This is a genomic window from Paracoccus acridae (genome assembly GCF_014642735.1).
Classification (GTDB): domain Bacteria; phylum Pseudomonadota; class Alphaproteobacteria; order Rhodobacterales; family Rhodobacteraceae; genus Paracoccus; species Paracoccus acridae.
The window spans coordinates 165,874-221,319 of sequence record NZ_BMIV01000003.1 but is presented as its reverse complement, the minus strand read 5'-3'; the positions used below and the strand labels follow the sequence as shown (position 1 = coordinate 221,319).

General features: G+C 64.6%; 60 protein-coding genes (2 of these 60 cut by a window edge). 33 read left to right on the top strand and 27 right to left on the bottom strand.

The window, feature by feature from the left end:
* From IEX25_RS06455 to IEX25_RS06445, 3 genes are all read right to left on the bottom strand, one after another.
* A protein-coding gene (locus IEX25_RS06455; RefSeq protein ID WP_188714514.1) for an amino acid ABC transporter permease crosses the window boundary here: on the bottom strand, positions 1-277 show its 5' end (the start). Its footprint begins 398 nt before the window's first position; 277 of the gene's 675 nt are visible here — the first part of the coding sequence; its start codon is at positions 275-277; its stop codon lies beyond the left edge, outside the window.
* Positions 274-1,038 carry an amino acid ABC transporter substrate-binding protein gene (locus IEX25_RS06450; RefSeq protein WP_188714513.1) on the bottom strand — a complete coding sequence of 255 codons (765 nt, stop codon included), beginning with the start codon at positions 1,036-1,038 and terminating at the stop codon, positions 274-276. Before IEX25_RS06450 ends, IEX25_RS06455 begins: the two co-directional genes overlap by 4 nt.
* Before the next feature lie 177 nt (positions 1,039-1,215).
* Complete coding sequence (locus IEX25_RS06445) at positions 1,216-1,830, bottom strand: enoyl-CoA hydratase/isomerase family protein (RefSeq protein WP_229665076.1); 615 nt, start codon at positions 1,828-1,830, stop codon at positions 1,216-1,218.
* A gap of 76 nt (positions 1,831-1,906) precedes the next feature.
* Here IEX25_RS06445 and IEX25_RS06440 point away from each other — a divergent pair, with 76 nt between their 5' ends.
* The 4 genes from IEX25_RS06440 to IEX25_RS06425 all read left to right on the top strand — a co-directional run bounded on the left by IEX25_RS06440 (position 1,907) and on the right by IEX25_RS06425 (position 6,818).
* Positions 1,907-3,514, top strand: a complete 1,608-nt coding sequence (locus IEX25_RS06440) for a DUF2125 domain-containing protein (protein ID WP_188714511.1) — start codon at positions 1,907-1,909, stop codon at positions 3,512-3,514.
* A gap of 71 nt (positions 3,515-3,585) precedes the next feature.
* Positions 3,586-4,935, top strand: coding sequence for a TldD/PmbA family protein (locus IEX25_RS06435; RefSeq protein WP_188714510.1), 1,350 nt, complete (start codon positions 3,586-3,588; stop codon positions 4,933-4,935).
* A complete protein-coding gene (locus tag IEX25_RS06430; RefSeq protein WP_103172079.1) occupies positions 4,922-5,710 on the top strand; it encodes an inositol monophosphatase family protein in 789 nt (262 codons plus the stop codon). Before IEX25_RS06435 ends, IEX25_RS06430 begins: the two co-directional genes overlap by 14 nt.
* A 37-nt stretch (positions 5,711-5,747) precedes the next feature.
* Complete coding sequence (locus tag IEX25_RS06425) at positions 5,748-6,818, top strand: endonuclease/exonuclease/phosphatase family protein (RefSeq protein ID WP_188714509.1); 1,071 nt, start codon at positions 5,748-5,750, stop codon at positions 6,816-6,818.
* On the opposite strand, the gene IEX25_RS06420 is transcribed toward IEX25_RS06425, so the two are convergent.
* On the bottom strand, positions 6,815-8,356 hold the full coding sequence (locus tag IEX25_RS06420; protein WP_188714508.1) for an SARP family transcriptional regulator: 1,542 nt from the start codon (positions 8,354-8,356) through the stop codon (positions 6,815-6,817). The genes IEX25_RS06425 and IEX25_RS06420 overlap by 4 nt on opposite strands.
* 167 nt (positions 8,357-8,523) lie before the next feature.
* On the opposite strand from IEX25_RS06420, the gene IEX25_RS06415 reads away from it, so the two are divergent.
* From IEX25_RS06415 to IEX25_RS06400, 4 genes are all read left to right on the top strand, one after another.
* On the top strand, positions 8,524-9,543 hold the full coding sequence (locus IEX25_RS06415) for a phosphatase PAP2 family protein (RefSeq protein ID WP_229665075.1): 1,020 nt from the start codon (positions 8,524-8,526) through the stop codon (positions 9,541-9,543).
* Positions 9,534-9,758: a hypothetical protein gene (locus IEX25_RS06410; protein WP_103172083.1), complete on the top strand. Its 225-nt coding sequence runs from the start codon at positions 9,534-9,536 to the stop codon at positions 9,756-9,758. Before IEX25_RS06415 ends, IEX25_RS06410 begins: the two co-directional genes overlap by 10 nt.
* Complete coding sequence (locus IEX25_RS06405; RefSeq protein ID WP_188714506.1) at positions 9,755-11,512, top strand: S8/S53 family peptidase; 1,758 nt, start codon at positions 9,755-9,757, stop codon at positions 11,510-11,512. The genes IEX25_RS06410 and IEX25_RS06405 overlap by 4 nt, the downstream gene beginning before the upstream one ends.
* A gap of 153 nt (positions 11,513-11,665) precedes the next feature.
* Entirely contained in the window at positions 11,666-12,130 is a 465-nt protein-coding gene (locus IEX25_RS06400; protein WP_146038611.1) for a hypothetical protein, read from the top strand.
* A gap of 64 nt (positions 12,131-12,194) precedes the next feature.
* Here the strand turns inward: IEX25_RS06400 and IEX25_RS06395 are convergent, their stop codons facing one another.
* The 7 genes from IEX25_RS06395 to IEX25_RS06365 are packed head-to-tail and all read right to left on the bottom strand — an operon-like array spanning position 12,195 to position 18,807.
* On the bottom strand, positions 12,195-12,827 hold the full coding sequence (locus IEX25_RS06395; protein ID WP_103172086.1) for a PqiC family protein: 633 nt from the start codon (positions 12,825-12,827) through the stop codon (positions 12,195-12,197).
* A 1-nt stretch (position 12,828) separates the two neighbouring features.
* Entirely contained in the window at positions 12,829-14,871 is a 2,043-nt protein-coding gene (locus IEX25_RS06390; RefSeq protein ID WP_188714505.1) for a PqiB family protein, read from the bottom strand.
* A 7-nt stretch (positions 14,872-14,878) separates the two neighbouring features.
* Positions 14,879-15,541, bottom strand: coding sequence for a paraquat-inducible protein A (locus IEX25_RS06385; RefSeq protein ID WP_229665074.1), 663 nt, complete (start codon positions 15,539-15,541; stop codon positions 14,879-14,881).
* On the bottom strand, positions 15,538-16,218 hold the full coding sequence (locus tag IEX25_RS06380; protein ID WP_103172089.1) for a paraquat-inducible protein A: 681 nt from the start codon (positions 16,216-16,218) through the stop codon (positions 15,538-15,540). Before IEX25_RS06380 ends, IEX25_RS06385 begins: the two co-directional genes overlap by 4 nt.
* Before the next feature lie 39 nt (positions 16,219-16,257).
* Positions 16,258-18,039 (bottom strand): sensor histidine kinase, encoded by a 1,782-nt coding sequence (locus IEX25_RS06375; protein WP_188714504.1) that lies wholly within the window; start codon positions 18,037-18,039, stop codon positions 16,258-16,260.
* 9 nt (positions 18,040-18,048) lie between these two features.
* On the bottom strand, positions 18,049-18,615 hold the full coding sequence (locus IEX25_RS06370; RefSeq protein WP_103172091.1) for an RNA polymerase sigma factor: 567 nt from the start codon (positions 18,613-18,615) through the stop codon (positions 18,049-18,051).
* Between the two features lie 45 nt (positions 18,616-18,660).
* Positions 18,661-18,807 carry a NepR family anti-sigma factor gene (locus IEX25_RS06365; RefSeq protein WP_103172092.1) on the bottom strand — a complete coding sequence of 49 codons (147 nt, stop codon included), beginning with the start codon at positions 18,805-18,807 and terminating at the stop codon, positions 18,661-18,663.
* A 95-nt stretch (positions 18,808-18,902) separates the two neighbouring features.
* Here IEX25_RS06365 and IEX25_RS06360 point away from each other — a divergent pair, with 95 nt between their 5' ends.
* Positions 18,903-19,709 (top strand): response regulator, encoded by an 807-nt coding sequence (locus IEX25_RS06360; protein ID WP_103172093.1) that lies wholly within the window; start codon positions 18,903-18,905, stop codon positions 19,707-19,709.
* A 30-nt stretch (positions 19,710-19,739) separates the two neighbouring features.
* Here IEX25_RS06360 and IEX25_RS06355 read toward each other — a convergent pair whose 3' ends face one another.
* The 4 genes from IEX25_RS06355 to IEX25_RS06340 are packed head-to-tail and all read right to left on the bottom strand — an operon-like array spanning position 19,740 to position 22,818.
* The gene (locus tag IEX25_RS06355) at positions 19,740-20,630 is read right to left on the bottom strand and encodes a YihY/virulence factor BrkB family protein (protein WP_229665086.1); all 891 of its coding nucleotides are present in this window, start codon (positions 20,628-20,630) and stop codon (positions 19,740-19,742) included.
* 58 nt (positions 20,631-20,688) lie between these two features.
* Positions 20,689-21,390, bottom strand: a complete 702-nt coding sequence (dnaQ, locus tag IEX25_RS06350; RefSeq protein WP_188714503.1) for a DNA polymerase III subunit epsilon — start codon at positions 21,388-21,390, stop codon at positions 20,689-20,691.
* A complete protein-coding gene (gene coaE / locus IEX25_RS06345; RefSeq protein WP_188714502.1) occupies positions 21,383-21,970 on the bottom strand; it encodes a dephospho-CoA kinase in 588 nt (195 codons plus the stop codon). The genes dnaQ and coaE overlap by 8 nt, the downstream gene beginning before the upstream one ends.
* Positions 21,967-22,818, bottom strand: a complete 852-nt coding sequence (locus tag IEX25_RS06340) for a shikimate dehydrogenase (RefSeq protein WP_188714501.1) — start codon at positions 22,816-22,818, stop codon at positions 21,967-21,969. Before IEX25_RS06340 ends, coaE begins: the two co-directional genes overlap by 4 nt.
* Before the next feature lie 462 nt (positions 22,819-23,280).
* On the opposite strand from IEX25_RS06340, the gene IEX25_RS06335 reads away from it, so the two are divergent.
* The 7 genes from IEX25_RS06335 to IEX25_RS06305 all read left to right on the top strand — a co-directional run bounded on the left by IEX25_RS06335 (position 23,281) and on the right by IEX25_RS06305 (position 30,527).
* A complete protein-coding gene (locus IEX25_RS06335) occupies positions 23,281-23,724 on the top strand; it encodes a CopD family protein (protein ID WP_188714500.1) in 444 nt (147 codons plus the stop codon).
* Positions 23,725-23,849: 125 nt separating this feature from the next.
* A complete protein-coding gene (gene rho / locus IEX25_RS06330) occupies positions 23,850-25,121 on the top strand; it encodes a transcription termination factor Rho (protein WP_103172098.1) in 1,272 nt (423 codons plus the stop codon).
* Between the two features lie 10 nt (positions 25,122-25,131).
* On the top strand, positions 25,132-26,397 hold the full coding sequence (mnmE, locus tag IEX25_RS06325; RefSeq protein WP_188714499.1) for a tRNA uridine-5-carboxymethylaminomethyl(34) synthesis GTPase MnmE: 1,266 nt from the start codon (positions 25,132-25,134) through the stop codon (positions 26,395-26,397).
* 9 nt (positions 26,398-26,406) lie between these two features.
* Positions 26,407-28,266 carry a tRNA uridine-5-carboxymethylaminomethyl(34) synthesis enzyme MnmG gene (gene mnmG / locus IEX25_RS06320; protein WP_188714498.1) on the top strand — a complete coding sequence of 620 codons (1,860 nt, stop codon included), beginning with the start codon at positions 26,407-26,409 and terminating at the stop codon, positions 28,264-28,266.
* Positions 28,263-28,859, top strand: coding sequence for a 16S rRNA (guanine(527)-N(7))-methyltransferase RsmG (gene rsmG, locus IEX25_RS06315; protein ID WP_188714497.1), 597 nt, complete (start codon positions 28,263-28,265; stop codon positions 28,857-28,859). The genes mnmG and rsmG overlap by 4 nt, the downstream gene beginning before the upstream one ends.
* Positions 28,846-29,631 carry a ParA family protein gene (locus IEX25_RS06310; protein ID WP_188714496.1) on the top strand — a complete coding sequence of 262 codons (786 nt, stop codon included), beginning with the start codon at positions 28,846-28,848 and terminating at the stop codon, positions 29,629-29,631. The genes rsmG and IEX25_RS06310 overlap by 14 nt, the downstream gene beginning before the upstream one ends.
* Positions 29,631-30,527, top strand: a complete 897-nt coding sequence (locus IEX25_RS06305) for a ParB/RepB/Spo0J family partition protein (RefSeq protein ID WP_188714495.1) — start codon at positions 29,631-29,633, stop codon at positions 30,525-30,527. The genes IEX25_RS06310 and IEX25_RS06305 overlap by 1 nt, the downstream gene beginning before the upstream one ends.
* A gap of 206 nt (positions 30,528-30,733) precedes the next feature.
* Here IEX25_RS06305 and IEX25_RS06300 read toward each other — a convergent pair whose 3' ends face one another.
* The 3 genes from IEX25_RS06300 to IEX25_RS06290 are packed head-to-tail and all read right to left on the bottom strand — an operon-like array spanning position 30,734 to position 34,394.
* Positions 30,734-32,908, bottom strand: coding sequence for a xanthine dehydrogenase family protein molybdopterin-binding subunit (locus IEX25_RS06300; RefSeq protein WP_188714494.1), 2,175 nt, complete (start codon positions 32,906-32,908; stop codon positions 30,734-30,736).
* Complete coding sequence (locus IEX25_RS06295; RefSeq protein ID WP_188714493.1) at positions 32,905-33,873, bottom strand: FAD binding domain-containing protein; 969 nt, start codon at positions 33,871-33,873, stop codon at positions 32,905-32,907. Before IEX25_RS06295 ends, IEX25_RS06300 begins: the two co-directional genes overlap by 4 nt.
* A complete protein-coding gene (locus IEX25_RS06290; protein WP_188714492.1) occupies positions 33,870-34,394 on the bottom strand; it encodes a 2Fe-2S iron-sulfur cluster-binding protein in 525 nt (174 codons plus the stop codon). Before IEX25_RS06290 ends, IEX25_RS06295 begins: the two co-directional genes overlap by 4 nt.
* Positions 34,395-34,544: 150 nt before the next feature.
* Between IEX25_RS06290 and IEX25_RS06285 the strand changes: the two genes are divergently transcribed.
* Positions 34,545-34,808: a hypothetical protein gene (locus tag IEX25_RS06285; RefSeq protein ID WP_188714491.1), complete on the top strand. Its 264-nt coding sequence runs from the start codon at positions 34,545-34,547 to the stop codon at positions 34,806-34,808.
* Positions 34,809-34,831: 23 nt separating this feature from the next.
* On the opposite strand, the gene IEX25_RS06280 is transcribed toward IEX25_RS06285, so the two are convergent.
* Positions 34,832-35,437 (bottom strand): phosphatase PAP2 family protein, encoded by a 606-nt coding sequence (locus tag IEX25_RS06280; RefSeq protein WP_188714490.1) that lies wholly within the window; start codon positions 35,435-35,437, stop codon positions 34,832-34,834.
* Positions 35,438-35,541: 104 nt separating this feature from the next.
* On the opposite strand from IEX25_RS06280, the gene IEX25_RS06275 reads away from it, so the two are divergent.
* The 5 genes from IEX25_RS06275 to IEX25_RS06255 all read left to right on the top strand — a co-directional run bounded on the left by IEX25_RS06275 (position 35,542) and on the right by IEX25_RS06255 (position 39,439).
* Positions 35,542-35,799: a hypothetical protein gene (locus IEX25_RS06275; RefSeq protein WP_103172108.1), complete on the top strand. Its 258-nt coding sequence runs from the start codon at positions 35,542-35,544 to the stop codon at positions 35,797-35,799.
* A 3-nt stretch (positions 35,800-35,802) separates the two neighbouring features.
* The gene (locus tag IEX25_RS06270) at positions 35,803-35,997 is read left to right on the top strand and encodes a hypothetical protein (RefSeq protein WP_103172109.1); all 195 of its coding nucleotides are present in this window, start codon (positions 35,803-35,805) and stop codon (positions 35,995-35,997) included.
* A 9-nt stretch (positions 35,998-36,006) separates the two neighbouring features.
* Complete coding sequence (locus IEX25_RS06265; protein WP_188714489.1) at positions 36,007-36,162, top strand: hypothetical protein; 156 nt, start codon at positions 36,007-36,009, stop codon at positions 36,160-36,162.
* A complete protein-coding gene (locus IEX25_RS06260; RefSeq protein ID WP_188714488.1) occupies positions 36,159-37,487 on the top strand; it encodes an erythromycin esterase family protein in 1,329 nt (442 codons plus the stop codon). The genes IEX25_RS06265 and IEX25_RS06260 overlap by 4 nt, the downstream gene beginning before the upstream one ends.
* Positions 37,488-37,714: 227 nt before the next feature.
* Positions 37,715-39,439: an AAA family ATPase gene (locus tag IEX25_RS06255; RefSeq protein WP_188714487.1), complete on the top strand. Its 1,725-nt coding sequence runs from the start codon at positions 37,715-37,717 to the stop codon at positions 39,437-39,439.
* On the opposite strand, the gene IEX25_RS06250 is transcribed toward IEX25_RS06255, so the two are convergent.
* From IEX25_RS06250 to rph, 8 genes are all read right to left on the bottom strand, one after another.
* A complete protein-coding gene (locus IEX25_RS06250; protein ID WP_188714486.1) occupies positions 39,440-40,483 on the bottom strand; it encodes a TAXI family TRAP transporter solute-binding subunit in 1,044 nt (347 codons plus the stop codon). It abuts the gene before it with no gap.
* A gap of 17 nt (positions 40,484-40,500) precedes the next feature.
* Positions 40,501-40,947 carry a hypothetical protein gene (locus IEX25_RS06245; RefSeq protein ID WP_188714485.1) on the bottom strand — a complete coding sequence of 149 codons (447 nt, stop codon included), beginning with the start codon at positions 40,945-40,947 and terminating at the stop codon, positions 40,501-40,503.
* A 1,271-nt stretch (positions 40,948-42,218) separates the two neighbouring features.
* Positions 42,219-42,473: a hypothetical protein gene (locus IEX25_RS06235; RefSeq protein ID WP_188714483.1), complete on the bottom strand. Its 255-nt coding sequence runs from the start codon at positions 42,471-42,473 to the stop codon at positions 42,219-42,221.
* Positions 42,474-42,533: 60 nt separating this feature from the next.
* Entirely contained in the window at positions 42,534-42,893 is a 360-nt protein-coding gene (locus IEX25_RS06230; RefSeq protein WP_229665073.1) for a YbaN family protein, read from the bottom strand.
* Positions 42,890-44,044, bottom strand: a complete 1,155-nt coding sequence (hemW, locus tag IEX25_RS06225; protein ID WP_188714639.1) for a radical SAM family heme chaperone HemW — start codon at positions 44,042-44,044, stop codon at positions 42,890-42,892. Before hemW ends, IEX25_RS06230 begins: the two co-directional genes overlap by 4 nt.
* A 23-nt stretch (positions 44,045-44,067) precedes the next feature.
* Positions 44,068-44,442 carry a RidA family protein gene (locus IEX25_RS06220; RefSeq protein ID WP_229665072.1) on the bottom strand — a complete coding sequence of 125 codons (375 nt, stop codon included), beginning with the start codon at positions 44,440-44,442 and terminating at the stop codon, positions 44,068-44,070.
* Entirely contained in the window at positions 44,435-45,043 is a 609-nt protein-coding gene (gene rdgB, locus IEX25_RS06215; RefSeq protein ID WP_188714481.1) for an RdgB/HAM1 family non-canonical purine NTP pyrophosphatase, read from the bottom strand. Before rdgB ends, IEX25_RS06220 begins: the two co-directional genes overlap by 8 nt.
* On the bottom strand, positions 45,040-45,753 hold the full coding sequence (gene rph, locus IEX25_RS06210) for a ribonuclease PH (RefSeq protein ID WP_188714480.1): 714 nt from the start codon (positions 45,751-45,753) through the stop codon (positions 45,040-45,042). The genes rdgB and rph overlap by 4 nt, the downstream gene beginning before the upstream one ends.
* 71 nt (positions 45,754-45,824) lie before the next feature.
* Here rph and hrcA point away from each other — a divergent pair, with 71 nt between their 5' ends.
* From hrcA to IEX25_RS06155, 11 genes are all read left to right on the top strand, one after another.
* The gene (hrcA, locus tag IEX25_RS06205) at positions 45,825-46,880 is read left to right on the top strand and encodes a heat-inducible transcriptional repressor HrcA (protein WP_103172120.1); all 1,056 of its coding nucleotides are present in this window, start codon (positions 45,825-45,827) and stop codon (positions 46,878-46,880) included.
* A gap of 6 nt (positions 46,881-46,886) precedes the next feature.
* Positions 46,887-47,417: a nucleotide exchange factor GrpE gene (locus IEX25_RS06200; RefSeq protein ID WP_103172121.1), complete on the top strand. Its 531-nt coding sequence runs from the start codon at positions 46,887-46,889 to the stop codon at positions 47,415-47,417.
* 88 nt (positions 47,418-47,505) lie between these two features.
* The gene (gene gfa, locus IEX25_RS06195; RefSeq protein WP_188714479.1) at positions 47,506-48,090 is read left to right on the top strand and encodes an S-(hydroxymethyl)glutathione synthase; all 585 of its coding nucleotides are present in this window, start codon (positions 47,506-47,508) and stop codon (positions 48,088-48,090) included.
* Positions 48,091-48,179: 89 nt separating this feature from the next.
* Positions 48,180-49,310, top strand: coding sequence for an S-(hydroxymethyl)glutathione dehydrogenase/class III alcohol dehydrogenase (locus IEX25_RS06190; RefSeq protein ID WP_103172634.1), 1,131 nt, complete (start codon positions 48,180-48,182; stop codon positions 49,308-49,310).
* Between the two features lie 75 nt (positions 49,311-49,385).
* On the top strand, positions 49,386-50,024 hold the full coding sequence (locus tag IEX25_RS06185; RefSeq protein ID WP_103172633.1) for an ATP-dependent Clp protease proteolytic subunit: 639 nt from the start codon (positions 49,386-49,388) through the stop codon (positions 50,022-50,024).
* Positions 50,021-50,533: a GNAT family N-acetyltransferase gene (locus tag IEX25_RS06180; RefSeq protein ID WP_188714478.1), complete on the top strand. Its 513-nt coding sequence runs from the start codon at positions 50,021-50,023 to the stop codon at positions 50,531-50,533. Before IEX25_RS06185 ends, IEX25_RS06180 begins: the two co-directional genes overlap by 4 nt.
* On the top strand, positions 50,530-51,363 hold the full coding sequence (gene fghA / locus IEX25_RS06175; RefSeq protein ID WP_188714477.1) for an S-formylglutathione hydrolase: 834 nt from the start codon (positions 50,530-50,532) through the stop codon (positions 51,361-51,363). The genes IEX25_RS06180 and fghA overlap by 4 nt, the downstream gene beginning before the upstream one ends.
* 165 nt (positions 51,364-51,528) lie before the next feature.
* Entirely contained in the window at positions 51,529-53,406 is a 1,878-nt protein-coding gene (locus tag IEX25_RS06170) for a methanol/ethanol family PQQ-dependent dehydrogenase (RefSeq protein ID WP_188714476.1), read from the top strand.
* 115 nt (positions 53,407-53,521) lie between these two features.
* A complete protein-coding gene (locus IEX25_RS06165) occupies positions 53,522-54,172 on the top strand; it encodes a c-type cytochrome, methanol metabolism-related (RefSeq protein ID WP_103172629.1) in 651 nt (216 codons plus the stop codon).
* Between the two features lies 1 nt (position 54,173).
* Entirely contained in the window at positions 54,174-54,986 is an 813-nt protein-coding gene (locus IEX25_RS06160) for a substrate-binding domain-containing protein (protein WP_229665071.1), read from the top strand.
* Positions 54,983-55,446: the 5' portion of a PQQ-dependent catabolism-associated CXXCW motif protein gene (locus IEX25_RS06155; protein WP_188714474.1), read on the top strand. Its footprint extends 67 nt past the window's final position; 464 of the gene's 531 nt are visible here — the first part of the coding sequence; it begins with the start codon at positions 54,983-54,985; its stop codon lies beyond the right edge, outside the window. The genes IEX25_RS06160 and IEX25_RS06155 overlap by 4 nt, the downstream gene beginning before the upstream one ends.

Here is a 55,446-nt window from a genome sequence, read left to right as displayed (position 1 = left end):
TGATCCCGTCGATGCTGGTCAGGGCAGGCAGCAATTGCGGCAGCCCGTAATAGAACAGGAACAGCTGCACCAACAACGGCGTGCCGCGAAAGAAGCTGATGAACACCGCCACAAGGCTGTCGGCGACCGGAACGCGCAGCACGCGCACGATCGCCAGGACAGCCGCCAGGACAAGCGCCGCCGCCATCGCGACAAGCGCCATCCCCAGGGTCAGCGGGACATAGCCGAGGATGATCGGCACCAGGTCCCACATGTAGGCGGTGTCAAGCGGCCTCATTCAGCGGCGTCGGCCAGGGGCTTCGTGACATCGGCGTCCAGCCATTTCTGCGAGATCTCGGCCAGGGTGCCGTTTTCCTTCAGCGTGGTGATCGCGGCATCGACCCTGTCGCGCATCGCCTGCCCGGCCTCGTCGTTGCGGAAGGGCAGGGCATTGCGGATTTCGCTGAAGGGCTGACCGGCCAAGGCCAGAGGCAGGGGGCTTTGCTTGATCACCTGCGCCGAGGAAACGCGGTCCATCACGAAGGCATCGACCCGGCCAAGGGCGGTGTCCTGTTCGATGTTGGATTCATAGGTGCGGATGTCGATGTCCGCCGCATTGGGCAGGCCACGCAGCAGTTCCTCGAAATTCGATCCCAGGTTCACGGCCACCGACTTGCCCGACAGGCTGTCCGGCCCGGTGATGGCGTCTTCGTTGCCCGCCTTCACCACGACCTGCGCGCCATCATAGACATAAGGCTGGGTAAAGGCGAACTTCGCCTCGCGCTCGGGGGTAATGGTGATCTGGTTCGCCACCGTGTCGATGCGCCCCGATTCCAGCGCGCCGATCAGCCCGGAAAAGGACATGGTGACGAATTCGATCTCGTCGCCGGTGATCTCGCCGATGGCGTTCATCAGGTCCACCTCGAAGCCCTGCAATTCATCGGCGCGGGTGAAGGTAAAGGGGAAATAGCCCCCCGACATGCCGACGCGGATCGTCTCGGCCGTGGCGGGCAGGGCGGTCGTCATGGCCAGAACGGCGGACAGGAACAGGTTGCGCATGGCGAAAACTCCTTATTCTACTTGGCCTTGAGATGCGCCGGACGACGACGGGCCGCAAGCCCCGGCCAGCAAAAAGGGACAGGATGGGCGGCTGCAGCGCAGCCTTGGGACAGGCGATGCGGGGGAAACGGGCAGGCCGGAACAATGTTCCGTGGCAAGCCGGCACCCCCCTTTGGGTCAGATCATCGCCTTGATCGCCGCGACATGGCCGGGCGCAGCCCCCAGGGCATCGGCGGCCAGGGCGCGGGCCGCGTCCATCAGGTCGCCGGGTTCCGCGATGCGGTCGATCAGCCCCCAGGCCAGCGCCTCGGGCGCGCCGATCCGCTGTCCGGCCATCAGGATCATCCTGGCCCGCGCGGGCCCGACCAGACCTGCAAGGCGCAGAGGATCGGAGGGCTGGGGCAGAAAGCCAAGCCGCATCACCGGATAGAAGAACCGCGCCTCGGGCACGGCAATACGCAGGTCGCAGGCCAGCGCCATGCCGAAGGCTCCGCCCGCCAGCGTGCCGTTCAACGCGGCGATCGTCAGGCAGGGCAGGGCACCGATGCGTCCCGACAGGCGTTCCCATTCGGGCGATGTCGCAAGCCCGGCCTTCGCCTCGTCCAGGTCGGCGCCTGCGGAAAAGACCTTGCCCGCCCCGGTCAGCACGACGGCGCGGACATCGCCCGCCGCCGCGATCCGGTCGAAAGCCGCCACCAGGTCGGCCAGCATCCCTGCCGTCAGCGAATTGGCCTTGCCCGGCCGGTCGAGGGTGACGATGGCCAGGCCATCCCGGTTCACGAAACGGATCACGCGATTGCTCCCTTGGCGCGGACGGGCCGCTGTGCCACAAATCCCACAAGCTCCGGTTTTCCGAAAGGTCTTTGGCATGTTCCGCTTCACCGCAACCTCCGCCCTTGCGCTGATCCTTGGCGCCGCGCCCGTGCTGGCGGATGTCACCCCCGCCCAGGTCTGGGAAAACCTGCAGGAATACGGCACCGAATACGGATATCAGGTCACCGGCACCGTCGAGGACGCGGGCAACACGCTGACCGTCACCGATGCCGTCTTCTCGATGCCGGGCGAGCGTGACAGCAGCACGGTCACGCTTCCGAAGATGACCTTCCAGGAAACCGGCGACGCGCGGGTCCGCGTGACGATCGAGGGCGACGTGGCGGTGGACAGCCGCTTCATGGCGCCCGTCCCCCAGGAAACGCCCGAAGCCGACCCCGAGGAGGGCGCCGACGCGCCTGCCGATCCCCCGGCCGCCGAGGCCGCGCCCGAGATGGTCGAGATGACCATGACCGGCACGATCAGGCTGCCGGGCAATGAAATGGTCGTGTCCGGCACGCCCGAGGACATGCTGTACGAATTCACCTATCCCACGCTGGAGTTCGATTTCGCCCTGCCGACCGAGCCGGGTCGGGACGTGACGATCCCGGTCACCGGAAGCCTGACCGACCTTGCCGGATCCCAGCGCAATGTGGCGGCGGCGGAAGGCATGGACACGACCTTCGACATGAAGGCCGCCGAAGCCGCGATGCAGATCGAGGCCCGGATGCCCGCCGACGACGCGGGCGTGGGCGGCGGCACCGTGAACTTCCAGGTGGCGCTGACCAACCTGGCCAGCCAGGGCACGGGAAAGACCCCCAGCGGGTCCTTTGACATGGGCACCCAGATGACCCAGGCCCTGGCCGCCGGGCTGGAGCTTGACACGACCCTGATCTATGACACCCTGCAAGGCAGTTTCGACATCGCGGGCAAGGACGAAGACGGGCAGGACCAGTCCGGCAAGGGCAGCTTTTCCACCGGGGCGACCGATATCGCCTTCCAGATGTCGGGACAGGGCCTAGGCTACAAGGCGGCGACCGCCGACGCCAAGGCCGAGATGACGCTTGGTACCCTGCCCTTCCCGATCAGCTATGCGGTCGAAGGCATCGCCGCGGAAATGCTGATCCCGGTGTCGCAAGGCGATGCCGCGCAGCCCTTCAAGTTCGTCTATGCCCTGGAAGGCCTGACCTTCGCGGATGCGATCTGGAACCTGTTCGACCCGACCAGCCAACTGCCCCGCGATCCGGCCAGCCTGACCGTCGATCTGTCGGGCGATGCGGTAGTGTCCCAGGATCTGTTCGATCCCGCCCCCGCAGAGCCCCAGGCCGACACCATGCCAGAGGCTCCGTTCATGCCCAGGACCCTGACCGTCAACCGGGTCGCCCTGGATGCCGTCGGCGCCACGGCGGACATCACCGGCAGCCTGGAGTTCGGCGACAATCCCAACGAGCCGGTGGGCAAGCTGAACGGCAGTTTCGAAGGCGTCAACGGCTTGATGGACAAGCTGGTCGCCATGGGCTTCGTTCCCCAGGAACAGATGATGGGGATGCGCATGATGCTTGCGATGTTCGCCAAGCCAGCCGAGGGCAATCCCGACCAACTGACGTCCGAGATCGAGTTCCGCGAGGGCGGCCAGATCTTCGCCAACGGCCAGCAGGTCAAGTGAACGCAGGCCCCAGGGCCGGGGGCCGGGGCCATGGTCCCGGCCTTTTCCATTCGCAGGACAGGAGGATCGCGATGTCATCCGTGGATTTGCAGTCGCTGGCCGAATCCCTGGTCGATGCGGCGCGGCGGGCGGGCGCCGACCAGGCCGACGCGCTGAGTGCAAGCGGGCAATCCATCAGCATCGACATGCGCGGCGGCGCCCTGGAACATGCCGACCGGGCAGAAGGCGTGGAAATCGGCCTGCGCGTCCTGATCGGCGGACGGCAGGCCAGCGTGTCCGCATCCAGCCACAGCCCCGCCGCCATCGCCGAGATGGCCGAACGCGCCGTCGCCATGGCGCGCGAGGCGCCGGTCGATGACAACCTTGGACTGGCCGATCCCGACCAGCTTGCCCGCCACCGCGACGCCGCCGGATTGCAGATCGCTGACGACCGGCCGGATCCCACGCCCGACCACCTGCAGGACCTGGCCCTGCGCGCCGAGGCAGCGGCACGCGACATGCCGGGGATTTCCCAGGTGGAATCGGCCAATGCCTCCTTCAGCCGTCGATTCCTGTGGCTTGCGGCCTCGAACGGGTTTTCGGGGGGCTATGGCCGCACGACCCATGCGATATCCACCGTCGCCATCACCGGCGAGGGGCTGGGGATGGAACGCGACTATGCCGGCGAATCCCGCGTCTGGGCCGAGGATCTGCCCGCCCCCGAAGACATCGGCCGCCTGGCCGCCGAACGCACGCTGGCCCGCGCGGGGTCCAGAAAGCCGCCCACCGGCGCCTTTCCGATCCTTTACGACCGGCGCGTCGCCTCGTCGCTGATCGGGCACCTGCTGTCGGCGGTGAACGGCAGCGCGGTCGCGCGCGGCGCAAGCTGGCTGCGCAAGGATCTGGGCCAGCCGGTGCTGCCCGAAGGCTTCGACCTGACCGAGGATCCGCTGCGCCCGCGCTATCCCTCGTCCCGGCCCTTCGACGCCGAAGGCTTGCCGACCCGCGCCCGCAAGATCGTGGAGGGCGGCGTCTTGCAAGGTTGGACGCTGGATCTGGCGACCGCCCGCAAGCTGGGGATGGACAGCACGGCATCGGCGGCGCGGGGCCTGTCATCCGCCCCCTCGCCCACGAACAGCAACGTGATCCTGACGCCGGGCACGGCCACGCCCGAAGACCTGATCGCGAAGATGGGGACCGGGCTGATCGTCACGTCCATGCTGGGTGCGTCGATCAACGGCACCACCGGGGATTATTCGCGGGGCGCCGCGGGTTTCTGGGTGGAAGGGGGCCGCATCGCCTATCCGGTCAACGAATGCACCATCGCTGGCAATCTGCGCGACATGCTGATGACCATCGAGGCGGCGGATGACGCCCTTCCCTGGCGGGGGATCGAGGCGGGCAGCATCCTGGTCCGGGGGATGACCGTTGCCGGGGCCTGAGGACGACCTGGCCCTGCTGGCCCAGGCCGCGCGGAAGGTGGGACCGATCGCCCTGTCCTTCTGGAAGGCCGAGCCGAAGGCCTGGGACAAGCCCGGCGATGCCGGTCCCGTGACCGAGGCGGATCTGGCCGTCAACGACACGTTGCGCGACATGCTGACCACGGCGCGCCCCGGCTATGGCTGGCTGTCCGAGGAAAGCGAGGCCGACGCGTCCCGCCTGGATGCGCGGCATTGCTTCATCATCGACCCCATCGACGGCACCCGCGCCTTTATCGCCGGTCAGGCGGGTTTCGCGCATTCGCTGGCGATTGCCGAAGGGGACCGGATCGTGGCGGCCGTGGTCCATCTGCCCGCGATGGACCTGACCTTTACCGCCCATGCCGACGGCCCGGCGCTGCTGAACGGCCGGCCGATCAGCCCCAGCGTGGCGGGAATCCAGGGCGCGCGCGTGCTGACCTACAAATCCGCGACCGAGCCAGAACACTGGAAGGATGGCAAGTCACCGCCCTTCCGCCGCGAATTCCGGCCGTCCCTGGCTTGGCGGCTGTGCCTGGTGGCCGAAGGGCGCTTCGACGCCGCCCTGTCGGTGCGCCATGTCTGGGAATGGGACATCGCCGCGGGCAGCCTGATTGCGGAACGCGCGGGCGCGGTGGCGACCGACCGCCACGGTGCGCCCATGCGATTCAACAGCCCGCGCGCCATGGTGGACGGGATGATCGTGGCCGGTCCGCGCCTGCACGCCCAGATTGCGGCGGGATTGATCCGGGTTCCGTGATAGGATCGGGCATCGCTTCGCTTTCCCAGGCATCCCGATGGCCCGCAAAGACGTCAGCATCGCCAATTTCAACCTGCTGAACCTCAACCTGCCCGGCCAGCCGATCTATGACGACGCGGGCTGGACCCAGGCCCAATACGACGCCAAGATCGCATTCACCGAACGCATCCTGGACGACATCGACGCCGACATCATCGGCTTCCAGGAATGCTGGCACGCCGATGCCTTAGCCGAGATTTTCGACCGCTCCGCGCTGCGCGGCCGCTATGACCTGGTGGCCCGCACCACCGATCCGCCAAGCATCCAGGTCGCCTTGGCCGTCCGCAAGGGGATGCTGCAAGGCCCGACCGAATGGATCGCGGACCTGCCGGACGACGCCCGTTTCATCGACCTGGAGGAGGCCCGCGACGCCGAGGAATCGGTCAGCGTCACCATCCGCAGGTTTTCGCGCCCGCTGCTGCGCGTGCCGGTGAACAAGGCGAACGGGACGCCCGACATCACCGTCTTTGTCGCCCACCTGAAATCCAAGGGGCCGACCGCGCTGCAGGGCGACGACGACAACCCGGTGCTGCGCCGCCACAAGTTCATCGCGCAGACTGTGGTGTCCCATGTCCGCCGCATGGTCGAGGCCGGGGCCTTCCGGGCCATCCTGAACGACACGATGCGCCGCAACGACAAGCCCGTGGTGGTCCTGGGCGATCTGAACGACGCCACCACCTCGGTTTCGACCGAATTGCTGACGGGGAACCCCGGCTATCGCTTCTTTGCCAAAAGCACGGCGGGCAGCAAGTCGGATGCCGGGCTGTACACGGTGGAAAAGCTGCAACAGCTTCGGTCCTTCCGGCACGTCTATTACACCTACATCTTCCAGAACCAGATGGAGTCGCTGGACCACATCATGGTGTCGGATTCCTTTTATGACCATTCGTCGATCCGGTCCTGGTCGTTTCGGGAAATGCGCGTGCTGAACGACCACCTGACCGCGACCGAAAGCCAGCGGAAGCGGCTGGGATACAACGACCACGGCATCATCGTCGCCCTCTTCGACTGGAACCCGATGGTCGAGGAAGCGGAACGGATCCTGGCCGAGGAAGGACCGGCGACCTAGATCAGGCCCGAGCGCGTAACCCCCAGCAGCCTGCCCTGCCGGAGCGTTGCGACCGGATAGCTGTCGCTGCGCATCGCCTCCAGCGTAAAGCCCGGCTCGACCCGGCGCAGGGCCTGCAGGGCCGACAGGGCGCCCTCCTCGTCCCGGCGGTGATAGCGCAACGCGGCCAGAAACCGCAGCGAGGGGCGGTTTTCCGGCGCGAATTGCTGAACCGCGTCGAACCGCTGTTCGGCTTCCTCATAGCGGCCAAGCCGGGTCAGGGCGATGCCCATGCGCAACTGCCATGTGGCGGGGTTCAGGACTGGCAACGCCTCGGCCAGACCGGCTTGGGCCTCACTATGCGCCTCTTCGTGGCGGCCCACGTCGGTCAGGGCCTGGGAATAGGCATATCGCGCAAGCGGATTTCTTGCGTCCATCTGCACGGCCTGCTGCGCCAGCCAGAAGCTGACCTGCCCGTGGTTCAGATATCCCTCGACCACCGATCCGACGGCCAAGGCGGTGGCGCTGTAGGGGTCGGCTTCGCGCGCCTTGATGGCAAGTTCCTGTGCCTCGCGGATGCTGCCTTGAGGATCGGGAACCAGGCGTTCGAAGACCTGCGTGGTGCGCACCCAGGCCCGTAGCGCCATGGTCAGGGATGCGTTGACCCCGTCATTCATGCCCGCCAGCGCCTGTTCGGCGCGGTCCAGCCGGGCCTGGTTGAAGCTGAAGACATCGGCGAAGGACACCCCAAGCGCCGCGTCTATGGTGCGCACGGCTTCCAGCACGCGCATGACGCCCACGCAGATCTGGGCGGTGCAATCGCCCATGGCCGCCGTCAGGTCGCCCGCGTCCAGGACGAACTTGTGCGACCAGAACAGCCGGCTGCTGGGACGATGGGTGAGCTTGACCAGAAGATGAACCCCGTGGCCCGCACGGTTCGCAACCGCAGACAGGACAATGGCCGATTGCCCCGGGTCGGCGCGGTCGGGCATCGCGACCACGGGCACCAGGTCGCAGACCCGGCCTGCGGCCTCGCCCAGAATCATCGCCGCGATAACACCGGCTTCGGTATCACCCGACACCGGTTCCGCTGTCAGCAGGACCGGCAGCACAGAGGGTTCCGGGGCCGAGGGTGTCACGGCCTGTTCCGCGTGCATGCGCGCATCACGCAGCCAGTCCTCGAATTCTGGGTCGGGAATGTCCAGGTCCGACGCGAATTCCGGCATCTGCCCATCGGGGCCGGGCCGGGCGGTCATGTCCAGCCGGATGACGCCGCCGTCCAGACCCACCCAGCCCGGCCCGCTGAGCAGGGCGTCACGCGCATCGCCCAGGCTGATGCGGATTTCCCGCAGCACCTGGCGCAAGCTGGCATTGGCGTTCTCGGGCTCTCGGGTGCTGAACAGCAGATCCTGCAGGCGCGCGCGCAGGATCCGCATGGATGTCGCGCTTCCCATCACCGCCAGCGCCCCACGCGCCCGCATCCCGCGCGGAGTCAGGCGCAGGTTTCCCGGCCCGATCAGTTCGACCGGTCCCATCAGGCGAAGCGTCAGCGGCAGCATGGGAACAAAATCTATGGGCGAAATGCAATGTCGTGTTACGCTTTCCCTTGCGGCAAAGATACAGTGTTTTCGATTCACCTGGTCAATGAGGTCTGACGATGTCCTTGCAGCACGGCCAGCACGGTCAACATGGACAGCACGGTCAACATGGACAGGAGGCCGGCAGCTTGTCGGGCGACGCGGGGCTGCTGTCCGCAGCCCTGTTGCGGACTCGCGATGCCATCGTCGGCACTGAAATCATCACCCCCTCGCCGGAACAGCCGAGCAACCTAGACCTTGCCGCCCGCTTGCCCCGCTTGGCGCGGGAATACCGCAACGCCGTCCTGATGTCCGAACTGCTGGAGGATCTGGCCTTCGAGACCGAAGACGATGCCCCGCCCGGCAAGACGGCGCGCGCCATGACCGTGTCGCGGCGCAAGACGGGGGCGACGCTGGAATATCTGCCCCTGGTCCGGATCGCCCGCCCCGATGTCGCGGATTTCAGCCAGGCCGCCCCGCTGGTGGCGGCCTATGCCGAATTGCGCGGCGACCGGTTGGCGGAAATCACCGTCCAGCAGCAATACCTGATCCCCTTTTTGGCCAGCATCCTGCCCATCGACCCCGTCCGCAACCTTGCCCTGGCCGAGATGCTGGAGGTCGGGCTGGATCTGGTCACGCCCGTGGTGATGCGCGTCAAGCTGGCGCTTGGCTGTCCCCGGCCGAACCAGTTCAGCAACCGCATCCAGCCGATCATCCCCGAACCGGCCCATCCGGCCCTGCCCAGCGGTCATGCGACCCAGATCTTCACGCTGGCAACGATGCTGGCCTTGCTGGAAAATCCGGCCGCAGGGGTAAAGGCCGACAGCCAGATCTATCGCTTGGCCTGCCGGATCGCCATCAACCGGACGGTTGCAGGCGTGCATTTCCCGGCGGACAGCGCGGCCGGGGCGGTGCTGGGCATCCAGTTGGGGCGTTACCTGATGGCGCGAGGCCTGAAGACGAATGTGGGATCGGCGGAATTCGACGGTCGCCAGTTCCGCGAGGCCGCGGGTCCGCGCGACTTCCACTATGCCATCCTGGACCGGATGGTGACGGGGCAGGATTCCGCGACGGACTTCAAGAACGATGCGACCGCACCGCGTCCGGCGCCGCTGTGGCGATCGCTGTGCCAGCGCGCGCAACAGGAATGGACCAACCGATGGAGCTGAAGGAGGATCCGCCCCCCGCCCGATGGTCCGAACCCCGCGCGGCGCATGACAGGTTCCGCCCCGGCCTGTCGCCCTATCTGCATTACTACTATGACCTGCGGGCCGAACGGGGCGACGCGCCGCCCCGCGAACCCCATGGGCCGGACGACGGCGCCGACCTGCCGGGCCAGCTTGAACGGGCATTGCGCGATCTGGTCAGGCGGACCTTCGAATGATGGCCCTGGCATTCGCCATCCTGTCGTCCTTCCAGGATTTCCTGGACGATCCGGCGGGCATCCTGTCCGACGATTCCCGCAACCCCGATCCGCGAGAGGGGGAAGATGACAGGGATCTGGACGATCCGTCGCTTGCCTATCTGTCGGACGGCGCCCTGCCCGATCCCCGCACCGGCTGCATCATCGGGGTGATCGACGACGCCATCCCCTTCGTCCACCAGCGGTTCACCCTGCCGGGCAACCTGTCGCGCACGGCCTCGGTCTGGCTGCAGGATGCCCGATTCCGCCCGCAACCGGGGGACGACCTGCCGACCGGGGCGGAATGGCGGGGGGCGGAACTGTCGGACCTGCTGGCCCGCGCCGCATCAGGCGCCATCGCGGGCGAGGAGACGATCTATCGCATGACCGGCGCGGTCGATCTGACCCGGCCCGCCACACCGTCCGGCGCGTTCGAGTCGGGGCATGGCGCGGCGGTGGCGCCCCTGGCTGCGGGCTTCGATCCGGCCGATCCCCAGGCCCGGAACCATCCGCTGATCGCGGTCTGCCTGCCGCCCCGGATCACGGCGGATTCCATGGGCGTCCTGGCGCCGGTGCCGATCCTGGCGGGGATCCTGTTCATCATCAACCGCGCCCGGCGGTTGTGCCGCTTCATCGAACGGCGGCGAAACCTGGCGCCGGGATCGGTCCGCCTGCCGGTCGTCATCAACATCAGCCTGGGCCTGACCGCCGGTCCGCGCGACGGATCCACCCCGCTGGAACGCTTCATGGATGCGGTGTCGGATTTTTCCGCCCCGGATCTGGGGCCGATCCATTTCGTGCTGCCTGTCGGCAACCATCGCCAGGACCGTCTGCGCGCCCGGCTGAAACCGGGCCAGCACATCGCCTGGCGCCTGCCGGCCGACGACGGCACCATCAACGCCATCGAAATCTGGGGGCCGCCCCATGCCCATTTTCCGCGCGGCGATCTGCGGATCACCCTGACCGTGCCGGGACTGGCCCCCGCCACCACCGCATTCACCCTGCCCTGGCAATATTCGATCCTGTCCGGCCCCGACGGGCGGCCCCTGGCGCGAGCCTATTACACCCCGCATCAGACGCGCGACGGGCAGTGGCGCGACGGCATCACCGTGATCGCGGTCCCCACCTGCCCCGAACGCCTGGGCGAGGCTTTCGCCCCACCGGGCGAATGGCGGGTGCGGATCGCGGATGCCTCGCCCGAAGGGGTCTATGACCTGGCGGCGCAGCGCGACGAGGTGATCCGCGGATTCCGCCGGGGTGCCCGGCAAAGCTGGTTCCACGACCCGGCCTATCGCAGCCATGAACCGTCGGGCTTCCCGATCCTGACCGACGCGCAGAACGGCGGCGATCCGTCGGTGATCCGCACGGATACGGTCAACGCCTATGCCACGGGCGAACGTCCGCTGCGGGGCGGGGCGATCTATCGACGCGAAGGGACCACCGCGGGTTATGCCGCGCTTCTGGACGACGGCCAGCCGGGCGACTGCCTGGTCCCCGTCGATCGGGCGATCAACAGCCCCGGCATGATCCTGCGCGGGCGCGACAGCGGCAGTTTCGAACTGTCCTCGGGCACGTCGATGTCTGCCCCGCAACTGGCCCGATGGCTGGCCGGGCAACTGTCGGACGGTCAGCGGCCGGGCAGCCGTGCGGCGATCCGCCAACTGGCCGAAAACCAGTCCGCGCGCCCTGCCCCAACGCCCATGCTGGATTTTCCCACGCCATTTCCGGAATTCTAGACGTTCCAAGCATATTTCACGCTTTCCGGGCGATTTTCCCCTGATCGATTCACGCCCGTTTCACGCCCCCCATGGATAGTGATTCCATTGATACCGTTCATCGGTCGCACGGGGTGACGCCTCGCTTGGCAGCAGCAGGAGGGAAAAACGGACATGCCGGGTGACACAATTCCGAATTTCAACAATGTCATCGCCGCGCTTCAGCTTTTGGGCAATGGACCGGGGGGTGTGCAGAATATGCCGGCCCAGTCGCCCGAAACCCTGTTGGCGGAGATGCAGGGACGGTCAGGGTTCGGTGCTCCTCTCGCTGAACCAGACCGTCCCACCTGGGCCGCGTTTCGCCGGCTCGAGCAGGAAAACCAGCTTCTTGTCGATCATGTCGAGATGCTGGCCTGCGCCCTGGGTGCCTGTCCAAATTGCTGGGGCAGCATCGAGGATTGCGAGGATTGCGGAGGCGTCGGTCGTCCCGGTGCCTTCGCCCCCGATCGAGGATGTTTCGATCACTTCGTCCTGCCGGTCATCGTCCGCGTCATGGGACGGGCGAACCTGCACGACGACCCAGCCACCCGTCCCGGCGATTACCGGGATCGGGACAACCCGCGAAGTTCCTCTGTTTGACGGTTCCCTGTTTCCCTCGCGGGTGGTTTGGCGGATGGTTTTTGGTCCATCCGCCAAATTTGGCTCAGAACAGCGGATCCAGCGCAAAGGGATCGGCGGGCGCGGTGGTGGCGATGGTGCGCCCCGGACCCGACAGCGTGGCGATCTGCCGGGCCAGGATCGCGATGGCCGACGATGCCGCCGCGGCCGAGGCCCCCGGTCCGGTGCCGCCCAGGGGCACGGCGATGTCGAAACTGCGGGCGTGGTTCGCAGCCCCGCTGCCTTCATCCGCGACGAAGTAACGGCCCGACAGGCGATAAACGCCATTGGCCTGCGCCAAGGCTCGTTCCACCCGCACCTCCAGCACGCGCTGCGGGGGTTCGGCCAGGGGCCAGGGTTCCCCGATCACGGTCGCGCCCGATGCGTCCGAAATCGCCCGCGCCAGCGACAGGGTAAAGGCGCGCTGCGGATTGTCGGCCCACAGGTTGTCGGGGCTTGACCGCACCGCGCCGTCTTCGGTCTGGAAGGCGACCTCTTGCCCGGATGCGTATTCCGGCAGGGACACATCCTTCAGTTCCGCGCTGCCCAGCCGGTTGGGGACCTGTTCGCCGGTCGCCGGCGGGTCGATGATGAAACGCGCGGTCTTTTCCGGGTCGGAACAGGCCGACAGCCCCAGAAGGCCAAGGCAGGCAAGGGTCACGGGCAGGCGCAGGGTCATGTCATCGTCCCAGAATGAAGGCGCGGGGGTTGCGTTCGATCAGGCGGGCCAGCGACCCGAAGGCCTCGGTCGCGCGGCGCAGTTCGCGCAGCATGTTGACGGCCTCGGTGTTGAAGGCCGACCGTTCGCCATAGGAAGCCAGCACCGAATCCGCCCGCGCCGCCGTCGCCTCCAACCGCTGGATCAATTGCGGCAACCGCTGGACCGAGGTGGCGATCTCGTCCGCCGCCGTGCTGGCGCTGTCGAGCGCGTTGTTCAGGCTGCCCGCCGCGTCGCCGTCGCGCAGGTCGTTGAGCAGGCCCGACGCGGCCTCGAGCGTGTTGGACAGGTTGCGCGGCAGTTGTTCGGCATCCTCGCTGCCCAGCATGGCGCGCAGGTCGGCCAGGATCCCTTCGGCCTGGGCGCTGATCTCGGCAAACTCGAACTCCTCGACCGCGGTGGCGGCGGCATCGATCTGGTCCACCATGTCCGGCACGTCGGCGGCCGCAAGCTTGACGGCCTCGGCGGCGGCGGCGGCTTCATCGACCAGGCGGGCGATGTTCTCGGCCGTGCCGCTGTCGCGCAGGTCGCGGGCCATGCCGCCGATGTCGGTGGCCGCGCTGCGGGTCTGGTCCAGGGTCTCGCGCAGGCTTTCGGGAATGGCGCGGGTATCTTCCGAACTGGCAATGGCGGTGATGCTGTTCATCATGTCGGTCGCCGACCTTAGCACATCTTCCAGCGGCAGGTTGCCGATGCGGGACAGGAAGCTCTGTGCATTGGCGCTGAAGTCGTCCAGATCGCCGGGCACGGACGGGATGATGGGATTGGGCTGGGCGTCTGTGTTGATGCTGGCCGGTTCGGCGCCGGGAATTTCGACCAGTTCGACCATCAGCGACGTGCCCAGGAACCCGGCACTGGCCACGCGTGCGCGAAGGCCCTGGGACACGGCCTGCTCCAGGAAGGCAAGCGCGTTCTCGGGCGTGGCGTCCTGGGGCAATCCCAGCCGCGCCGGGGAAATCGCCATTGTCACCACCTGGCGGATTTCCCCGCGCGGTTCATCCTGCGTCACCGCCAGATCCGTGACCTGGCCCACGCGCAGGCCCTGGAACTGCACATCCGCCCCCTTGGCCAGTCCTTGCAGCGAATCGTCGATCAGCATGGCAAGGCGCAGCGGCTCGCCGCTGTCGCTGGCCAGGATGTCGTTCCGGGCCGTATCCTCGTCCGGTTGCAGGGCATAGACATGGCCTGCTTCCACGGGCCGTCCGCCGCTGATCAGGGTGTCGAAGGCCACCCCCCCCTGCAGGACCGAGGACAGCGAATTCACGTTGAAGGACACCCCCGACGCGCCCAGCGACAGCGAAAAGCCCGAGGTATCCCAGAACACGGTCGAGGTCGTCAGCCGCTTGTCGTGCGGCGCCTCGATGAAGGCGTCGGCGATGACCTGGTCTTCCGTTCCGGCAAGGCGGATATTCTCCATCCGGCCGACCTGGACGCCGCGATACAGGACCGGCGCGCCTTCGCTGATGCCGTCGGCATTCTCCATGGCCAGCGTGACCATCGTGCCGGGCGTGTCCTCGCGGATCAGGGGCGCGCGGTCCTGGCCTGTGAAGCGGGTTTGTTCGCCGCTGACATTGGCGTCCCAATAGCCTTCGATGAAGGCGCCGGTCAGAACCGTGTCCAGGCGCGTCACCCCCTGGGCCGTCACCTGCGGACGGACGATCCAGAAGGATGCCTCGGAATCGATGAAGGGCGCCACGTCCTTGTCCACGCGGATCTTCACCACCACGCGCGCCAGATCCGGGGTGAAGCTGACGGATTCGACCTGTCCCACGGTGATCTCGCGGAAGCGCAGGGCGGTTTCGCCGGGCGTCACGCCGGTCGCATCGGCAAACTCGACCTCGATCACCGCGCCGCGGGTGGAATAGGCGTTCCAGGCGATCCCCAGCGTCACGATCAGGGCGACGATGGGCACAAGCCAGATGACGTTGATCCCGGCCTGGGCGGCGCGCGCGGCAGTCTTGCGCACCGGGCTTGCCGGTCTGACGGGCGGCGGCGTATCGGTCATGTCGGTGTCAGTCCTGCCCCTCGGTGCCTGTCCGGCTTCGCAACGGCAAGCCGCGCCAGATCAGTCTTGGATCAAAGCTTTGCGCGGAAAGCATGGTGAAGGCAACAGACAGCGCAAAGGACACCGCGGCGGGGCCGGGATGGATCGAGGCCACGAAGCCCAGCTGCACAAGCGCCGACAGGATCGCCACCACGAAGACGTCGATCATCGACCAGCGGCCGATGAATTCGACCACCTCATAGATCTTCAGCCGGGTATGGGCCTGTTCCACCGTCGCGGGGCGACCGGCGACCCTGGCCAGCCAGGCGATCGCCAGGAACTTGGCCATCGGCACGATCACCGAGGCGACAAAGACGATGATGGCGATGTCGTAATTGCCGTAATGCATCAGTTCGACCACGCCTTCCAGGATCGTGGCCTCGGAACTGCCCTGCAGGCCGGCAAAGGTCTGGGTGCGCATCATCGGAAACAGGTTGGCCGGGACATACATGATCAGCCCGGCCGCCCACCAGGCCCAGACCTTCTGCAGGCCGCGCCGGTCGGGCGGCACCAGATCAGCGCCGCAGCGGTCGCAGGTTTCCTGGCCTTCGGGCCAGACGCGCCCGCAGGACCGACAGCCCAGCAGGCCTGCACGATGCGCGGTCAGGATCGGGGCGCTGTCCGGGGTCACGAAACGCGGCCCTGGACCATCTCGCGGCCGTCGGTATGCAGGCCCGCATCCTCGATGGCGTCCCAGATGGTCGTCTGGCACATGAACCCGCGCGAGGCGAGGTTGACCAGGATCAGCGCGCAAAAGGCCCAGAAGGCGGGACCAAGATGGACGGTCGCAAGCCCCGCCACCTTGACCAGGGCGACCGCCGTGCCGATCACGAAGATCTCGGCCATGGACCAGGGGCGCAGCAGTTCGGACCAGCGAAAGGCCCGCGCCGCGTGGCGATAAGGCGCGCGGCCCTGCGCCAGGGGCGTCAGCGTATAGACCAGCAGAAAGGCCCGCAGCACCGGCAAGCCCACGATCATCATCATCACCGCCAGCACCAGGGGCAGCAGCACCCCATCCGCGAATGCCATCCCCACCCCGAAAAGCGAGGTGGCGTTGCCGAACCCCATGCGCGAGATTTCCAGGAACGGAAAGAAGATCGCCCCCATCATCAGGACGACCGTGGTGAAGGACAGGGCGATCAATTGCGTGAAGGCCCCGCCGCGCGGCTTGGCCAGCACACCGCCGCAGCGGATGCAGGTGGCCGTTTCGCCGGGATCCAGCTCTTCCTCGACATGCAGGGCATCGCAGCGGGGACAGGCCATCAATCCCCTGCCGGTGGTCAGATCGAAGCTGTCCTGCGCATCCATGCCTGACAAGATAGTATTCCGCCCTTCCCGTGCAAGCGTTCAGTGCTGCGCCCCGGCCCGCGCGGCCGAGGTCAGCACCACGTTGCGCCCCTCGGGCGTGACATTGCCGGTCTGGACATCGAATTCCAGCCGCAGGACAAAGCTGCCGTCCTGCATCCCCGACGTCACCTGGCCTTCCAGCTGGGTCGTGAAGGCCTCGATCAGCTGGCTGCCCAGGCCGGTGCTGCCAGACTTGTCGGTCTCATTGACGGAATTGGCGATCTCCAGCACGCCCAGCCCCGGTCGGGGCGTCGTCAGGCTGATCCTGACCCAGGGCGTCCCCCCATCCGGTGCCGCGCCTGCGTATTTCAGGGCGTTGGTAAAGGCCTCGGTCGCCAGCAGCGACAGGGGCACCGCCTGGTCGGGCAGCAGGACAAGCGTCTCGATATGGGTTTCCACATGCAGGGTGCTGCCCGGCCCGACCGAGGCGTTGACCATCTGGTTGACGATATCGCAGATCAGCCGCCCCGCCTCGACCGCGTCAAGATGTTCGGCCTGATACAGGTTGCGATAGATCGTCGCCAGCGCGGCCACCCGGTCCTGGACCGAACGCAGCACCCGCTTGGCGTCGGGGTCGTCGATCACCCGGCTTTGCATGTTGATGATGGACGCGATCAGTTGCAGGTTGTTCTTGACCCGGTGATGGACCTCTTTCAGCAGGACGGTCTTTTCGGCGACCGCTTCCTCCATCTGTTCCTCGTCCCGGATCAGGATGCGGGCCATGTTGTGGAAGGTCTGGCTGACATCGCAGATTTCGGTTGGCGCATCGGTCAGGACGGGGGGCGGTTCGCTGCGGTTGCCGATCGCGAAACGGCGCATCTGGCCGCGCAGCACGGTGATATGGCGCAGCACCATGCGGAAGACCGCGAAATAGGCCACGGCCAGCGACACCAGCCACAAGGCCATGGGGATCGTCACCGCGCCCAGCCGGGACAACTGGAACATCCCGACATTGGCCGTCTTGGGCGACCAGCTGCCCAGGGCATAGACAAGGCCGGGAACGGCGGGAACCACGGTGAACATGCGCATCTGCCCGTTTCCGGCACGCGCCTTGAAATTGGTTTCCGTCCGCGACAGCAGGCTGAGCAGATCGACGTTCTGGGGCAGGATGTCCTGGGTCGAGGTCTGCGCATCGGTATCCGATGTCAGGATCTGCCCGCGATGGTTGAAGGTCACGATGCGTGCGCCTTCGGTCCCGAAGGTGATGTTATGGGTGGATCGCAGCAATTCGGTGGTCAGCGACAGGCTGATATAGCCCAGCATCTGGCTGTCGCGATACAGGGGCTGCAGGACCAGAACCAGGGGCCGGTTGTTGACGACCCCGCTTTGGACGGATGTCACCAGGGTGCCTGGTTCTTCCTTGAAAATCTGGTATCCCGCGGAGGAGGTGAAATCCACCGGCTCGTCCTGCCAGGCGGAATTGCATGTGCTTTGCCCGTCCAGCGGCACGAAGCCCGCAAAGACATAGGTCGCGCTGCGCTGTATGAAGTTGCGCATCAGATCGGCGCAGACCTGGGGGCGGTCCAGCGATTCCAGCACCGCCGGGCCAAGCGCATCGGCCGAACCCAGCGCGCTTTGCAGCAACGCCCGTTCCCCCGCTGCGGCCGAGGATGTGCGGCCCAGAAGCGCCAATTCGACCCCGCGCTCGGCCTCTCGGACCAGGTTGAAGTTCTGGATCAGCGAGATCAGGCCCAGCGGAAGGATCGCCACCGACAGAAGGGCGCCCAGCCGGAAGCCCAGCTTGCGCGTGAAATCCAGCCGGTCGCTGATCCGCCGGAGCACCGGCCCACCCTAGCGGGCGATGGTGTGGCTGGACGCCATCACGGCCAGTGTCGCCTGATCGGTCATGTCCAGATCCTCACCGCTTTCCATATGCAGCAGTTCCGCCAGCTTGCGCCGCCCGCGATTGGCCCGCGACTTGACGGTGCCGATGGCGACGCCCGTCATGTCTGCCGCTTCCTCATAGGAAAAGCCCGACGCGCCCACCAGGATCAGCGCTTCGCGCTGTTCGTCGGGCAGTTGCTGGAAGGCCAGCCGGAAATCCTTCAACGCCAGCCGCCCGTCGTGGTCGGGCCGGGTGGCCTGGCGCGCGGCGTGGATGCCGTCGGTGTCGCTGACCTCGCGCTTGGTCTTGCGGCGGGCCGAATAGAAGGTGTTGCGCAGGATGGTGAACAGCCATGCCCGCAGGTTGGTGCCGGCCTGGAACTTGTCCATGTTGGTCCAAGCCTTGACGATCGTGTCCTGGACCAGGTCGTCGGCGGCAGCCCCTTCGCGCGTCAAGGACAGGGCAAAGGCGCGCAGGGCAGGCAAGTGGTCAACCAGTTGGTCGCGCGGGTCGCCCGCAGCCGGAGTTTTCATTCTGTCACCGTCCACCGTCGCGTATCGTCGCGTTTTGCAAGGAACTCACTTCTGCTCGCGCAGTTGTTCAAGAAGGGCAAGAAAGCGGTCGGGAACCTGCTCTGTTGCATCCTGCTCAAACGCGCGACGAAGATTTTCGTCGATCTGTTTTTCGACTGCCGCCTTGCGACGATCATCTCGCTTCGATGTCATTACTTTGTTAGTCCCGGAAATCTTGTGCGCACGGTATCCAACCTGTAGGGGTTAGGATAGGTTCCGCGCAATATCCGAATTCGAGGATTTGAAATATGTCGTCTGCCGATCTTGCCCAGTCCATCGGGCGCGAGCTGCCCTATCTGCGGCGCTATGCGCGTGCACTGACCGGAAGCCAGCGTGCCGGTGACAATTATGCCGCAGCCACGCTGGAAGCCATTCTGTCCGACCGTTCCGTTCTGGATGGGGAAGACGATATCCGCATCGGGCTGTTCCGCACCTTCCATGCGATCTGGCAAAGTTCGGGCCAGCCCATCGACGAGGGCGAGCGCACCGCACGCGAATCGCGTGCGCAGGACCATCTGCGCGGCCTGACCGCCAATTCGCGCGAAGCGCTGCTGCTGCGCACGATCGAGGAACTGCGCCCGGACCAGATCGCCCGCGTCATGCAGATCGACCAGGCCGAGGCCGAGGAACTGGTCCAGATCGCCCTGTCCGAGATGAGCGCGTCGCTGCGCGGCAAGGTCATGGTGATCGAGGACGAGATGATCATCGCCATGGACCTGAAGGGCATCGTCCAGGCCATGGGCCATGACGTGACGGGCGTGGCCCGCACCCACACGGCGGCCATCGAACTGGCGGGCCAGAACCGCCCCGACCTGATCCTGGCCGATATCCAGCTGGCCGACGGATCGTCCGGCATCGACGCCGTGAACGAACTGCTGCGCGATCTGGGCGATATTCCGGTGATCTTCATCACCGCCTTCCCCGAACGCCTGCTGACCGGCGAACGGCCCGAACCCGCCTTCCTGATTTCCAAGCCCTATACCGAGGAACAGGTCCGGTCCGCCGTCAGCCAGGCGATGTTCTTCTCATCCACCGAAGGATTGGACGCGGCCTGAGCCGGCGTCCACGCAACTTGGGGCGGCGGGTCATTCCGCCGCCTTTTTCACATCCGCCAGCAGGGAGGCGCGGGCCTCGCGCGCGGCGCGGACGCGGCGGCGGCGGGCGATCTCGACATTGATCAGGGCGCCCAGCAGGACGGAAAATCCCGCCAGATAGAACCACATCAGCAGCGCCACCACCGTGCCGATGGATCCGTAGATGCGGTTATAGCTGTTGAAGCTGCTGAGATAGGCCGAGAAGGCCACCGATGCCGCCGCCCACAGAAAGGCCGCGAAAACCGCACCCCAAGTAAAGATCGGGGTGCGCGGCGTCTTCACGTTCGGGCCATAGCGGTACAGGATCCCGATTCCCAGGATCACCAGCATGAACATCGCCCCCCAGGGCAGGCCCGCGACCAGCCAGCCGCGAACCTGTTCGAAGACCTGGAAATTCAGAAGGATCGGCACCAGCACGATGGTGGCAAGCCCCGCCAGGGAAATCCCCACAATCGCCAGCGTCAGCGCATAGGCCAGCATGAAGCTGAAGACGGTCGAATGGGACCGCACGCCATAGGCGGCGTTGAGGCCCCCCACGACGGCCTCGACCCCCGCGCGGGCGGCAATGGTGGCCACCAGGAAGGACACAAAGGATGCCCAGCCCACGGATGTCTTGCCGGCCGCGGTCAGCGACAGGATCTGGGCGTCGATCAGATCCGCCGCGCCTTCGGGCAGGAATTCATGCGCCACGTCCAGATAGGTGTTGATGACGGCCGGATCGAACCACAGGCTCCACAGGGCGATGATGGCGGCAAGGCCCGGAAAGACCGCGAACATGGCATAGAAGGCCACGCCCGCCGCGATCAGGCCCATGTGGATCTTGTCCATGCGTTCCAGGACCGCCGCCATGAAGGCCCAGATCTCGCGCAGCATGGTCAGCATCGGCACCTTCGTCCCTCTGGTCCGCCCCGGATCATGGCGTCACCGGCGGTGGAATCTGTCAACCGCCATAGCGCGCCCAGATTGCGCTTTCACCCAGTCGTGCGACAAATTCGGCATGGGCCGCTGCTTCCGCCGGCGTCAGGCGGGGCGGCAGGGGCGCCGGGCGCGGGGCACGGGGACCGCTGTCCGGAGAACCGGCCACGGGACCGCCGGACCGCCCGGGCTGGTCCAGCACCAGATCGGGCTGCCTGCCGCCGATCAGTTCCAGATACACCTCGGCCAGAAGTTCGCTGTCCAGCAGCGCCCCGTGACGCTGGCGGCTGGAATTGTCGATGCCGAAGCGACGGCACAGCGCATCCAGCGATGCGGGCGCGCCGGGGAATTTCTCTCGCGCGAGCGCCAGGGTGTCCAAGGCACGCGACCAGGGCAGGGCAGGGCGGCCCAGGCGGCGCAGTTCGGCATTCAGGAATTTCATGTCGAAGCTGGCGTTGTGGATCACCAGTCGGGCATCGTCGCCGATGAAGTCGATGAAGTCCCCGGCAATTTCGGCAAATTTCGGCTTGTCGCGCAGGAAATCGTCGCCCAGGCCATGCACCTCGAAGGCGTCCTTGGGCATCGGGCGTTCGGGGTTGATATAGACGTGAAAGGTCCGCCCGGTCGGCAGGTGGTTCACCAGCTCGATCCCGCCGATCTCGACGATGCGGTCGTCCTTGTCCGCATCGAAGCCGGTGGTTTCAGTGTCCATCACGATCTCACGCACAGGCCTTGATCTCCTTCACGATGTCTTCGACGGCTTGGCGGGCGGCATCCATGCTGTCCGTCGGGATGATCCAGTCCGCCCGCGCCCGTTTCCGGGCATCGGGCATCTGGCGCGACAGGATTAGGGCCAGCAGATCCGCCGTCATGCCCGGCCGCGCCAAGACACGCCGCCGCTGGGTTTCCGCGTCGGCCGACACGACCGCCACCCCGTCCATCTGGGTTTCATATCCGTTTTCGTAAAGCAGCGGAATATCCAGGACGACCAGAAGGGCAGCGGGATGACGGGCGATATAGGCTTCGCGGTCGGCAGCGACGATGGGATGGACGATGGCCGACAGACGGTCCAGGGCGGCGGGATCACCGGCAATCGCCGCTTTCAACGCCTCACGGTCGATGCCGCCGTCCCGCAAGGCGCCTGGGAAGACTGCCGCCACCGGAGCCACCGCCGCGCCGCCGGGCGCGTAAAGTCGGTGAACAGCCTGATCGGCGTCCCAGACGGGATGGCCCAGGTCGCGAAACATCTGCGCCGTGGTGGACTTGCCCATGCCGATGCTGCCGGTGAGGCCCAGCCGGAAGGTCATTCCAGCACGACCCTGCGTGTTTCCTCGTCCACCTCGGGGCGGCGGCCGAACCAGCGTTCAAATCCCGGCGCCGCCTGGTGCAGCAGCATTCCCAACCCATCCACCACCCGGCATCCCCGGGCCTGCGCCTCGGACAGGAAGGGCGTCATCAAGGGGGTATAGACCAGATCCGTCACAAGCGCATCGGGGGACAAGGCGTCCAGCGGCACGCGCAGGGGCTGCTTGCCTTCCATCCCCAGGGATGTGGCATTGACCACGGTGGTCGCCCCGTCCAGCATGTTGCCGGCCTGCGCCCAGTCATAGACGATCAACCGTGCGCCGAATTCCGCCTTGATCTGTTCGGACCGGATCCGGGTGCGGTTGGTGATCCGCAGTTCCTTGACGCCGCTGTCCAGAAGCGAGGCAACCACCGCCCGTGCGGCACCACCCGCGCCGATCACCGCGGCGGGACCGGCATCGGGATTCCAGTCGGGCGCGTTCTGACGCAGGTTGGCGATGAACCCATAGCCATCGGTATTGTCGGCATGGATCTTGCCGTCGGGCCGGAAGATCAGCGTGTTCGCCGCGCCGATCAATGCCGCGCGATCCGTCACCGCATCGGCCAGGGTCAAGGCCGCCTCCTTGTGCGGGATGGTCACGTTGATGCCCACGAAACCCAGCCGGGGCAGGGCGCGCAGCACCTCGGCCAGGTGCTCGGGCATGACGGGCATGGGAATGTAATGCCCGGCGATGCCATATCGCCGCAGCCAATGGCCATGCAGGCGGGGTGACCTGGAATGAGCGATCGGCATTCCGATGACACCGGCAAGCGGCACATGGGCAGGAGGGCTGGCTTGGTCGTCGATCATCGCGGGATTCCTTGGCTTGGACCCAGCCTAAGCCGGGACTGCCGCCGAAAAAAGCGTTCTTTGCAAGGGCATGTCCACCCCGGCAGAACCGCCTGTGGATAAGATCCGGGGGGAATCGGGTCGAATCATGAGGGCAGGTCGAACAGGTTTCGAGGCGTCCCCAGATCGGCCCGGAACAACCACCGGCCAACCGCGTTGCGTCCCCAAGTGCATAACTGCCGGGTCCGCCTGTCAGGATCTGTGGGGGAATCGGCGGCCCTGTCCATCTCCCACAGACTTATCCACAATCCATGAAATTGATCCGAATGAGAAAATTTCATTTTTCGCCCGATCATCCCCGAATTATCCACATTTGGAAGATCCGGGGGTGAATCGCGGGATTTCTGCTTTATCCCACTGTCCACAGGGCCTACATCAACATCATCCTTTATCTTTTCTTTATATTTAAGAAGAAGAACGGTGATGCTGGACGGTCTTTCGGTGATCTATCCCTATGCCAAGGCTTTCCACGTCATGGCGGTCATTTCCTGGATGGCAGGCCTGTTCTATCTGCCACGCTTGTTCGTCTATCATGCCGAACGCGGGCAGGGGGGCGAACCCGCAGCCAGCTTCACCATCATGGAAGACAAGCTGCTGCGCCTGATCATGAACCCGGCGATGATCGCCACCTGGATCAGCGGACTGTCCCTGGTGCTGACGCCGGGCATGGTGGACTGGTCGATGATCTGGCCCTGGACCAAGGCTGCCGGGGTTCTGGGAATGACCTGGTTTCACATGTGGTGTGCGGGCCAGCGGCGGCACCTGCTGGGCGGGCAGGGCCTTTCCGGACGACGCTATCGCATGATGAACGAGATCCCGACCCTGTTGATGGCCCTGATCGTGGTGTCGGTGATCGTCAAGTTCTAGGCCGGGCGGATTGACTCGGGTCCCTGTCATGTCTATGTGGCCCGTAAGCCCGGCCGTCCGGCACGGGGATTCCCGAACCATAACCTGACCAGCCGCGCGGCAAGGCGCGGTACCCCGGTGATATCATGTCCGAAGAACGTCTTAACCTCTCCGAACTCAAGGCCAAGAGCCCGGCGGAACTGCTGTCCTTGGCCGAGGAGTGGGAGATCGAGAACGCCTCGACCATGCGCAAGGGCGAGATGATGTTCTCGATCCTCAAGGAACATGCCGAGGAAGGGATAGACATCGGCGGCGACGGCGTGCTGGAGGTCGTGCAGGATGGCTTCGGCTTCCTGCGATCGACGGCCGCGAACTATCTGCCCGGTCCCGACGACATCTATGTCAGCCCCGACATGATCCGCCAGCACAGCCTGCGCACCGGCGACACGGTCGAGGGGGTGATCCGGGCACCGGGGGAAAACGAACGTTATTTCGCGCTGACCAAGGTCGAGCGGATCAATTTCGAAGATCCGGAAAAGGCCCGCCACAAGGTCGCCTTCGACAACCTGACGCCGCTTTATCCGAACGAAAGGCTGAAGATGGAAATCGAGGATCCGACCATCCGGGATCGCTCCGCCAGGATCATCGATCTTGTTGCGCCCATCGGCAAGGGCCAACGGTCGCTGATCGTGGCGCCCCCGCGCACCGGCAAGACCGTGCTGCTGCAGAATATCGCCCATTCCATCGAACGCAATCACCCTGAATGCTATCTGATCGTCCTGCTGATCGACGAACGCCCCGAGGAAGTGACGGACATGCAGCGGTCCGTGAAGGGCGAGGTGATCTCCTCGACCTTCGACGAACCGGCCAGCCGACATGTCGCGGTGTCGGAGATGGTGATCGAAAAGGCCAAACGTCTGGTGGAACATAAACGAGATGTTGTGATTCTTCTGGATTCTATCACGAGACTTGGTAGGGCGTTCAACACTGTGGTCCCTAGTTCTGGCAAGGTCCTGACGGGCGGCGTCGATGCGAATGCATTGCAGCGGCCCAAGCGGTTCTTCGGTGCTGCCCGGAATATCGAGGAAGGCGGTTCGCTGACCATCATCGCCACAGCCCTGATCGATACCGGATCACGGATGGACGAAGTGATCTTCGAGGAATTCAAAGGGACCGGCAACAGCGAGATCGTGCTGGACCGCAAGGTGGCGGACAAGCGGGTCTTCCCGGCCATGGATATCCTGAAATCGGGAACGCGGAAGGAAGAACTGCTGGTCGATTCCAAGGACCTGCAAAAGACCTATCTGTTGCGACGTATCTTGAACCCGATGGGCACCACGGATGCGATCGAATTCCTGATCTCGAAACTGAAACAAACCAAGTCGAATTCTGAGTTTTTCGACTCGATGAACGCCTGACGAGACAGCAATGGACTTGATCTATGCCGAAGCCACCCCGCCTGGGCGGGGTGGCGTTTCCATTGTCAGGATAAGCGGCGATGGGGCACGACGTATAGCCGAAAGCTTGGCAGGTCCGTTGGCCCGCCCCCGTCATGCCTATCTTCGAGATATCCGGGATGCCGACAACATCCTGGATCGTGCCTTGGTCATGTGGTTCGAAGAAGGCCACAGCTTTACAGGCGAGGAATTGGCTGAGATTCATCTGCATGGCGCACCGGTCATCGTGCGTCGTTTGGGGCAGATGCTGACGAACCAGGGCCTGCGCCTGGCAGAAGCCGGAGAATTCACCCGCCGTGCCTTTCTGAATGGGCGCATGGACCTGTCCGAAGTGGAAGGCTTGGGCGATCTTCTTGCTGCTGAAACGGAATCCCAGCGACGTCTGGCCATGAGGATGAGCAGCGGTGAACTTGCCCGAAAGGCGGACCACTGGCGATCCCTGCTGATCCGCGCCGGCGCCCTGGTGGAAAGCAGTGTTGATTTTGCCGATGAAGATGTTCCGGATGATGTTCCAGACGAAGTTTTCGATCTTCTGTCTGAACTGAGGCGCGATCTTCACGAACAGATTTCCGGTTATGCCGCGGCGGAACGTATTCGAAACGGTTTCGAGGTGGCGGTCATCGGCCCTCCGAACGCCGGAAAATCCAGTCTGATCAACCGGATCGCGCGCCGGGAAGTGGCTTTGGTATCCGACGTCGCCGGCACAACTCGCGATATCATCGAACTGCGTTTGGATATTCGAGGATTGGCGGTTACGTTGCTGGATACCGCAGGTCTGCGCACGTCAGAAGACATCGTCGAAAGCTTGGGGATAGAACGGGCAAGAACGCGAGCGGTCGAAGCGGATTTACGCCTTCACCTTTCTCCTGAAGGGAAGAAGGACGACACACTGTGGCAAGATGGGGATATTCTGGTCGCCACGAAGTCAGATTTGTTTAACAGTGTAGAGGGTCTTCCGGTATCGTCCTTGACGTCAGAAGGGTTGGATCAGCTGATAGACCGAATTTTTGATGCATTAAGTGCCAGAACAGCCAATGCTGCGCTTGTCAGTCATCAGCGCCAACTTTCAGCCTTATCCGAAGCATACGAAGCCCTTGAGGGGGCAGAAGGCCTTCCACCAGAACTGTTGGCCGAAACCATTCGGCGTACGGCCTCTTCTTTGGATCGATTACTTGGCAGAATCGGTGCGGAAGATTATCTGGATGTAATCTTCACATCCTTCTGCATCGGAAAGTGAGTGTTTCACGTGAAACAATATGATGTTATTGTTGTTGGCGCGGGTCATGCGGGTCTCGAAGCGGCTGCAGCTTCTGCCAGGATGGGTGCAAAGACTGCCTTGGTAACAATGCGTCGCGAAGATATAGGAGCCTTGTCTTGCAATCCCGCCATTGGGGGACTGGGCAAAGGCCATCTGGTTCGAGAAGTCGACGCCTTGGATGGCTTGATGGGCCATATTGCCGACCGCGCCGGTATTCAGTTCAGATTATTGAACCGCAAGAAAGGTCCGGCAGTCCAAGGACCGCGTGCCCAGATGGACAGAAGCCTGTATCGGGCGCATGCCTTTGAAGCCATATCCAGCTATTCAAATGTCGATCTGATCTTTTCTGAAGTCTCTCGCTTACTGGGAGATGACCAGCTTGTTTCAGGAGTACAGCTTGCAGAAGGGACGACGTTACACGCCAACGCGGTTGTCCTGACTACCGGGACATTCTTGAACGGCTTGATCCATATCGGCGATCAAAGTCGTCCTGCTGGACGCTGGGGGGATCGTGCTTCCAATCAGTTGGCCGAATCAATCAGCCGATACGATCTTCCTTTGGGACGCCTCAAGACTGGCACTCCTCCCCGACTGGACGGTCGAACGATCAATTGGGATGTCCTCGAAAAACAGCCTGGCGATGATCAGCCGGTCCTGTTCTCTTATCTGAGTAGTGCTGCTGAAGCACGTCAGATCTCATGTGGTATCACTCATACGAACATTTATACGCATGAGATTATCAGAGGCAATCTGTCTCAATCCGCAATGTATGGTGGTCATATCTCTGGTCGCGGGCCCCGTTATTGTCCTTCGATTGAGGACAAGATCTTGCGCTTTAGTGACAAGGACTCTCACCAAATCTTCTTGGAACCAGAGGGTCTGGAAGACAATACGGTTTATCCAAACGGAATTTCTACGTCGCTACCAGCCGACATTCAGTTGGAGTATGTCCGAACGATAAAGGGGCTGGAGCAAGCTGTTATCCTGCAGCCTGGCTATGCAGTCGAGTACGACTATGTTGATCCACGCGCTTTGAAAAACACGCTGGAATTGAAGAATGTACAAGGTCTTTACCTGGCAGGTCAGATAAACGGTACAACCGGCTACGAAGAGGCAGCTGCGCAGGGCCTTCTTGCTGGGTTGAACGCGGCATCAGCTGCACAAGGACGTGAAAGTATCACCTTCAGCCGCGCAGATAGCTATATCGGGGTGATGATTGATGATCTGACGTCTCGCGGCGTTTCTGAGCCATACCGGATGTTCACCTCTCGGGCAGAGTTTCGTTTATCCTTGCGTGCGGACAACGCTGATCAGCGTCTAACGCCATTGGGAATCAAGATCGGCTGCATCAGTGAACGGCGTCGCAGGTTCTTTGAAGATCGGCAGACGCGTTATGAAGCTGCACTCCAAAATATGCAGAATCTGACGTTCAGTCCGTATATGTTGTCGAAGGCTGGCATTGCCGTCCGTCAAGATGGGCAGAGGCGGTCCATCTTTGGCTTGATGGGTCAGCAGGATATTTCACTTGCCCAGCTTGAAGGTCTCCACCCGGAAATTCGCAAGATCAATCCAGCTACGCTGGAGCAACTGCGCAATGACGCCCTCTATAATCAATACATTGATCGGCAAGCCCGGGATGTGGAGTTGTTGAAGCAGGACGAGGCGGTCTTGTTGCCGGAAAAGTTCAACTATGCGCAGCTATCCGGTTTGTCCAAGGAACTGGCAGCCAAGCTGAACGCCCTTCGTCCGGAAACGCTTGCTGCGGCAGCCAAGATCGAAGGTATGACGCCTGCGGCTCTGACGCTTCTGCTTGCCGCATCGAAGTTTAAGAAAAAGTTAACGGCATGATTGTTTCACGTGAAACAAAGGACAGATTGACGATTTATGGCGATCTTCTTGGGCGATGGAACTCCAAGATCAATCTTATTTCTCCGGCAACTCTGCCCTATCTTCAGGAAAGGCATTTTGATGACTGTCTTCAGGTAAGTGAAATCGCTGGCGGTACATCTGGTCTATGGGTGGATCTTGGAAGCGGTGGCGGCCTGCCTGGCTTGGTCCTTGCCATTTCCAGCAGCGATACTGATATCAAATTCAAGTTGGTCGAGAGCGACAAACGTAAAGCAGCTTTCCTGCGCACTGTTGTGCGAGAAACTGCATTGACCAACGTGACCATTGTGAACGAGAGGATCGAGGCACTTTCTCCTCAGAATGCTGACTATGTCAGCGCGCGTGCTCTTGCCCCGTTGAGGCAACTCATGGCATATCTTGCGCTGCACATGGCACCTTCTGGGAAGGCCTTTCTGATGAAAGGCGTTCTTTGGCGGCAGGAAGTTCAAGATGCCCGGAAGACCTGGAATTTTGACTATATAGCGCATCCAAGCCGAACTGAGGCTGGAGCAGCAATACTGGAAGTGACTGGAGTCAGACATGGCGGAGCTTAGCGTCATTGCCGTTGCCAATCAGAAAGGCGGGGTAGGGAAGACGACCACTGCCATCAATCTGGGTGCGGCACTGGCCATGGCTGGCCATCAGACAATCCTGATTGACCTGGATCCGCAAGGAAACGCTTCGACGGGCTTGGGGATCGAAGTCGAGCAACGTCATAAGACGGTCTATGATCTTCTGGCAGGGCCAGACTCTCTGCAGGACTGCCAAGTCCAGACAGACATTGAGAACCTCACAGTTGTTCCAGCGACCCCTGATCTTTCGTCAGCCGATGTTGATCTGGCCCAGGTAAAGGATCGCACTCGTCTTTTAAGGCGCAAGCTGGATGAAGCTCCCTGCGACAGCGTGATCTTGATCGATTGCCCGCCTGCATTGGGGCTGTTGACCGTGAATGCCATGGTTGCTGCAGATGCGGTCCTTGTTCCCTTGCAGGCTGAATTCTATGCCCTCGAAGGTTTGTCGCAGCTTTTGTCGACGGTGAAGCATGTGCGTCAAAGCGGGAACCCCAATCTTCGCGTAAACGGCGTTCTGTTGACGATGTCTGATTACCGCAACAATCTGTCTCAGCAGGTTGAAGCTGATGCCCGTGCGACGCTGGGGGATCTGGTTTTTACAACTGTCATTCCTCGAAACGTCCGTGTGTCGGAAGCACCTTCCTTTGCGCAGCCTGTTCTTCTGTACGATCCTGCGTCCAAGGGCAGCCTTGCCTATCGTCAGTTCGCAGCCGAATTTGCGGCTCGTCTTAAACTTGCCAATGAGGTTGCCTGATGTCCGACAGCAAATCTGCAAAACGCGGCTTGGGTCGTGGCCTGTCGGCGCTGATGGCGGATCTGGATCTTGATACGCCGGGCGAACCAAAGCCGACCAAGGATCGGACGATGGTTCCCATCGAACAGATCACGGCCAATCCGGATCAGCCCCGGCGGCATTTCGATCCGGCGGCTTTGCAGGAACTTGCAGAATCTCTTCGTCAACGTGGCGTTCTTCAACCCTTGATCGTCCGCAAGCATCCGAGGGATGAGGGTCTTTACCAGATCGTCGCGGGCGAACGTCGCTGGCGTGCGGCGCAGATGGCGCAGTTGCATGAACTTCCGGTGATCATCCGGGACCTGACCGACACCGAGGTTCTCGAAGTTGCCATCATCGAAAACATTCAGCGCGCCGATCTGAATGCCATCGAAGAGGCTGCATCCTTTCGTCAGCTCATGGACCGGTTCGGCCATACCCAGGAAAAATTGGCCGAGGCACTGAACAAGAGCCGCAGCCATATCGCCAATCTCTTGAGGCTCTTGACCTTGCCTGATCCAGTTCAGGATTATGTCAAGGATGGCCGGTTGACAGCGGGACATGCCCGGGCTTTGATCACGGCGGACAACGCTGCCACTCTGGCACGGCGCGTTATTGATGGTGGCCTATCCGTTCGGGAAACCGAAGATCTTGTGCGTCGGCAAGGGAAGAACACAACTTCTGGTGAGAAGTCGCAGTCTCGCCGCAAGGGTGACAAGGACGCCGATACGCGGGTCTTGGAAGGGGACCTTTCCGCGCAGCTGAAAATGGCCGTGGCGATCGACCATGCCCCTCATGGGGGTGGCACGATTTCGATCACCTACAAAAATCTGGAGGAACTGGATCGGCTATGCCAGCTTTTGGGGCGTTCAAACTGATGATGGGACAACTCCATCAAGGACGCTTGCGCATTTCCATGGTTCAATTCCGCACCACGACTGCTCGTCGAACTTCCATATGCACGACGTTGGGCCGACTTTAAGGACCTGATCTGACCGGCAAGTTGCCTCAGCAGAGTCCATCGTCGTGGCCCCGGATCATTGGTGCCGGCGTTGCCTGACCACCAGGAAACGCGCGGAAAGCATCAATCCTTCAGTCCCGCGACGATCTTGTCGGGGGTTGCAGGAAGGTGCCGCACGCGGACGCCGCAGGCGTTATGAATGGCATTCAGAACGGCCGCACCCGCGCCGCAAATTCCCAATTCTCCCAATCCTTTGGCTTGCAGCGGCCCGACATAGGCGTCGCGTTCGGGCAGGAAATGCACCTCGAGCGGGGGGACATCGGCATGCGTCGGGATATGATATTCGGCAAGATCACGGCTGACGGCATGACCGTCACGGGAATCGTGTTCCATCGCCTCGGTCAGGGCGATGCCGATGCCAAAGGTCATGCCGCCCAGACATTGTGATCGCGCAGTCTTCTCGTTCAGGACCCGCCCGCAGGCGAAGACGCCCATCATGCGGCGCACGCGCACCTCGCCGGTCCAGCGGTTCACCGCGACTTCCGCCCAATGGCTGCCCCAGGTTGCCTGGCGGTGCGATTTTTCGGTCTTACCGGGTTGCAGATGGCCTTCGCCGCTGATCTGGCCGTCGATCAGGTCCGACAGCAGCCGGGCCACGTTGCCGGCCCGTGCCATTCCGTCCTGCAGGGTCAGGTCTGCTTCGTCGCAGTCCATCGCCTTGGCGATCTGGCCGCGGATTTCCTCGCAGGCGAGATAGACGGAGTTCCCGCTGGACGCTGCCCCAAAAGAACCGCCCGAACCCGAGGCGGGCGGGAAATTCGTGTCGCCCAGCCTGACCTCGACCTGTTCGATGGGCAGTCCCAGCATTTCGGCGGCAAGCTGGCCCAGGATCGTATAGGTGCCGGTGCCGATATCGGTCATGTCGGTTTCCACGACGGCTTGGCCGTCCTGGGTCAGCGTGACGCGGGCACGGGATTCGACCAGCATGTTGACCCGCACGGCGGCGGCCATGCCCATGCCGATCATCCATTCCCCTTCGACCTGCTGCCCGGTGGGCTTGCGGTTCGACCAGCCAAACAGCCTGGCACCCTCGCGCAGCGCCTCGGCCAGCTTGTGGCTGGAGAAGGGGCGGTCTGTCGTGGGTTCGACGTCGGGGATGTTGCGCAGGCGCAGTTCGACCGGATCGATTCCCGCAGCCTCGGCCAGTTCGTCCATGGCACATTCGAAGACGGTGACACCCACCGCCTCGCCGGGCGCGCGGACGGATCCGGCACAACCGCGATGGATGCGCGCGACGGCGTGGACCACCTGTCGATGCGCGGCCTGATAGGTGAAGGGTGTTGCCTGGGCCACGGGCTCGGTGAATTCGCTGCTGGGCAGGTTGGACACCAGAACCTCGTGCCCGATTCCCGTCAGCCGGCCGTCCGCATCGCAGGCCAGCCGGATACGCTGGCGGGTTTCGGACCGGCGATGCGCAAGGTCGAAGACCTGCTGTCGGGTCATGGCGACCATGACCGGACGCCCCAGCTCCTTGGCGGCAATGGCTGCGGAAACAGCCTCGGCATTGATGCCGAGCTTCGATCCGAAGCCGCCGCCGACATAGGGCGACAGCAGGCGAAGGTTCTGTTCCTTGATCCCCAGGGCATCGGCCATCTGCTTGCGGTTCGACGACAGCATCTGCAACGCCGCGCGGATCGTCACCTGATCGCCGTCCCATTCGGCGATCGCGGCATGGGGCTCCATCGCGGCCGACATCTGCGATGGCGTGTGCCACACCTGGTCCAGCGTGACGGCAGCTTCGCGCATGGCCTTGTCCACGTCGCCTGCCGCCGACTGCTTTTTCGGCGGCAGTTCGGGCGTCACGGCCTCGGGTTCCACAGGCACGCTGCTGACCTTGTAGCGAACGGCGATGTTCTGGGCGGCGTGACGCGCGGCCTCGAAGCTTTCGGCCACGACCAGGGCGATGGCCTGGCCCATGTATTCGATCTGGTCCGGCCCCGAGGTAGGGCCCTTCTGGTCCATGCCCTGCGCGGCATAGCGGACCATGCGCTTGTCCTGGATCACCGCAAGGGCACCGGGTGCATCGCCGATCTCAAGCACCTTTCCCGCGGGCACGGTCGCCTGCACAAGGACGCCATAGACCATGTTCGCGGGCCTCGCCTCGGCGGCATAGGCGGCCCAGCCGGTCACCTTCAAGGGGCCTTCCAGCCGGTTCAGGGGCTGGCCCAGGATGCCCTGGGCCATGTGGTCCAGACGGTCGTCGTGGGTCGGGCCATCGACCCGCAGATGCCGTGTCATGCCGCCGTCTCCATTCCGGTTGCGTCCCGCAGCGTCGCGATCAGGGCGCGGCGCAGCAGGGGAATCTTGAACTGGTTTTCGCCCCAGTCGCGCGCCGGGCGCAGCAGGATGTCCGCCGCTTCCCTGAACAACGCGTCCGAAGGCTCGCTGCCTTTCAGCAATGCTTCGACCTCCGGGTCCCGCCACGGTTTCGTGGCAACGCCGCCAAAGGCCAGGGCGGCGTGGCTGATGCGTCCACCGTCGGTCGCGATCACCGCAGCGACGGAAACCAGGGCAAAGGCATAGGACGCCCGGTCCCGCACCTTGCGATAACGGTGCTGGCCCCCGGGCGGGGCAGGCAGGATCACGGCCGTGATGATCTCGCCGGGTTCCAGGACAGTTTCCAGATGGGGGGTATCGCCCGGCAGCAGGTGGAAATCGGCCAAGGGCACCCGGCGGGGGGTGGGGCCGTCGATCTCGACCACGGCGTCCAGGGCCATCAGCGCCACGGCCATGTCGCCGGGATAGGTGGCGATGCAGTGGTCCGATGCGCCCAGGATCGCGTGGTTTCGGGTCACGCCGCCAATGGCCGCGCAGCCCGCGCCGGGATCGCGCTTGTTGCAGGCCATGCGGCGGTCATAGAAATAAGGACAGCGGGTGCGCTGCATCAGGTTGCCGCCCGTTGTCGCCATGTTGCGCAACTGCCCGCTGGCGCCCGCCAGCAGGGCCCGCGACAGGACGGGATAATCGCGGCGGATGACCGGATGGGCGGCAAGGTCGCTGTTCCTGACCAGCGCGCCGATCCGCAGCCCTTCGCCTTCCGGCTCGACCCCGCCCAGGTCCAGATGGGTGATATCGACCAGGGCAGGGGGCGCCATGACCTCGAGCTTCATCAGATCCAGCAGGTTGGTGCCGCCTGCGATGATGGTGGCGTCCGGCGACAGATCCGCGATCGATGCGGCGCGATGATAGGTGAATTCCCTCATGCCGCGTCCTCGCGATGGTCGGTCGTCCCTGCGGCCTGCTGGATGGCCGCGACGATGTTGGCATAGGCCGCGCACCGGCACAGGTTGCCGCTCATCCTTTCGGCGATCTCGGCATGGGACAGTTCGAACGGACCGTCCAGGTTTTCCGAGGCATGGCTGGGCCAGCCCGCCTCCATCTCCTCCAGCATGGCGGTGGCGGAACAGATCTGGCCCGGCGTGCAATAGCCGCACTGAAAGCCGTCATGGTCCAGGAACTGCTGTTGCAGGGGGGACAGGCGTTCCGGGCTGCCCAAGCCCTCGATGGTGGTGATCTGCGCGTCCTGGGCCATGCAGGCCAGGGTCAGGCAGGCATTGATCCGGCGGCCGCCCATCAGGACGGTGCAGGCGCCGCATTGGCCATGGTCGCAGCCCTTCTTGGTGCCGGTCATCCCAAGATGGTGGCGCAGGGCATCCAGAAGCGTGGTGCGCGGGTCCAGATCAAGGTCATGGGTCGCGCCGTTCAGGTGAAGTGTGATCTGCATGGATCCCCCGGATGCTGGCATCGGTGCTGGCTGGTGGCACGCCCTCAACCGCCAGACCGGCACTGCGTTCCCTTGGGGCCATCGCTTTCGCGGACGGAACGGGGATGCGCAAAGGGCGTTCCCCCCGCGTGACAAACACCGGAGCGTTCCATGTCCCAGTCCCAGACCACCCGCGATCACGACACCATCCGCAAATGGGCCGAATCCCGTGACGGCCATCCCGCCAAGGTCGAAACCGGCGGCAAGGGTGGGATCCTGCGCATCGACTTCGGCGAACCCGAAGACAACCTGACCCGGATCGAGTGGGATGAGTTCTTCGAGATCTTCGATGAAAACGACCTGAACTTCCTGTACCAGGACAAGACCGCCGATGGCGGCACCAGCCGCTTCAACAAGTTCGTCTCGGGCGAATAGGGACCGGCTGCCCGGTCCGGGGGTTACCGTCCCGGATCGGCGTTATCCCCAGGCAGCAGCAGGTTGACCGCCCGGGCGGCGGCAAGGCCCAGCAAGGTCCCGGCCAGGACATCCATCGGATAATGCTTGGCCCGCGGGATCTGCACCCCGGCCATCAGGGCCGCGGTGCCTGCTGCCGGAAGCGCCAGGCCCGGCATGTCCCGGGCGACGATGGCCGCCACCGCCACCGCCCCGGCCGTGTGACCCGACGGAAACGAGGTGTCGTTGCCCCCCTTGCTTTCCCCAGGCTCGAATTCGTAATCGCGGTGCTTGACGATCTCCTCGGGGCGGGTGCGGCGCAGGCGGTTCTTGATCCTGCGCTTCACCACATTGGCGATCACATGGGCGGCCATCATGCGCATTCCCGTCCGCGCGACATTCGGCCGCCCGGTCACCAGCCCGCCCGCGATGACCGTGCCGCAAACCATCGTCAAGGGTATCTGGTCGGCCAGTTCGCTGGCGGTGCCAAGGGCCTTGACGACCGGATGATGCCGGTGCCGGGCAGCGCTTGCCGCAGCCTCGACATCCATGCGTTCCAGACCCTCGGTCTGGGGGGCGGGGTGGTCTTCGGGATCGCTGTGCTGGGACATGCCTTCGTAACGACACCTGCGGGGGGCGGTTCCCGCAAGGGGAACAAATCACCCCGCCCGCCGGTTTGGCCTGGCCACCACCGATACGAACAGGAGGATCGAGAATGGCGAACGCAAGCAGCAAGAAATTCGGCGCGGGCCAGCAGGACCAGGGCAAGGGCGACGGCACCGGGGGCATGTCCCCCGACACGATGGACGAACTGCCCCGGCAGGAAATCCTGTCGAACCGCGACACGTCGCGTCATTCGGATCAGCGCGGGCTGGATTCCCGTCATGTGAAGACCGAGCAGCATCACGACCATGTGGCGAACCGTCAGGCCGACGATGCCGATGACGACAATCTCGACAACGGGCAGGGCTAGGCCATGGGCAAGCATCCCAAGACCGACACCCCGACCGACAAGGATCTGCGCGACGATCCGGGGATCGGCCGATCCAAGGGTGCGGATCGCAACGATCCCACAATGGATGGCGACAATACCTTCGAAGGTGATGTGCTGAATGACACGACGCCGCAGGGTGGCGTCGATCCCAGCCAGCGTGGCCGTACAAACCGATAGGAGACCATCATGGTCGGCAAGAAGACCCACGATCAGCAGCAGCGGATCATCCAGAAAAAGGTCGATACGACCAATGCCGATCCCGATTTCGATCCCCGCCCCGACCTGAAGGCATCGGACCGGCGCGAGGCCCGGAAAGAGGATGGGGACGAAGAACGGGAATGACGCGCCCGTTAGACCAAGCCGACGATCCCGGCCTGGTCCGGGCCATCGCCGGGGGATGCGAATCCCTGGCCTTGCCGTCGCATGACGATTTCGCCCCGGCCTTCGACCGCTGGGGCGACCGCCGCGTCCTGATGCTGGGCGAGGCATCCCACGGCACGGCAGATTTCTATGCCGCGCGCGCGGCCATTACCCGCCGGATGATCGAACATCACGGCACAAGGATCGTCGCGGTCGAGGCCGACTGGCCCGACGCGGCAATCCTGAACCGCTATGTCCGCGGCCTGGACCTGCCCGAGCGAATGTCCGAGGCTTTTCGCCGCTTTCCCCGCTGGATGTGGCGCAACGGCGAAATCGCCAGGCTTCTTCGCTGGATGCGCGACTGGAACCGGGGAAGGCCGGCGCAGGATCAGGCGGGCTTCTATGGCCTCGACATGTATAACCTGAACGCCTCGATCCGCGCGGTCCTGGATTATCTGGAAAGCGCCGATCCCGACGCGGCCAGTCTGGCCCGACAGCGCTATGGCTGCCTGGAACCCTGGGCCGACCATCCCGATGCCTATGGCCGGATGGCGGGATCGGGCGACAGCGATTGCGAACAGGCGGTCGTGCGGCAATGCCGGGATCTGCTGGCGCAGGCGAGCACGGTCAGGGACGCCGATCTGCTGGACGCCGCGCAGAACGCCCGCCTGATCGCCTCGGCCGAGCGGTATTACCGGGTCATGTATCACGGCGGGGCCGAGGCCTGGAATCTGCGCGACAGCCACATGGTCGAAACCCTGGTTCTGCTGCTGCGGGCAGGGGGCAAGGACGCCAAGGCCGTCGTATGGGCGCATAATTCCCATATCGGCGATGCCTCGGCGACAGAGATGGGGCGGGCGCGGGGCGAACATAACCTGGGCCAGTTGGCACGCGAACGCTGGGGCGACGGGGTCGTCCTGATCGGTTTCGGCACCCACCGGGGGACCGTCACGGCGGCAAGCGACTGGGACGACCCTGCGCAGGTGATGACCGTGCGGCCGTCACGCCCCGACAGTCTCGAGGGCCATTGCCATGCCACCGGCATCGACCGCTTCCTGCTGGATCTGGGCGGCGATCCCGATCTGGCCCGGCATCTGTCCAAGCCCCTGCTGCAACGCTTCATCGGGGTGATCTATCGTCCCGAAAGCGAACGTTACAGCCATTACATGCAGGCCGTCGCGGCGCGGCAATACGATGCCTGGGTCTGGTTCGACCGCACCCGGGCGCTTGTCGAATCGGATGATGGTCAGGACCAGGACGGCGAAGACCACAAGGACGCATCCGACACCTGGCCATTCGGGGTCTAGCCGATTCCGGGCCTTTGGGTGGTTTGCGCTGCACGGCGGCAGGTGCGGGACGCCGCCGGATCGACGCTTCATCAAGGCCTGGGGTTCATGCCATGCCGACAGAGTTGCATCCCATGTTTCAACCTTGCCGCAAGTCCTGCACGTCCTGATGGACATGGCACGCCAACCGGCTTAGTCTTTCCTGGTCCGTACCAGTGTCCAATGTTTGGCCGGGTGAGGAGAGGATCATGGAACGATCCCCCTTGGCACCGTTTTGTCCCAGCTTCCGGCTCGCGCCGGACCCAGGGTTCCTGTATCTGTCGAAATCCCATCGCCAGGTTCAGGACGATATTCTGGCCCGCATCGGTCATGATCCGGCCGTGCTGGTCCTGACCGGCGGACCGGGCACGGGAAAGACCACGCTGGCCAGGCAGATGGCCAGTCTTTGCCACGGCATACGGGTCGGGCATATCGGCCAAAGCCATGCCCAGTTGATCGACCTGCACCATCAGGTGCCCAAGGCACTGGGCATGTCCTGCAGCCCGGCTTTCGATCATCCCCAAAGCGGGCCGCGCGCCCTTGGAAGGGCCTGCGCCGATACCGGGGACCGCATCCTGCTGATCGTGGACGAGGCGCAGGGCATGCCGAGCAGCGGGCTGGACTATCTGGCGGGCTTGATCGATGCCGCCGCCGTCGAGGGGTGGTCGATCAGTCTGTTGCTGGTCGGGGGAATCGAACTTGAAGCCCGCTTGGCAAGCCCCGCCCATTGCCTGCTGCGTGCCTGGATCGGTGGGCGCTTCCGCCTTGCGCCGCTGGGGCAGGATGAAACCTCGGACTATGTCGCGCATCGTTTCCGCATCCCGGGCTGCGCCTGCCATGCTGGCATCAAGGTCTTTGACGCGGCGGGTATCGGGCATCTGCATGCCCTGTCCAGGGGCGTTCCCAGGGTCATCAACCACCTGGTGCAGATCTGCCTGTTCGAGGCGACGGCGGCAGGCCACCGGCAGGTGGATGGGGCCTTTGTCGAAGCCTGCCTTTCCTCCATGATCCAGGATGGGCGACTGGCGCATCTGGTCGGCCCTGCCAGCAAGGGCGTGCAGGCCCATCCCCCCGGCAATCTTCCCGTTTTCGCCAGGCCCGTGGCGCGATCGCCGGCGGTTCCTCCGCAACCCATGGTCGCCGTCCGACCGGCACAGAAGGATATCCCTGTCCCGGCGACACTCGCCGCCTCGGGTCCGCGTCTTGCCAGACCGCATCATGCCGGTCTGGCGGCGGGGCTGGCGGGGCTTCTGGTTCTGCTGCCTTTCGGTGATTCCAGCGGACGGATGCAGACCACCATCACCGCAGCGGCCTTGCTGCCGGTCACGCCCGCAGCCAAGGTCGCCCCGCCGCAACCCGCGGCCCGAGGCTTGCCAGGCCGGGTGGCTGTGGACGCTCCGCCCGATCCCGACCGCCTTCTCAGCGAAGCCTTGGCCGTAGAGGGTGCGGATCCGGTCCGGGCGGCGCAGCTTTATACCCGCGCCGCATCCTGGGGCAACGCCAGGGCCGCCTATTACCTGGGACAGCTTTACGAAACGGGCATCGGGCTGGAAGCCGATCCCTATCGTGCCGCAGCGTGGTATGAAGCGGCCGGCGACATCGGTGGTGCCCCGGCGCGGCTTGCGGATCTGAAGGCCGCATCACGCCTGCAGAACCCGGAACCGACGGACCCGCCCGTTCCGGTCTTCCAGGGACTGTCCGCGCAGGGACAAACGGAATTGCAGTGGCAAGGCCCCGCCACCGCGCCGGTTCCCCGGTTCACGGTCGAACTTGTGCCGGCTGGCGGCGATGGGCAGGCCCGCCGCGTGGATACGGCGCTTTCGGCGCTGTTGCTTCCCTATCCGGTCGCGCAGTGGCGGGTGATCGCCCTGCGGCCCGACGGGACCAATGGGCCTGCCTCGGGCTGGTCGCGGCTTGATCCGGGCGCGCGCTGATCAGCAGCCGATCACGGCGCAGATGCTGCGGCGATAAGCCTCGTTCGCTTCGCTGTCGGGAACGGCCTGGGCGGCAGAGGCGGGGCAACTGAGCTGATAGGCCGGATCCAGCCCGCGATTGACGCAGGTCCCGACGTCCCATCCTGGGGGAATGTCGGTCAGATCGACCGATTGCCACTTCGGATGGCCTTCCGCACGCAGGGTCTCGATGCGCGTCAGGATCAGCGCCGCCATGTCCGACACGCCCTTGCAGCTTGCCCGGTGATAGGCATTGCGCGCCGGATCGTATTCATAGGTCATCAGCACGGCCTTGACCGCGACCAGCTCGACCGGATCGGGCTGGAAGTCATAGGTTCCCCCGGCCAGCGTGGCGGGTGAATAGACCGCCTGCAAGGTCGGATCCTGGATCGGGACAAGGTGAAAGCGGTCGGGGTCGATATCGCCTTCCGTGTAAAGGGACGCAGGCGCGCCCGCGACATAGAAGAAGGCGTCGATCTGGTCCGCCTTCAGCTGCGGCAGGGCATCGGCGGGCGCCACCAGCAGCTTCTCGGCAGGCTCGACCCCGGCCAGCGACAGGATCAGCGATGCGGTCAGAAAGGTGCCGCTGTTCTCGACCCCGATGGCGACGCGCTTGCCGGCCAGATCGGCCAGTCCCGCGATGTCGCGGCGCGCCAGGATGTGAACCTCCTCCTCATAGAGGGGGAAGGCGATGCGGACGCCAGTGATGGCGCGAGCCACCGCCGGATCGTTGCCGGCAAAGGTCTGCATGTATTCCAGGACATCGCTTTGCACGATTCCGAACTGGGTGTTGGGCCGCTGCCGCACGGCCAGGAAGTTTTCCAGCGATCCGGCGGATTCCACCACGTCCAGGGACTGGCCGCATTGCTGCATCAGGTTGCCCAAGTCGCGCCCGATCTGAAGATAGGTGCCGGTCGATGCCCCGGTCATGATGCTGAGTTGGGCATCCTGGGCCTGCGCGGGCTGCGTTCCCAGAATCCCCAGGACCGCCACGACCAGATGCAGCACCGATTTGAAACGTCGCATTGCCCTGTCCCTTTTCCTCATGATCCTCGGCATCCCCCCAGCCTGCTTACCAGAGCCAGCAGCGTCTGGCGGTTGATCGGATCCTGGACCTGCGCAAGCGCCTCGGTCGGGCAATGGCCCTGGATCAGCATGTCGCGCAGCCGGGTGCGCTGTTCGCCGGCCGGGGGCAGCGCGGGGGCCAGGGCCAAGGCGGCATCGACCTGGGCGGGATTGCGCCGCACCATGGCCGCCTCGGGGGCAGCAGGGGGCTGGGGGATGTCGTCATCGCCTGCGTCAGCCACTTCCGGGGCCGGGGCGGCCGCATCGCGCACACGGGTCAGGGCAGTCAGTTCGGCGGTCTGCGCGGCGATCTGCTGTGCCAGTTCGGCCGAACGGCTTTCCTGTTCGGCAATCTGGGCAGCCAGTTCCTCTGATCTGGTCAGCCGGGCTTGCAAGGCGGTTTCCTGTTCCGTCAGCCCGGCCAAGGTGGCGCGGACATCGGCGACCTGCGCGGTCAGTGCGTCCAGTTCCGCCTTTGCCGCATCGGCAGCGGCCTTCTGGCGATCCCGTTCTTCCTGGCCCTGGGTGAACGTGGCGCGGGCATCTGCAATCTGCCTGGTCAGGTCGGCCAGTTCCGCTTTGGCTGCATCGGCAGCGGCCTTCTGGCGATCCCGTTCTTCTTGGCCTTGAGTGAACGTGGCGCGGGCATCCGCGATCTGCCTAGTCAGATCGGCCAGTTCGGCCTTTGCCGCATCGGCTGCGGCCTTCTGGCGATCCCGTTCTTCCTGGCTTTGGGTGAACGTGTCGCGGGCATCTGCGATCTGCCTTGTCAGATCGGCCAGTTCCGCCTTGGCCGCATCGGCTGCGGCCTTTTGCCGATCCTGTTCCTCTTGGCTTTGGGCTATCTCGGCGCGGCGATCGGCGATCTGCTTGGTGAGATTAGCCAGTTCCGCTTTGGCTGCATCGGTTGCAGCCTTCTGCCCGTCCTGTTCCTTCTGGTCTTGGCTGATGGNGCAGCCTTCTGCCCGTCCTGTTCCTTCTGGTCTTGGCTGATGGTGTCGCGGGCATCTGCGATCTGCCTGGTCAGGTCGGCCAGTTCCGCCCTGGCCGCATCGGCGGCGGCCTTCTGGCGATCCCGTTCTTCCTGGCTTTGGGCTATCTCGGCGCGGGCATCGGCGATCTGCTTGGTGAGATTAGTCAGTTCCGTCTTGGCTGCATCGGCGGCAGCCTTCTGCCCGTCCTGTTCCTTCTGGTCTTGGCTGATGGTGTCGCGGGCATCTGCGATCTGCCTGGTCAGGTCGGCCAGTTCCGCCCTGGCCGCATCGGCGGCGGCCTTCTGGCGGTCCTGTTCCGCCTGACCCTCGGTGATCGCGGCGCGAATCCGGGTTTCTTCCTGTTGCAGGCCGGCCAGACCGCTTCGGGCGCTTTCCAGTTGGGACGTTGCTTCGGCAATCTGCTGTGTCAGGTCGGCAAGCTCGCCGCGCGCCCGTTCCAGGCGGGGTTCCAGTTCCGCCGCCTCGGATTCCATGGTCGAGATGACCTGCCGCAGGGCATGGGCCTGGCGGGACAGATCCTCATCGGTGGTCTGCGCCATGGCAGGCATCCCGGCCATAACGACAGCAGCCCAAGCGACCAGAAACCAAACACCCACGACACAAGCCCCCCTGGCGGGGACGATGATGAAGCAGGGCGGTATTTTGTCAATCTTTCTGTGAGGCCCGCCTGGAGGCGCAAAGCCGGACGAGCCGGCCGAGGATCAGGGGGTCGGGGCGAAGCGTTGCAGGGTCAGTTCCAGGCCGCTTTCCGCGTCCTGTTCCGCTGACCGGGACTGGACGTTCTTGATCATGACCTTCTCGGACCTGCCGTCGATGTCGATATGGCCTTCGGTCAGACGGGCCAGGTGGTCGGGATCCATGCTGCCTTCGGTCCTGAACCGGATATAGTCCCCGCCGGTCTCGACCGTGCCGTGAAGCGGTTCGATCCCGTCAAGCGTCAGGGTGGCCTGGGTCATCTGTCCCTCCGAAGTCTGTGCAACGGCACAACTCGAAGATGGCCGGTGTCGTTCCGCCCGTCAGGCTTCGGGCCGCGTGACGACATAGGCGGCAACCGCCATGCACAGGATGAACTGCATCCCCACGACCCAGGGCGGCATCCCGACGAACAGGCTGAAGCCCACGCCGCAGGCCATGGCCAGAACGGCCCAGGTCTTGGCCAGACGGCTGATCGCGCCACGTTCGCGCCAGGCGCGGACAGGGGGTCCATAGGTCGGGTGGTTCATGATGCGCCGTTCAAGACGCGGGCTGCTGCGGGCAAAGGCCGCCGCCGCCAGCAGAAGAAAAGGCACCGTCGGCACGACCGGGAGGGCGATGCCGACAATGCCCAACCCCAAGGCGACCAGGCCGATGGCATACCAGACGGGTCGCATGTTCATGCCGCCAGTTCCCGCAGGATGGCGTTCAGAAGCGGCCGGCCCTGGCCTGTGGTGCGCAACCGGCCATCCGCCAGTTCGACCATGCCAAGGTCGGCCAGCCGGGAAACGGCACCGTCGTCCAGGGGGGTGCCCGCCATTCGGGCATGGCGGGCCAGATCCAGCCCTTCGGTCAATCGCATCGACATCAGCAGATATTCGGTGGCCTGTTCATCCAAGGGCACCAACTCGCGCAGCGATTCCCCCGTTCCCTGCCGTTCCACCGCGTCCAGCCAGGCGCCGGGCGCCCGATGCGCCTCGGTGGCGAAGCGCCCGCCGGGCAGGGTGATCCGTCCGTGCGCGCCGGGGCCGACGGCGGCCCAATCGCCCTGGCGCCAATAGACAAGGTTGTGCCGGCTTTCGGACCCGGGGCGCGCGTGGTTCGAGGTCTCGTATCCCGCCATGCCCGCCGCCTCGCAGATGTCCTGGGTTTCCAGATACATGTCGGCAGCCAGGTCGTCGTCGGGCAGATCGCGCAACTTGCCCGCCGCGGCCCGCGCCCCGAAGGCCGTGCCGGGCTCGATGGTCAATTGGTAAAGCGACAGGTGATCCACCGCCATGTCCAGGGCTTCCGCCAGTTCCGCCCGCCACGCCTCGCGCGTCTGGCCCTGGCGGGCATAGATCAGGTCGAAGCTGACCCGGCCGAAGCAGGACCGCGCCACCTCGAAGGCCGCGCGGGCCTCGGCCACGGAATGCATCCGGCCCAGGCGCCGCAGATCTGCGTCGTTCAGCGCCTGGATGCCCATGGACAGGCGGTTGACGCCCGCATCGGCAAAGCCCTGGAAGCGCCCGCGTTCCACGCTGGTGGGGTTGGCTTCCAGCGTGATCTCGATGTCGTTGGCGAAACCCCAGGCGGCGCGGGCCGCGCGCAGCACGGTGTCCACGGTTTCGGGCAGCATCAGCGATGGGGTGCCGCCGCCGAAGAAGATGCTGCCCAGATGGCGGCCGGGCAGTTCCGCACCAAGCCGGGCGATTTCCGACGACAGCGCGTCGGCCCAGCGGGCCTGGTCCACGCTTGCGACCACATGGCTGTTGAAGTCGCAATAAGGGCACTTGGCCGCGCAGAAGGGCCAGTGGATGTAAAGGCCAAAGCCCCCCGCCCGCCAGTCTTCCACGAAGCTGTCCGGCCCAGGCATCATCATCCGCGCATCGCCGTGACTTCGACCTCGACCTTCATCTCGGGCCGGATCAGGCCCGCGATCACCATCGTGGCGGCGGGGCGGATGTCGCCCATGGCTTCGGACAGGGCGGGGACGATCGCCTCCATCACGGATGCGTCGGTGACGGTGTATTGCACGCGCACGATGTCCGCGGGGGCGAAGCCCGCTTCCTTTAAGGCCGCGAAGATCGTGCGAAAGCAGTTGCGCGCCTGCTGGCAGGGATCGTCGGGCATGGTCATGGTGGCGTAATCGTAACCCGTGGTGCCCGACACGAAGCACCAGTCGCCCTTCACCACGGCGCGGCTGTAGCCCATCGCCGCCTCGAAGGGGGATCCGCTTGAAATCCTATGCAAAGCTGCCCCTTATCATCCGTTCCACCGCCCGCGCCCGGTGGCTGAGGCTGTTCTTCATCTCGGGCGGCATCTCCCCAAGGGTCACGTCATGCCCGTCCGGCATGAAGATGGGGTCATAGCCATGGCCTTCAACCCCGCGCGGCGGCCAGACGACCTGACCGGGCAGCACGCCCTCGAAGACCTCGTCATGGCCGTCGGGCCACATCAGCACCAGCGTGCAGCGGAATTGCGCGGTCCGCGGGGCGGGGGCGTTGCGCGATTCCAGTTCGTCCCAGGTGCGCTGCATCGCCATGCGGAAGTCGCGACCATTGCCGGTTTCGGCCCAGTCGGCGGTGTGGACCCCCGGCGCGCCGTCAAGCGCATCGACGCAGATGCCGCTGTCGTCGGAGAGCGCCGGCAGGCCGGTCGCCTGGACGGCGGCGCGGGCCTTGATGCGGGCATTGCCGACAAAGCTGTTTTCGGTTTCCTCGGGCTCGGGCAGGCCTGCATCCGCCGCGCCGATCACCTCGACGCCATAGGGGGCCAGCAGGGCGCGCATCTCGTCCAGCTTGCCGGCGTTATGGGTGGCTATCAGCAGGCGCTTGCCGTCGAACTTCCTCATGCCACGGCGGCCTTTTGCGCGGCGACCAGTTCGGCCATGCCGCCTTCGGCCAGATCCAGAAGCTGCCCCATCTGGTCGCGGCTGAATGTCGCGCCCTCGGCCGACATCTGCACCTCGATCAGGCGGCCGCTGCCGGTCAGCACGAAATTGCCGTCGGTCCCGGCCTCGCTGTCTTCGGCGTAATCCAGATCCAGCACCGCCTGGCCCGCATAGATGCCGCAGGACACGGCCGCCACATGGTCGATGATCGAGTCGCTGGTAATCGCGCCCGCCTTCAGCAGCTTGTTCACCGCCAGCCGCAGCGCGACCCAGCCGCCGGTGATGGATGCGCAGCGCGTGCCGCCATCGGCCTGGATCACGTCGCAGTCGATGGTGATCTGGCGTTCCCCCAAGGCGCTGCGATCGACGCCCGCCCGCAGGCTGCGGCCGATCAGGCGCTGGATTTCCTGGGTGCGGCCCGACTGCTTGCCCGTTGCGGCCTCGCGCCGGTTGCGGGTGTTGGTGGCGCGCGGCAGCATCCCGTATTCCGCCGTGACCCAGCCCAGGCCCGTGCCCTTCAGGAAGCGCGGCGGCGTTTCCTCCAGCGAGGCGGTGCATAGAACATGGGTGTTGCCGACGCGGATCAGGCACGACCCTTCGGCATGGGCCATCACGCCGGTTTCGATTGAAATCGGACGCATTTGGCTTAGATTCCGGCCAGACGGGCGCATGGTTTTTCCTTTTCGCGAAGATCCCCGCCCCATACCGCCCCTGCGGCCCATCACGCAACCCTTCGAGGGACATGGACCAGAAGACGCCCTTGCAGGACATGAACGACCGCTCGCGCGAGATCTTCCGCCGCGTGGTCGAGATTTATCTGGAAACCGGCGAACCCGTGGGGTCGCGGACCCTGACCCGTGCGCTGTCCGAAAAGATCAGCGCGGCGACCATCCGCAACGTCATGCAGGATCTGGAATTGATGGGGCTTCTGGACAGCCCGCATGTGTCCGCCGGGCGGATGCCGTCACAACAGGGGCTGCGCCTGTTCGTGGACGGCATGATGGAGGTCGATACCGTCAGCGCCCCCGACCGCGCCGCCATCGACCAGACCCTGGGCAACGACGATCCCGACACGGGCGTGCTGCTGGACCGGGTCAGCACGGCCTTGTCCGCGATCACGCGCGGCGCGTCCCTGGTCTTGATGCCCAAGCACGAGGCGCCGATCCGCCATATCGAATTCGTCAGTCTCGGCCCCGACCGCGCGCTTGTAGTGCTGGTCTTCGCCGACGGCCATGTGGAAAACCGCCTGTTCACGCCGCCCGTGGGCCAGACCCCGTCGTCGATGCGCGAGGCGGGGAATTTCCTCAATGCCATGGCCGAGGGCAGGACCCTGTCCGAGTTGCGCGGCCATATCGGCCGCGAGATCGCGGCGCGCCGGCAGGAACTGGACGTGCTGGCCGCCGAACTGGTGCAATCGGGCCTGGCCCTGTGGGACGGCGAATCCCACGATCCCCGCCTGATCGTGCGGGGCCGCGCGAACCTTCTGGACCAGGAGGCCGCCGATCTGGACCGCATCCGGGTGCTGTTCGACGACCTGGAACGCAAGCGCGACATCGTGGAATTCCTGGAACTGGCGGAAAAGGGCGACGGGGTCCGCATCTTCATCGGGTCCGAAAACAAGCTTTTTTCGCTTTCGGGTTCCGCTCTGGTGGTTTCGCCCTATATGAATGCCGACCGAAAGATTGTAGGCGCGGTTGGCGTCATCGGACCGACGCGGCTGAACTATGGCCGCATCGTGCCGATTGTCGACTATACCGCGCAGCTGGTCGGGCGGGTGCTGTCCGGCCGGAAAGGATGAAAGACGATGAACGATCAGAACGAACAGCCCCTTGACGACATCCTGGCGGATCCGCTGGCCGATCCCACGGACGAGATCGCGGCCCTGACCGCCGAGCGCGACGAGCTGCGCGACAAGTGGATGCGCGCCCTGGCCGATGCCGAAAACTCGCGCAAGCGCGCCGACAAGGACCGCCGCGAGGCCGAGCAATATGGCGGATCGCGCCTGGCCCGCGACCTGCTGCCGGTCCACGACGCCCTGACCCGCGCCCTGGACGCCGCGGGCGAGGAACAGCGCGCTGCGGCCGCCGCCCTGATCGAGGGGGTGGAACTGACCCTGCGCGAGTTGAACAACGTCTTTGCCAAGCACGGCGTCACCGTCATCACCCCCAAGCCCGGCGACAAGTTCGACCCCAGCGAACACGAAGCCATGTTCGAGGCCGCCGTCCCCGGCACTATCGCCGGAGAGATCATCCAGATCATGGACAACGGCTTCCGCCTGCATGACCGGCTGCTGCGCCCGGCCAAGGTCGGGGTGTCGTCCACGCCCGCCAGCTAGGCGGGCGCTACAACCTTCATCTGACTTGCCGAAATGTCCCGATGGCGCGACGTTTGGAGAACGTTCGGTTCATCGGGAGGGAAGAACCATGGCCAGCACTGATGGGGTGAAGATACACCCCGCCGTCGACAATGGCATCAAGCAGGGAAATCCCAGCTTCTCGGGCGGCATGCTTACCTGCAAATGCACGACAAACCCGGTCAAGGTCCGGGTCGGGGCGCAGACGGCGCATAACCACGTCTGCGGCTGCACCAAGTGCTGGAAGCCCGAGGGCGCGATCTTCAGCCAGGTCGCGGTTGTGTCGCGCGACGCGATCGAGGTTGTGGAAAACGGCGACAAGCTGCAGATCGTCAACAAGGACGCGCCGATCCAGCGCTATGCCTGCACCGGCTGCGGCGTACACATGTATGGCCGGATCGAGAACAAGGACCATCCTTTCTATGGCCTGGACTTCGTCCATACCGAATTGTCGAAGGAAGACGGATGGGCCGCACCCGAATTCGCGGCCTTCGTCAGCAGCATCATCGAATCGGGCGTCGATCCCTCGCGCATGGACGGCATCCGCGCGCGGCTGCGCGAACTGGGGCTAGAACCCTATGACGCGCTGTCCCCGCCGCTGATGGACGCCATCGCCACCCATGTTGCCAAGCGGTCGGGCAAGCTGGCGGCTTGACCTCTTGGACTGAATGAACACAGCTGCACAGGGGCTGCTTGCGGCCCCTTTTGCCCTTACGGAATGCCCGAACGGATAGGAGAGTGACGATGAGAACCCGTGCCGCCGTAGCCCTGGAGGCTGGCCGACCGCTGGAAGTGATGGAGGTCAACCTCGACGGCCCGAAAGAGGGCGAGGTGATGATCGAGATCAAGGCCACCGGCATCTGCCACACCGACGAATTCACCCGTTCGGGCGACGATCCGGAAGGCCTGTTCCCGGCGATCCTGGGCCATGAAGGCGCAGGCGTGGTGGTCGAGGTCGGCCCCGGCGTGAAATCGGTCAAGCCGGGCGATCATGTCATCCCGCTTTACACGCCGGAATGCCGCGAATGCCCGTCCTGCCTGTCGGGCAAGACGAACCTGTGCACCCGGATCCGCGCGACCCAGGGCCAGGGCCTGATGCCCGACGGGACCAGCCGCTTTTCCATGCTGGATGGCACGCCCATCCACCATTACATGGGCTGCTCGACCTTCTCGAACTATACCGTGCTGCCGGAAATCGCGGTGGCCAAGGTGCGCGAGGACGCGCCCTTCGACAAGATCTGCTATATCGGCTGCGGCGTCACCACCGGCATCGGCGCGGTGATCAACACCGCCAAGGTCGAGATCGGCGCCAAGGCGGTGGTCTTCGGCCTGGGCGGGATCGGGCTGAACGTGATCCAGGGCCTGCGTCTGGCGGGCGCCGACATGATCATCGGCGTGGACCTGAACAACGACAAGAAGGAAATGGCCGAACGCTTCGGCATGACCCATTTCGTCAACCCCAAGGAAATCGACGGTTCCATCGTCCAGCATATCGTCGAGATGACCAAGACCCCCTTCGACCAGATCGGCGGCGCGGATTATTCCTTCGATGCGACCGGCAGCACCAAGGTGATGCGCGACGCGCTGGAATGCACCCATCGCGGCTGGGGACAGTCGGTCATCATCGGCGTGGCGGCCGCAGGCGCGGAAATCAGCACGCGTCCGTTCCAGCTGGTCACCGGCCGGGTCTGGAAAGGCACCGCATTTGGCGGCGCGCGTGGGCGCACGGATGTGCCGAAGATCGTCGACTGGTACATGGAGGGCAAGATCGAGATCGACCCGATGATCACCCACACCATGCCGCTGGACGACATCAACAAGGGCTTCGACCTGATGCACAAGGGCGAGTCGATCCGCTCGGTCGTCCTTTACTGATCGTTCATCGCTGCATAGGTAAAAGAACGGCGGGGCCATGGTCCCGCCGTCGCCATGAGAAAAAGGAGCAGGCCGATGCGTCACCAGTGGCTGGACGATGACGACGACGAACCGGAAGAAGACGACCGCCGCCACGAGGGCGAGAAGGACGGCGGCCTGGGCCTTCCCGAAGGCGACAAGATCGGCAAGCTGTATTTCAAGTCGCGCACGGTGATCGTCGCGGGCACCATCAACGACAAGCTGGCGCAGCGCACCGTGGCCCATCTTCTGGCCCTGGCCGAGGACAGCGACAAGCCGATCAACATGCTGATTTCCTCGCCCGGCGGGCATGTGGAATCGGGCGACATGATCCATGACGTGATCAAGTTCATCCGTCCCACCGTGCGCACCATCGGCTCTGGCTGGGTGGCATCGGCGGGCGCGTTGATCTTCGTGGCCGCGAAGACGGAAAACCGCTATTGCCTGCCCAACACGCGCTTCCTGATCCACCAGCCCTCGGGCGGAATCGGCGGCACGTCGTCGGACATGATGATCCAGGCGGAACAGGTGCGCCTGATGCGCGACCGCCTGAACCAGATCTTCGCCGACGCCACCGGCCAGACGGTCGAGCGGATCGAGAAGGACACCCAGCGCGACTTCTGGCTGAACACGCAAGAGGCGCTGGACTATGGCCTGCTGGGCAAGGTCATCCGGTCCGTTGACGAACTGAAATGACGGGGCAGGGCGGCATCACCATCCGCCCCGCCACCAGTGCCGACCACGACGCCATCTGGGCGATCCTGGAACCGGTCTATCGCGCGGGGGAAACCTATTGCATCCCGCGCGACATTTCCCGCGACGATGCCTTGGCGGATTGGTACGCCAAGCCCTTTACCGCCTTCGTCGCCGAACTGGACGGCCGGATCTTGGGCACCAGCCATGTCGGCGCGAACCGGCCGGGCGGCGGATCGCATGTGGCGAACGCCTCCTTTGCCACGTATCCAGGCGCGCGGGGCAGGGGGATCGCGCGGGCGCTTGTGGATCATGCGAAAGCCTGGGCCAGGGCGCAGGGCTTCGCGGCGATGCAGTTCAATTTCGTCGTCGCCACCAATGCCGATGCCGTCCATTTGTGGCAGAAGGCGGGATTTGCCATTGTCGGCCGCCTGCCGGGGGCGTTTCTTCACCCCAGGCTTGGGCCGGTCGATGGACTGGTCATGTTTCAGAACCTGGAGGATGTCGGATGACGCTTGAAACCCTTTCCGAAAACCGCAGCTTTGGCGGCACGCAGGGCGTTTACCGCCACCGCTCGCAATCGACCGGCACCGACATGACCTTTGCGGTCTTCATGCCGGAACTGGTGGCGAACGAACGCGTGCCGGTGCTGTGGTATCTGTCCGGCCTGACCTGCACCCATGAAAACGCCATGACCAAGGCCGCCGCGCAGCAATGGTGCGCCGAGGCCGGCATCGCCATCGTCTTTCCCGACACCTCGCCCCGCGGCGATGACGTGGCCGACGACGAGGCCTATGACCTGGGCAAGGGCGCGGGCTTCTATGTGAACGCCACGCAGGATCCCTGGAAGCGGCATTACCGGATGTGGGATTACATCGTCCACGAACTGCCCGAACTGGTGACCGGCAATTTCGCCATCGACGCCGAGGCGATGGGGATCACCGGCCATTCGATGGGCGGTCATGGCGCGCTGACCATCGCCATGACCCATCCCGAACGCTACAAGTCGGTGTCGGCCTTCGCACCCATCGCCAACCCGACCGAATCCGACTGGGGCCAGAAGCAGCTGTCCGCCTATCTGGGGAATGACCGCAGCACCTGGCGCGCCCATGACGCGACCATCCTGATGACCGAACGCGGCTACCCCGGAGAGGTGCTGATCGACCAGGGCAGCGCGGACCAGTTCCTGGACAAGCTGAAACCCGAATCGCTGGCCCAGGCGATGATGGCGCGCCGGCAGCCGGGGCAGTTCAGGATGCAGGCCGGTTATGACCACAGCTACTTCTTCGTGCAGTCCTTCATGGGCGACCATGTGATGTGGCATGCCGAACGGCTGCTGTGACCCTTGCCGAACTTTCCCGCTTGTTCTGGCAATTCGCCCCTAAGACTTTAGGGGCAATTGCCAGAACGCCAGATTGACGCAAGGCATTGTCCGTCAAAGACTACCTCCAGGACGGCGACAGGAGGAGGGAACCTGTCGCTCGCTTCCAATAGCGGAGGAACTTCCATGAAAAGATTGCTGAACAGCACGGTAGCCGTGCTGCTTCTGACGGGCACGGCGGGCTGGGCCAACGAAAGCGTGCTGGCCGAAACGGCCAAGCCGGAACAATGGGCGATCCAGACCGGCGACTATGCCAACACGCGTTATTCCGAACTGGACCAGATCAACCGCGACAACGTGGGCGATCTGCGGGTGGCCTGGACCTTCTCGACCGGCGTGCTGCGCGGGCACGAGGGCAGCCCCCTGGTGATCGACGACATCATGTATGTCCACACCCCGTTCCCGAACAACGTCTATGCCCTGGACCTGAACAATGACGGCAAGATCCTGTGGCGCTATGAGCCGCAGCAGGATCCGGAAGTGATCGCGGTCATGTGCTGCGACACCGTCAACCGCGGCCTGTCCTTTGCCGATGGGATGATCTTCCTGTCCCAGGCCGACACCACCGTGGTTGCCCTGGACGCCAAGTCGGGCGAGGTGAAGTGGTCCACCAAGGTCGGCGATCCGGCCATCGGCGAAACCCTGACGATGTCCACCATGCCCGCCAAGGACAAGCTGATGGTCGGCATCTCGGGCGGTGAATACGGTGTTCGCGGCCGTGTGACCGCGCTGAACCTGGCCGACGGCTCCGAAGCCTGGAAAGCCTATTCCACCGGCCCGGACGAGGAAATGCTGGTCGATCCGGAAAAGACCACCCATCTGGGCAAGCCCATCGGTGCCGACAGCAGCCTCAACAGCTGGGAAGGCGACCAGTGGAAGATCGGCGGCGGCACGGTCTGGGGCTGGTTCTCGTATGATCCGGAGCTGAACCTGGTCTATTACGGCACCGGCAACCCCTCGACCTGGAACCCGTCCCAGCGGCCGGGCGACAACAAGTGGTCGATGACCATCATGGCCCGCGACGCCGATACCGGCATGGCCAAGTGGTTCTATCAGATGACGCCCCATGACGAATGGGACTATGACGGCGTCAACGAGAACATCCTGACCGACCAGGAAATCGACGGTCAGATGCGCAAGCTCTTGACCCATTTCGACCGCAACGGCTTTGCCTACACGATGGACCGCGAAAGCGGCGAATTGCTGGTGGCCGAGAAGTTCGACCCGGTCGTGAACTGGGCGACCGAAGTGGTCATGGACCCCAACAGCGACCAGTATGGCCGCCCGCAGGTCGTGGCCGAATACTCGACGTCGCAGAACGGCGAGGACGAGAACACCACCGGCGTCTGCCCCGCGGCCCTTGGCACCAAGGACCAGCAGCCGGCGGCCTATTCGCCCAAGACCCAGACCTTCTACGTGCCGACCAACCACGTCTGCATGGACTATGAACCGTTCCGCGTCGCCTATACCGCGGGCCAGCCCTATGTCGGCGCAACGCTGTCGATGTATCCGGCCCCGGACAGCCATGGCGGCATGGGCAACTTCATCGCCTGGGACAACATCGAGGGCAAGATCAAGTGGTCGCTGCCCGAGCAGTTCTCGGTCTGGTCCGGCGCCTTGGCGACGGCTGGCGACGTGGTCTTCTATGGCACGCTTGAAGGCTATCTGAAGGCCATCGACGCCGACACGGGCGAAGAACTGTACAAGTTCAAGACCCCGTCCGGCATCATCGGCAACGTGATGACCTATATCCACGGCGGCAAGCAGTATATCGGCATCCTGTCGGGTGTCGGCGGTTGGGCCGGGATCGGTCTGGCAGCGGGCCTGACCAACCCGAACGAAGGTCTGGGCGCCGTGGGCGGCTATGCCGCGCTGTCCGATTACACTGAACTGGGCGGCCAGTTGACCGTGTTCGAACTGCCGGGCGAGGCTTCGGCCGCAGCCGAACCCGCGGCCGACCCGGCGGCGGAACCCGCACCCGCCGAAGGCGGCACCAGCGGCTAATACTTTCGGCCCGCTAACGTAAAGTTGCGCTATCCAACGCTCCCCCCGAGGATATCTTCGGGGGGAGTTTTACCTGAGGAGGACGGGTAAATTGAAATTCGGGAGAAATGACAGCATGAAAGCCATCACCAGCCTTGCGTCGCTGGTCTTTGCCACATCGGTGGCGACAGCTGCCCTGGCGCAGGACGCGACGACCCAGACCCCCCCGCCCGCGGAGGCCGGCGCAGGTGCCGCAGCCGCCACGTCCGGCACGGCACCGGCGGCGGAAGCTGCCGCCCCAACCGAGGGGAGCGATGCGCCTGTCGAGATGGCCGAGGGCGCGACCACCCTTCCCAACGGCATGGACATCACTCCCGTAACCCAGGAAAACGGCCGCTGGTACAACGCCGAGGGCATCCCGACCTTCAAGATCGAGGATGGCGTCGTCGATTTCGCCACCTTCAACGGCTTCCGCCGCTATCATGCGGAATGCCATGTCTGCCACGGACCCGATGGCGAGGGTTCGACCTATGCCCCCGCCCTGAAGAACTCGGTGCTGCGGATCGACTATTACGAATTCCAGGAAATCGTGGCCTCGGGCAAGCAGGGGACCAACTCGGTCATGCCGGCTTTCGGGACCAACAAGAACGTCTGGTGCTATGTCGACGACATCTATGTCTATCTTCTGGCCCATGGGACCGGAGAGATTCCGCGCGGCCGTCCCGCCGAACGGGCCGACAAGTCCGATGAATACACGGCGCAGGAAGATTCCTGCATGTCGATGTAAGATGGGCATCATCCGCTGGGTGATGGTGGCGCTGGCCCTTGGGTCGGTGCCCGCCGCGGCGCAGGTCGCGGATCTGCGGTCCACCACGCAGTTCCGCGTCTGCGCGGATCCGGCCAATGCCCCCATGTCATCGCGTGACGGGACGGGCTTCGAAAACAAGCTGGCCGATGCCTTCGGGGAATGGCTGGGCCTGCCCGTCACCTATACCTGGTTTCCATCTGGCATGGGCTTCATCGCCAAGACCTTGCGGGCCGGGGAATGCGACGTGGTCATGGGTTACGCCCAGGGCGATGAACTGGTCCAGAACACGAACCATTACTATACCTCGGTCTTCGGCATCGTGACGCGCAAGGACGGCGCGTTGGCCCAGGTGGATCACCTGTCGGATCCGGCGCTGAAGGACCATCCCATCGGGGTGGTCGCGGGATCGCCGCCGGCCTCGATCATGGCGCGGGCGGGGCTTGCCAAGGACATGCGCGGCGTCGATCTGTTCGTGGACCGCCGGGTCAAGGATCCGGTGGGCGACCTGATCGCGGGCGTCAAGGACGGCACGCTGGACGCCGCCGTGCTGTGGGGCCCGCTGGCCGGGCCGCGCGTCAAAGACGACCCGGATCTGCAATTCACGCCATTGCTGAAGGAAACCGCGGGCCCGAAGATGTTCTATCGCATCACCATGGGGGTGCGGCTGCCGGAACAGGAATGGAAACGGGAACTCAACAGCCTGATCCGCCGCCACCAGCCCGAGATCAACGCCATCCTGCGCGATGCGGGCGTGCCCCTGGTCGATGACTATGGCAAGGAGCTGATCCAATGATCCGCGCGGTCCTGCTGGCCTTGCTGCTGGCGGGACCGGCCACCGCCCAGGTTGCCGAACCCGATACCTATCGAGGCGAGCCGTATCGCGCCCCGGTGCCCGAAACCCTGCAGGGCGCCACGGTCATCGACGCGGCCCAGGCGATGCGCCTGCACGCCGATGGCGTTCCCTTCCTGGACGTGCTGCCCCGCAAGACCCGACCCGAGGGCCTGCCCGAAGGCACGATCTGGCGCGAACCCCCGCACGAGACGATCCCCGGCGCGATCTGGCTGTGGGATACCGGCTGGGAGGCCCTAGCCCCGGCCGAACAAGCGCGCCTGGAACGCGGGCTGGAACAGGCCAGCGGGGGCGACCGGGCCGCGCCCCTGGTGATCTTCTGCCGCAGCGACTGCTGGATGAGCTGGAACGCCGCGCGCCGCGCGATCGCCCTGGGCTATACCGGGATCCACTGGTTTCCCGG

Coding starts and splice junctions, on each gene's coding strand:
- IEX25_RS06305 (WP_188714495.1), top strand. CDS start 29,631: ATGTCCGACAGCAAATCTGCAAAACGCGGCTTGGGTCGTGGCCTGTCG.
- IEX25_RS06260 (WP_188714488.1), top strand. CDS start 36,159: ATGACGCGCCCGTTAGACCAAGCCGACGATCCCGGCCTGGTCCGGGCC.
- IEX25_RS06310 (WP_188714496.1), top strand. CDS start 28,846: ATGGCGGAGCTTAGCGTCATTGCCGTTGCCAATCAGAAAGGCGGGGTA.
- IEX25_RS06170 (WP_188714476.1), top strand. CDS start 51,529: ATGAAAAGATTGCTGAACAGCACGGTAGCCGTGCTGCTTCTGACGGGC.
- IEX25_RS06300 (WP_188714494.1), bottom strand. CDS start 32,908: ATGACACGGCATCTGCGGGTCGATGGCCCGACCCACGACGACCGTCTG.
- IEX25_RS06235 (WP_188714483.1), bottom strand. CDS start 42,473: ATGACCCAGGCCACCCTGACGCTTGACGGGATCGAACCGCTTCACGGC.
- hrcA (WP_103172120.1), top strand. CDS start 45,825: ATGGACCAGAAGACGCCCTTGCAGGACATGAACGACCGCTCGCGCGAG.
- IEX25_RS06180 (WP_188714478.1), top strand. CDS start 50,021: ATGACGGGGCAGGGCGGCATCACCATCCGCCCCGCCACCAGTGCCGAC.
- IEX25_RS06265 (WP_188714489.1), top strand. CDS start 36,007: ATGGTCGGCAAGAAGACCCACGATCAGCAGCAGCGGATCATCCAGAAA.
- IEX25_RS06290 (WP_188714492.1), bottom strand. CDS start 34,394: ATGCAGATCACACTTCACCTGAACGGCGCGACCCATGACCTTGATCTG.
- IEX25_RS06390 (WP_188714505.1), bottom strand. CDS start 14,871: ATGACCGATACGCCGCCGCCCGTCAGACCGGCAAGCCCGGTGCGCAAG.
- IEX25_RS06340 (WP_188714501.1), bottom strand. CDS start 22,818: ATGATCGACGACCAAGCCAGCCCTCCTGCCCATGTGCCGCTTGCCGGT.
- IEX25_RS06295 (WP_188714493.1), bottom strand. CDS start 33,873: ATGAGGGAATTCACCTATCATCGCGCCGCATCGATCGCGGATCTGTCG.
- rsmG (WP_188714497.1), top strand. CDS start 28,263: ATGATTGTTTCACGTGAAACAAAGGACAGATTGACGATTTATGGCGAT.
- IEX25_RS06360 (WP_103172093.1), top strand. CDS start 18,903: ATGTCGTCTGCCGATCTTGCCCAGTCCATCGGGCGCGAGCTGCCCTAT.
- IEX25_RS06280 (WP_188714490.1), bottom strand. CDS start 35,437: ATGTCCCAGCACAGCGATCCCGAAGACCACCCCGCCCCCCAGACCGAG.
- IEX25_RS06380 (WP_103172089.1), bottom strand. CDS start 16,218: ATGGATGCGCAGGACAGCTTCGATCTGACCACCGGCAGGGGATTGATG.
- IEX25_RS06400 (WP_146038611.1), top strand. CDS start 11,666: ATGCCGGGTGACACAATTCCGAATTTCAACAATGTCATCGCCGCGCTT.
- IEX25_RS06250 (WP_188714486.1), bottom strand. CDS start 40,483: ATGCGACGTTTCAAATCGGTGCTGCATCTGGTCGTGGCGGTCCTGGGG.
- IEX25_RS06365 (WP_103172092.1), bottom strand. CDS start 18,807: ATGACATCGAAGCGAGATGATCGTCGCAAGGCGGCAGTCGAAAAACAG.
- IEX25_RS06160 (WP_229665071.1), top strand. CDS start 54,174: ATGGGCATCATCCGCTGGGTGATGGTGGCGCTGGCCCTTGGGTCGGTG.
- IEX25_RS06270 (WP_103172109.1), top strand. CDS start 35,803: ATGGGCAAGCATCCCAAGACCGACACCCCGACCGACAAGGATCTGCGC.
- IEX25_RS06275 (WP_103172108.1), top strand. CDS start 35,542: ATGGCGAACGCAAGCAGCAAGAAATTCGGCGCGGGCCAGCAGGACCAG.
- coaE (WP_188714502.1), bottom strand. CDS start 21,970: ATGACCTTCCGGCTGGGCCTCACCGGCAGCATCGGCATGGGCAAGTCC.
- IEX25_RS06405 (WP_188714506.1), top strand. CDS start 9,755: ATGATGGCCCTGGCATTCGCCATCCTGTCGTCCTTCCAGGATTTCCTG.
- IEX25_RS06190 (WP_103172634.1), top strand. CDS start 48,180: ATGAGAACCCGTGCCGCCGTAGCCCTGGAGGCTGGCCGACCGCTGGAA.
- IEX25_RS06435 (WP_188714510.1), top strand. CDS start 3,586: ATGTCATCCGTGGATTTGCAGTCGCTGGCCGAATCCCTGGTCGATGCG.
- mnmE (WP_188714499.1), top strand. CDS start 25,132: ATGGACTTGATCTATGCCGAAGCCACCCCGCCTGGGCGGGGTGGCGTT.
- IEX25_RS06335 (WP_188714500.1), top strand. CDS start 23,281: ATGCTGGACGGTCTTTCGGTGATCTATCCCTATGCCAAGGCTTTCCAC.
- IEX25_RS06255 (WP_188714487.1), top strand. CDS start 37,715: ATGGAACGATCCCCCTTGGCACCGTTTTGTCCCAGCTTCCGGCTCGCG.
- rph (WP_188714480.1), bottom strand. CDS start 45,753: ATGCGCCCGTCTGGCCGGAATCTAAGCCAAATGCGTCCGATTTCAATC.
- IEX25_RS06425 (WP_188714509.1), top strand. CDS start 5,748: ATGGCCCGCAAAGACGTCAGCATCGCCAATTTCAACCTGCTGAACCTC.
- IEX25_RS06410 (WP_103172083.1), top strand. CDS start 9,534: ATGGAGCTGAAGGAGGATCCGCCCCCCGCCCGATGGTCCGAACCCCGC.
- IEX25_RS06395 (WP_103172086.1), bottom strand. CDS start 12,827: ATGACCCTGCGCCTGCCCGTGACCCTTGCCTGCCTTGGCCTTCTGGGG.
- IEX25_RS06370 (WP_103172091.1), bottom strand. CDS start 18,615: ATGAAAACTCCGGCTGCGGGCGACCCGCGCGACCAACTGGTTGACCAC.
- IEX25_RS06285 (WP_188714491.1), top strand. CDS start 34,545: ATGTCCCAGTCCCAGACCACCCGCGATCACGACACCATCCGCAAATGG.
- IEX25_RS06230 (WP_229665073.1), bottom strand. CDS start 42,893: ATGAACATGCGACCCGTCTGGTATGCCATCGGCCTGGTCGCCTTGGGG.
- fghA (WP_188714477.1), top strand. CDS start 50,530: ATGACGCTTGAAACCCTTTCCGAAAACCGCAGCTTTGGCGGCACGCAG.
- IEX25_RS06420 (WP_188714508.1), bottom strand. CDS start 8,356: ATGCTGCCGCTGACGCTTCGCCTGATGGGACCGGTCGAACTGATCGGG.
- rho (WP_103172098.1), top strand. CDS start 23,850: ATGTCCGAAGAACGTCTTAACCTCTCCGAACTCAAGGCCAAGAGCCCG.
- IEX25_RS06440 (WP_188714511.1), top strand. CDS start 1,907: ATGTTCCGCTTCACCGCAACCTCCGCCCTTGCGCTGATCCTTGGCGCC.
- IEX25_RS06450 (WP_188714513.1), bottom strand. CDS start 1,038: ATGCGCAACCTGTTCCTGTCCGCCGTTCTGGCCATGACGACCGCCCTG.
- IEX25_RS06185 (WP_103172633.1), top strand. CDS start 49,386: ATGCGTCACCAGTGGCTGGACGATGACGACGACGAACCGGAAGAAGAC.
- IEX25_RS06355 (WP_229665086.1), bottom strand. CDS start 20,630: ATGCTGACCATGCTGCGCGAGATCTGGGCCTTCATGGCGGCGGTCCTG.
- IEX25_RS06200 (WP_103172121.1), top strand. CDS start 46,887: ATGAACGATCAGAACGAACAGCCCCTTGACGACATCCTGGCGGATCCG.
- IEX25_RS06165 (WP_103172629.1), top strand. CDS start 53,522: ATGAAAGCCATCACCAGCCTTGCGTCGCTGGTCTTTGCCACATCGGTG.
- rdgB (WP_188714481.1), bottom strand. CDS start 45,043: ATGAGGAAGTTCGACGGCAAGCGCCTGCTGATAGCCACCCATAACGCC.
- gfa (WP_188714479.1), top strand. CDS start 47,506: ATGGCCAGCACTGATGGGGTGAAGATACACCCCGCCGTCGACAATGGC.